The sequence below is a fragment of the Pedobacter ginsenosidimutans genome (genome assembly GCF_001442625.1).
In the GTDB taxonomy this organism is placed as follows: Bacteria; Bacteroidota; Bacteroidia; order Sphingobacteriales; family Sphingobacteriaceae; genus Pedobacter; species Pedobacter ginsenosidimutans.
On sequence record NZ_LMZQ01000017.1, the window covers coordinates 1 to 57,671 of the forward strand.

Sequence of the window (57,671 nt, forward strand, 5' to 3'; positions counted from 1 at the left end):
CTGCAGATCTTAAGTTTAATGAACGGAAGTATTTCCGGGGGGGAAGGAAATTTGAAGTCGAGGTCTGTTTTTGTTCAGAGGGAAAGGGACAATTTAGGCAGTCGCCCGGCAATCAAATTCGCGTACAGTTTGGCCCGAAACAGACTGTACAGTTTTAGTGAAATACGCACCAGCACTTTAAGGGTAAATATTTATATATTATCAGTGGAAAAAGTTATTATTAGTTGCCTGCTTCAGGGGATGAGCCAAAAGGAAATTGCAGCCAAACTGGGTGAACTCGGAATTGTGCCATCCTGCCTAAGCTCAATTGAAAAAATAATCAAAAAACTCAAAACCCAGTATAATGCCAAGACGATGTTCCTCCTTGGTGCAAAAATTGCTGGTAGGAAATAATTAGTAAATTATTTTACCGAAATTGAACAATGGTAAAATTGGGCCGGCCAGGCATAATATGTCTCGTTTGCCCAATGTCCTGCATCCGCAAGATATAGGTTGAGCGTCTTCACTAACTTTTAACGATACTAAAATTTTCTATCAGTTGTTTTATTAATTTAGTTAATTGTAAGAATTATTTATTGTAATTAAAAACAAAAAATACTTCCTATCAAAGTAAAAATGATTGTAATATGAAATATTTGTTTGAGGCAAAATTTAATATTATTCTTTTGTTTTTTTGGAAGCAATAGAATAATATTATAAATTACACAATCTTTAATTAGCGCATGTCTTTGAAATCTACATACATAATGTTGCCGGCATTAAAAAGTATTCAGGTTGAAAACTATCATTTGTTTTCAAAAAACTGGAGCTATAATTTACATGCTGGAATGAATCTTTTTGTTGGAACCAATGGTTTAGGAAAAACAACAACAACCTCTTTGATTATTTACGGAATGGTAGGCCCGAATTCTGAAATTCCTATGGAATATTTCGAAAATCGCGGAGGCGAAAGTTCGCCGAAATTTTACCCTACTATCAAACTTATTTTTAGCGTTGGCGATCACGAGTTTGAAATCCACCGTGTAATTACTGAGGATACAATTTTATACCTTCGTGTCGATGAACATGAATATCATTCTAAAGATTTTGACAATATTGATGATATCTATGATGGATTGCTTAAACAGTATACCGGAATCGAATCGATTTCAGATATAACATTCTTGCTTCAGAAATTTTTAATTAGACAAGAGGAGGGAAACTATTTAATATGGGATGATAAGGGAGGGGATCAATCTAAATTAATACGGATTTTAATTAATGAAGCTGGCTTTCAGGCCGAATATGAAAGGCTGGCGAAAGATGTTAAGGATCTGGATACATCAGTTCGAGGAAAAACTGACGTGAAGGCCCAATTCACAAAAAAGATAAAGGAGCTTGAATTATTACGATCGACCGAACTTGAAAAACGTCAAGATTACAATCAGAGATCGGAATTGGAAAAATCCTTGCTGGGTGTCAAAGCTGAATATGAAAAAAATCTTGAGTTACAGGAAAAGAATTTAGAAAATATAAAATACTTAACGGGTCTAATTAAGGAATCGGATGGTAAAATAGAGGTTGTATCGGCAGAGTATGAGCTACATACTGATCAGATAAGGGATTTGGAATCAAGACTGTTTAAGCATGTTTATTCCGACGAATCTGTTTTGACCTCCATACATAAGCTAAAACATTATGGCATATGTATTTATTGCAACAAAACTCCCAAAGTTGAGGTAGTTAAAGAAATCATCAATAAACTTGAGATCAGAAATCAATGTCCAGTATGTGAATCTGGATTAGACCTAGTTCACCCAGATTTAGATAATACACAAGTTTTAGAAGAGCTAGAGGCTTCGCAAAAAAAGTTAGGTCAAGCCAAGGAAGAGATCGAGCCTTTAAAGGTTCAAAAAGTAGAATTGGTTAAACAAGTCGATGCTTTGTGGATTGAACAGCGGATAATTGAAAAAGAAATCAATGCAAATGCAATTAAGCAATATGATTTAAATATCCAGTTATCTACTTTGAATAAAAACCCCGAAGAGCAAATCACCGAATATGATACTCAAATATCTGGTTTGCAGACACAAGTGCTCAACTATGAGAAGGAAATTGAGCCCGAAAGGGATAAATGGGAGCGCGCAAAAGAGAGGCTTAATGCAAAGAATGACGAATTAAATGAGGTTATCAGTTCATTCGAAGACAAATTAAATGCAATATTCGTTAAGTATGCATCAAAATACTTCAAACCTGATTGCAAACTGACGACAATAGAGCGTAGACCTAAAGAGTCTAAAATAAATGTAAAGTCTTATGTTCCAGAATTTGAGGAAAAAACACGATTTGAAATCAAAAACTGTAGTACTTCAGAACGTATATTCCTAGAATATTTATTTAGAATATCATTACTAGAGCTATATCAAATAGAAAGTAAAAACTCCCCATTCATCATAATGGAGACAACTGAAGGGGCTTTTGATATTTCCAACACTATTGAACTTGCTTCTTCGTTTAATGAATTTGGTGACATTGGTTTGCCGTTCATTTTGATTACGAATTTTAGCAAACCAGATTTTCTGCAAAAACTTTCGGAAGGGATTGGAAAATCAAAACATAGACTGCTAAATTATCTTGAGTTTGGAAAGCTGTCTGATATACAAAAGAAATCCGTTCCTGAATTTAGAAAAGTGCTAAGATCTCTAAAATTAGTTTAATTATGATTTTACAGCTGGAGAACTTTCATAAATCCAATGAAATACTATATGTTTTGCATGCAATACATCAAAACAATGGAAAGTCCGTATCCAAAATTGCTCTTCAAAAACTTTTATATCTTTCGGCAGCATTAGCTCCTATTAAAGAAATTATACTGTCTATCATTCGGTTTCAAAGGATACAGCGAGGACCTTATTCTAAAGACATTCAAAATATTGTAGACCACTTGGTGGCATATGGGCTCGTAGAAATTACTGAATTTAAAGTAATAAAGGATAAGAATGCGTTTGCCGTTTATGAGATTTCAGATGGTGGTAAAAATGCTGTGTCTAAATTATTAAAATATTCAGTAGAGGCCGAAAAATACTGGTGGATCAGTTGCATTAGTAGGCTATCACTGATGTATGCAGCATTAGACTCGGCGGATGACGACGAGGAATTCGAGGGACTTGATAAAATTGTAAGAATCGTTTATCAAGATTACACATTCAAAGAAACAAAGGAAAATTCATATTTTAGGGCGCTTATTGACTTTGATGATACTGATCAGCCCACTGCGAAAACAATAGAATTTGTTAAGGATTATATTGAGCAAAACCGGAACATGTTCTCATTTATGAACGAAAGGTTTGAGGCAGAGCTAATATTAACAGCCTTTTTTAATCATTTTTACAACAATTATTTAATAGAATATTCGGTATGAATGGATCAGAGGATGTTCTAGTTTACCTGCACTCAAGTATTATCGCGAAGCTATTTAGTGCTTTTCCAAAAGTTTCCCCCATAGACAGCAATGTATTTTGGACTAAATTTTTGAGGCTATTGAAATCGGATGTGTATAATAAGCACATGAGTAAAGGTCCGCTGAATTTTATCGTAAATTTTGATGCAACAGCCACTGGAACAGTAAATTATTTAGACCCCGTAAGTTTAAATGAGTACTTTTTAAAGCGATCCAGTAGCAATATCTTGTACATCGACGTTTTTGGGAATAATTTTGAACCAAATCCTTTCAGCAGTGAAAAACTGCAGAATTTGGAGGAGGTCGCTGAATCTTCACAAAGTAATAATTATTTGTATGTTTTTGTCAAAGGGGTGGAATTGAAGATTACACATAAGCAAGTCATACTCAAGGATATTCCTGATTTTTACAGCTTAAATAAAGTTGGTCATATCAAATCGCTCTTACCCATAGATGAATATCGGAAATTGCTAGATAAACATTACGAAACTGAAATTAAAGGTGAAAGAGGTATTGAGTATTGGCAAAACAAGGCAAAATATGAACTTGTTGCTGCACCTGAGAATAAATTTCGTAAAAAGCTGGCGAACTTTCTAGAAAACAACCTATCTGGGGGATTTATCGATGAAGAATGCAGGAACAATAATACAAATGATCGCAATGACGTACGCGTAATTACAGTTCCAAATCATGAGGTTCATATTATTGAAATAAAGTGGGTCGGTAAAAGTATTGGGAATAATTATGATGGAACCGTGGCACACGTTAAAGCCAATGAAGGATTAGAGCAGCTAAACTTATACATAGATGGGGAGCCACGTTGTGTTTCAGGCATCTTGTTAATATATGATGCTAGAAAAGATCAGGAAAGTTTCAAATGGAATAAAGCTACCAATACCTGGAAAGAAAATATTTCCAATCCACCTGTTGTATTGCATTTAGATCCCACATCAAGTTCAGAAAGAGCGAAAGAAATAGTGAAAACAGAAAGAAATGATTGAAACAAAAGAAATTTTATATACTGATAGTAGAGATTTATATAGTGACTTGGTATCATTTTCCGGTAACAAGTATCAACCTTTACACAGATGGTATTCGTTGGTTGAGGGCTTCTCAAGTGAATTTGTTAGAAGAATAATTGGAGAACAGAATGAGATGCCTAAGGTGTGCTTCGACCCTTTCATGGGTGTTGGAACGACTGCATTGACTTGTCAGGATTTGGGTGTGAAATGTTATGGTGTTGAAAATAGCCCTTTCTTTTATGATGTGACAAGGGCAAAATTACGAACCGATTATGATGCCTTGGAATTTAGTGAGCTGATAGATGATTTTGAGATCTATCTTAGATCTTGTAAACACGTCCATCCTTTACCAGAAATTGAAACCAAAACTTTATTTCAAGTTGAAGGAAGGGAGAGGTGGATTTTCAACGATCCTGTTCGTGAAGGCATCACAGATATACTTGAAAAGATGCATTTACTTCCAGTAAGCTTAAATAAATATTTTAATTTATTCAAAGTAGCGTTAGGGAGTCACCTTGTTTCTATTAGCAACGTTTTCAGAAATGGTAAATGTTTGTCATTTAAAAAAAACTGGGAGCAAAAAATTATTCTGAGGGAAGATGTGCACAAGCTGTTTATTAATTACTGTCGAAATGTATTGTTAGTTGACATACGTAGTAAGGCAAATGCTGTTACTCAAATTCATAATTATGTAAATGTCTTTAGGGGCGATAGCAGGCAATTGATACAAAACTTGCCTGATAACTCCATTGATCTAGTTATCACTTCCCCGCCTTACTTAAACTCCAGGGATTACACGGATATATATAGGCTTGAATTGTGGATGCTGGGATACGTTAGCAAATTTGTTGAAGAAAAAAAATTGAGGTCTTCTGCATTAACTTCTCATGTTCAAATTGCTGTTGCAGAAACAGAAAGCCCAGATATCCCTGAATTAAATGAATTTTTAGCACATTTACACACTGTAGAAAGCCTATGGAATAAAAATATTCCAAATATGGTAAAAGGATATTTTTCTGATATGCAATCTATATTCGAAAACTTGTTACCTAAATTACAGAACAATGCAATGCTTTATATTAATGTATCAAATTCAGCCTATGGTAATAAAATATGTGAGGTTGATACAATCTTGGCAAAAATTGCCGAAGCAAAAGGTTATGAGGCACTTGAAATTAGAACAGCCAGATATATCAATTCTAGTAAGCAGCAATCTATAGCAAGTAAATTGCGGGAAAGTGTGATAGTCCTCAAAAAAAGTAGCTAATATGCTTTAGGTTTTTTCATTATTTTTTCGCTTGATATCCTAATATCCAAACATGTTTCTTAAAACAGGAAATTTAAACGTTTATCAAATTATTTTATTGAATATTTTTGTCGGTCTTTAAAGATCGAACCTTCAATTCATGCAGATGTTTTCTGCCTGTTGATTTTCAGAAGTGCTTTACGAAAAAAACATAAAAACATGTAGAATTTACTAATTTAACGTAAAAATTAACCACTCATGGAACTTGCTGCATTAATTGTTTCAATATTCGCTTTACTCGCATCTGCTGCCAGCTACTTTTTCAATCTCAAATCTACCAACCAAAACAAAATTTTTGATGAAAAGATACAGGCCTACAGTAAAATAGCCACTGCAATTGACAATGCAGTTTTAGCGCTGGGGGAGGGGATTGAAGAAGGCAAAGACCTACGGAAAACCCAACCAAAAGGTTATAAAGACGACCTGGAGGAAATCGCCGAAAACATAGGAGAAGCCATTAACGAAATGTTCGACGTGTTAATGGCTAATGTTGTCTTACTTCCAAGCAATGTCTATAACAGCCTAGATGAATTTGCGATGTTCATAGACAGCGAGGAGAATTTTAATATCTTCGAGAAACCCGAAAAAATAGAGACACTGATAGCTGAACTTCGAAAACGACAGAATGAAGCCATCACCTTGATGAGAGACGATATTCATTCCGACCAGTTAAATAAAGGCTTGCACAAGCGATTGTCAAGGAATAATTTAGGACATAAAATCTTTGGAGAGATTTAAAGTAAAATGATTGCCCCTTTCATTGACACAATTCGATCAGACTAACAACTTTTTATTGATATTTTTACCCGATCTATAGCCCCCACTTTTTTCTATTTTTGAGCCATGGGAGTAAAATTACGGCAAGAATTGAGGCAGATTTTCGGCAACATCGACATTTATTTGTTCGACCAATTGTTAAAAGGCACTTATTCGGACTGCAATACAGTCCTGGATGCGGGTTGTGGCTAGGGTAGGAACATCAGCTACTTTATGAGCCAAGGGTTTGATGTGTACGGTGTAGATCTGGACCCATCGGCGATAGCAGCCGTAAGGGAATTGGCTGCGACTCAGGGTATCGCTGAACCCAAAAAGCATTTTACAGTTGCCCCTGTAGAAGACATTCCTTACAAAGATGAAACCTTCGACCTGGTGATTTCCAGCGCAGTACTGCATTTTGCAAAGAATCTTTCCCATTTTGAATCCATGCTCAATTCCATGTGGCGCTGCATAAAGCCAGGTGGCTATCTTTTTTGAAGATTGGCCTCGGACATTGGTATAGAAAGTACGGTCAGGTTCATCGGTAACGGCCGGTATATTCTGCCAGATGAATCTGAAAGGTTTCTGGTCAATCAGGAAATGCTGATTCGCCTTACCAAAAAACTCGGCGGCAGTCTGCACGAACCGATTAAAACGACCAACGTTCAGAATTTGCGGAGTATGACGACTTGGTGTGTGAAGAAATAAATAAACAAGAGTATTGGTTAATATCTGCCAATTAGCTTCCTAATGGTTTTTAAGCAGGACTAGGATAGGCCGATCCAAAAAAAAAGCCCATTTTTACATGAGCTTTTTGTAAATCAAATACTTAATTGTTTCTATTACATTAGTTTTAAAATATCTGTCGATTTCTTACAATATTTCCATAGGATTCCGGCATTGGTTCCAAATTCATCGGTATATATGCTATAATTTGTAACCATTTTGCGAATTCTCGGTTCGAAACTATATCTTTGAGTACTTGACTGGAGTAATCACTTTTAAAAGTTTTTACTCCGGTTTTTTTATGTCCTAACTTATTGTTTAATAGTTGGATAAGCTCCATCCTCAAGTTTTCCTGACCAGTTCGATGTTCGACTCCGTCATAAGTCCATTTTTCAGGAAAAATCGAACCGATAATCTTTCACTTTTCGTTATCTTCCCCTTTTAGATATGGCAAATCAAGTTTTTTTAGGGCAAGGTATAGAATTTCTTCAACATCTACTTTTCTCCTTTGGTAGAATTGAACTCAACAATTTATGCTTCGAATTTTGCAACGTTTAATTTCTTCCTCAAGTTTTATTAAACGATAATCCGCTGGTTCGATATTTTACAGGACGGCCATGAAAATGTGTATGGTTTTCGTGCCGATTTCGATGGAAATTAATTAAATATTGTCAGAAGAGGTTCGTGATGGGAATACTATAGCAGACGGAACCTTTATCTGGACCGATGGATCGCAGAGCTTGGCGAGTAGCTAGTTCCGGAAATTTTGGATGAAGTAATTTAAATGCGGTTCCTCCGGTGTCGTAATACTGTTGGTCTGGGGGCAGGATGTTTGATCGGTTCTATAACAATTGCTGCTGATGGCCAGCTGCTATCAGTTCTGCAACATTTTTGGCCTCAAACTTCTGCATTAGATTCCTTCGGTGGGTATCCACCGTTAAAGAGCTAAGAAATAGTTCTTGCGCAATATTCTGGCTGGTTTTTCCCTGTGCCAGCATATAGAGTATCTGTTTTTCCCTCCTTGTAAGTTGTGGTATGCCGCGTAATTCGTTTTTTGTTGGTCGGCTGATAATCTCCATTACCTCTTTGCTGTAGCAGATGTTTCCCTTTACGGCTTCAGCAATGCACTGCCGGAGCTCATCAAGCGAACTGTTCTTAAGGAGGTAACCATTGGCACCGTTCTGGATAGTCTGCATAATAATGCTGCGTTCTGTATGGTTACTGACAATGAGTATAATTGTATCTGGGGATTCTTCCTTTACCAGCTTGCAAAGTTCCATACCACCGATATCAGGCAGGGTAACATCCAACAGGACAAGATCAACCGGGTTGCTGTTGAAATAGGAGAGAAGCTCTGCCCCGTTTGAAAAGGTGCCGACAATTTCCAGGTTGTCCTCATTGCTGAGCAGTGTTTTCAGCCCTTCGATTACAATGGGATGGTCATCCACTATCACTGTTCGTAGCTTATTCATCGATACTGGTTTTAAGTTCTATATCTATACTTGTCCCTTCCCCAGGGGATGAATGCACCTCAAATTTTCCTTGCAGGAATGCTATTCGGTTGCGAAGGTTGTCCAGGCCCATTCCTTTTTTATCTTCAAGTGATTCCACCTCAAAGCCTGTACCGTTATCTTCAAAGGTAATAAAAATGGTACTTTCATTCTGGCTGCACTGCAAGATGAGGTTGTCGGCATTGGCATGCTTGACTGCATTTGATATCAGTTCCTGCACGATGCGGTAGATATTAAGCTGTACATTCATCGCAATGTTTTTTTGTATTCCGAACATCTCTGAAGTAATCCGTAGTCCGTCTCGCATATAAAATTCACATAGATCTTTTAAAGCTACTTCAAGGCCAAACTTCAGTAAGGTGTCAGGAACCATGTTGCGTGCAATACGGCGCAGTTCTGTGACCGAGGTGTCCAGCTGACCGATAATACGGTGCAGGTCTTTATTGTCTGAGATTCCGGGTTGGGTATCTGTCCAACCTGAAAGCCCTATCTTAACCCCTGAGAGCATCCCGCCAAGACCATCGTGAAGATCCCTTGCAACCCGTTCCCTTTCAAGCTCTTCGCCCTCGAGCATAGCTTTGGTGATCTTAAGCTCTTGCTTCCTTTCCATTTCGCTCAGCTGCTGACGGTAATTGATCTCCCTTTGCTGGGCCAACTTCCGTCTGCTACGGGCACTGAGAAGTACGAAAGCAAGCAAAAGAATAAGAAAAAGACATCCCAATCCCAGCACAAGCTTATACAATCGGTCATTGCGGGCACCAAGCTGTGCCTGTCTGTTCTCAGATTGCAGGGCCTGTATTTTCTGTTCGCTTTTTGCACTTCGGTACTTGGTCTCCAGCTCATTGATTTTTACCTTTGTTTGGTCACTGTTTATACTGTCATTGGTCTGGCTGTATTTGCTTTGCCAATGGTACGCCTCTTTATAGTCCTTTAACTTTTCGCTCATTTTCGCGAGCTCCGAATAAATCGCTGCCCTGTCATTGCTTTTGGAGGTCAAAGTGCCCTCTTTAACGATATCGAGTAAGATCTGCCGGGCCTTACTGTACTCTTTCTGCTGTTGGTAAACATCATATCTTCGAAAAAAAAACTGCTGATATAATTGTTTTTGATTATATTTTTTAGCTAATATAATTCCTTTATCTATACTGGACAAAGCCTTGTCAAAGGCTTGAATAGTACTATAATAAAGCGACTCGTTATAATAGTACAGGGGATAGTTCAGGGATGAGGGGTATTGTTTTAGTAACTGCTGTGCCTTGCCCAATAGCACTTGTGCTTTGCCGACTTTGTTATCGTAACAGTATATGCTTACCCCTGAAAGATAGGCAAACAAAAGGTCGGTAGAAGCGGAGCCTTTCTTTTCCAGTAGACCGATAGCTTTTTCATTATAGGAAATCGCTTTCGAAAACTGGTAATTGTTCATCAGAATAGTGGCCAGTTGGGTGTAATAATAGGCCACGACCTTCGGGTCGCCGGTCTTTTCTGCATTGGGGATCGCCTTTTCCATGGTGATCTTTGTTATAAAACTGTAGCCCATTTTATCTATATTCATCAAGGCATAGTTATACCAAGATGCAGCCCGCTTGGCATATGCCTTTTTGGTACTGAAGCGGGAAAGTGCTTCTTCAGCTTTTTTAAACGCGTCCGATGCCTTTGGCTTGTTCCAGTTGAAATAATACTGCCCCTTATAAAAAAGAACCAGGGCACTTAAATACCTGTCGTTTTTTGCCGCAACCGTTCCGGCTTCCAGATAGGCTTTGCTCTTGAGGGTGTCTTTGAATTTCCAATATTCTACCAATAGAAAGTTGGTATTTGCTCTTGAGCTATCAGGGATTTTTTTTTGCAGCGTTTGCTGAAGGCTATCGAGATAATGCTTTTCGTTAAGGGGGACCTGCTGTTGACCGGCACATTTGAACGAGACCAGAAGACAGATCAGGAATATAAAATTTTTTGTCATTGTTAAAGAGATGTTTTTTCGCTGGCCGGTAGATCAGATTGTTTATCCCAAGTAATCCACATGTAAATATCTGATATAATTCCCAACCAGTTATCATTTAGCTGACCCGAGGTGAAAAATACCTAAAAACCAGTAGAAAAAAAACGGTAAAAAACTGGTATTTCTTTTCGCTGTAACATGCAATAGCTTTGCTGGTATACCTTAATCAGCATTTTACTATGACAACATTATTCTTAAAAAAAGCTTTTTCAACAAAAGCAGTTTTTGTCCGAAAACCCTTTAACAGTGTACTCTCGATCTTATGTTTTATGATGATCACAATATGCATTTCTGCATGCTCAAAAGATGATGACGGGGGAGGCACAGTTCCAGGAGATTACTATTTCAGGGCTAAGGTTGGTGCGAAAGAGATTAATTTCCATACCGTGAATTTTCAGGGAAGTGGCAATGATGGCCGCTTCGAACACATTGTTGTTGGCGGTTATGAGACCTCCTATCCCTTATCAGGACCTGTTCCGCCTTCGCTGGATTTCGAGATATGGAGGCTCGGTGGTAATATCGGTGTAGGAACTTATGCAACACCCGCAGAAAATAAAATGATCGCCCGTTACGCTATTCAAAAATCTGAAGGCACGCTGCTGTACAACACTTCTTTTGCAGATGATGTCTTTACCCTGAAAATCGAGGCGATCAGCAAATCGGGCATCAGAGGGACTTTTTCCGGAACAGTACGGAATATGGCCGGAGAGGCAATCAGCATTACCGGTGGAACCTTTAATCTTCCTTATCAGACCGTTATTAACCCATAAATCAATATCATGAAGCTAAAAAAATATATCCTTGCAGGTGTCTTTTCAGTATCGGCAACAACTATAGTATCGGCCCAGTACAAAGAACCGGAAAAAAAGGATAAAGTTGAAATCTTCCGTCCGGAAGCGGTATTTGACTCCCTACAGGCAAGAAAAATGCTGGCAAAAGGAAGTGCTGTTATCAAAGGAATAGCGTATACCAAGCAGAAACATCCCCTTGGATACAGTGTCCCGTTCTCACCCCGTATCCTGGCTAATAAAATGAAAGTGGTTCTTTTACCGGTAACGTCTTATTTTGAAGAATGGTACAGGCTTAGAAAAGATAAAGAAAACATCAGAAAAAAACGATTTGTTTACCTCTCCGACCAGGCCTACAGATATAGGCTCGAAGCGATTACTAATAGTGATGGGGAGTTCACCTTTCCCGACATGCTGCCTGGCAGGTACTTCCTGCAGGGTATGTTGAATTATACGCTTAAGGGCAAATATAATCAATATACGGGTAGTGGCTACAACGGTTATGGTGGGCGTACAGATTATTATCAACAGAAAGACTATGCCGTAGACCATGAAGACAGGATTGAAGAATTTGTCGAGGTTAAGGAAAACGGCGAGGTAGTTAAGGTCAAGCTGCATTAAATAAAGAACAACAATAATCGTACACTATGCTAACAGATAAAAAAATTACCAGTATACTCCTCGTTGTAATGCTGATATGCGGAATTAAGGTACATGCCCAACTCGGAGGATTACTTGAAAAGGCAAAAGAAAAAGCCACAAAAGCCATTGAAAAAAAGATAGACAAAAATGCCACCTCGAAAGGGATGGAGGTCAACGGTGGCTCGGGCAGCAGCAGCGATGTCCTGGCGGGTGACTCGCTTATTTTTGCCGAGGATTTTTCGGCATTCCGGTCAGCTGCCACTGCCACAAGTTTCAAAACCAACGGAGCGGCTACCGTCGCAACGGTAACAGGCCAGAAAGGAAAATGGATGGGGGTAAGGGACAAAGTAATCTACAAATTTGCCCGCCAGCTTAACTACCCCCGACGGTTTACCTTATCTTTTGACATCATTGCAAAGGCGGACCAGATAAAGGACATTGCACCGCTGTCATTCGGTTTTGCAAGCGATAACAGTATCCGTCAGTATGCCAGTAACATCGGAACCTATGTAGAACTGCACTATTATGATACCAACCAAGTTAATATAGGCAGCGATAAGCCGGCAAAGTTTGTCAATACGACCTTTGATCTTGAGCCATGGCTTAACCGCCCGTTGCATGTTGTCCTGTCGATCGATGGAGAACGGATGGCTGTATATCTCAACAAGGTAAAACTTGCCGACACAGTCCTGTTCAGCCCTACAGCGGCTAAAAACTTTTATATAACTGCACCCTGGGAATATGCGAACGGTGCAGGGGTACTGGTTAGTAACTTCAAGGTTTCCGGATTTAGGAAATAAAAAACACAATGTGTTAGGCCTGTTAAGCTGTTAGTCTTATTGGCGGCAACCTGATAGGGAAAGCGTGCCGATGTAACCTCATATGCCTATCTAGCGTCTCAGTAGTAAAACAGTTTATTTATGACAAAATTTAAGTACCCCCTTTTCCTGCTTGTTTTATCGGTTTTTATTACCACTTCCACTCTTTCTTTACATGCACAGCGCCTTGATGCTGGGATTGACAGTCTGATTTCAAGGGATTTTAACGATCCGAACGGGCCGGGAGGTGTATTTATGGTATCCAGAAAAGGAAAACCGGTCTATCAGAAAGCCATCGGTAAAGCGAACCTTGAACTTGGTGATAATCTTAGTCCTGAAAATGTCTTCGAGCTGGGATCTATGACCAAACAGTTTACAGCGGTAGCGGTTTTAATGTTGGAACAGGAGGGAAAGCTTAAAGTAGAAGATCCTATATCAAAGTACATATCTGACTATCCCAATGGAGAGAAAATAACCATACATCATCTTCTAACGCATACTTCGGGAATAAAGGATTTTACGAAAATGAAAGCCTTATCCGATATTGCCCAAAAGGAAATGACGCCTAAAATGATGGTAGATTTTTTCAAAAACGAGCCTGCCGATTTTGCGCCTGGAGAAAAGTTTGAATACAATAATTCAGGATATGTGCTTTTAGGCTATCTGATAGAAATAGTCTCCGGAGAGCGTTATGAAGATTTTATCAAAAAACATATTTTCGATAAAGCGGGAATGGGCCGCTCATTATATGCGAGCGACAGGAAAGTCATAGATAAAAGGGCGTACGGCTATCACAAAAAAGAATCAGGATATGTCAACAAAACCATAATCAGTTTTAGTGTACCCTTTTCATCGGGCTCATTAATGTCTACTACGGGTGATATGCTAAAATGGCAAAATGCACTAAACCGCAATCTCCTGCTAGATGCAAAGGAAATAAATAAAGCGTTCAGTACCTACAAACTGAACAATGGGGTGGAATATGCTTATGGTTACGGTTGGCACATCCGCGATGTAGAAGGCACGCCAACCCGTGAACACGGCGGCAGCATCTTCGGATTTAAAACAATGGCGGTGTATATCCCCAGCGAGGACATATATATAATAGGCTTGAGCAATTGCGACTGTAATTCCCCAACAAAATTAGTGGGAGATATCGCCACATTTGTATTAAGGGGAATCAAAGAAAAACACTGGTAATTAACCAGCAACCTGATAAATAGGCTTAATCAATGGGGGGATAAATCTTGGGTAATTTAATGTAAAACGTTTCGATTATACTCCGATTGCCATTTCAAAAATCTTCATTTATACAATCTAATCGCGATAAAATCTTTAAATCTCAATGAATTGGTTCGTTTGAAGTCTGGCATAGGGTACAATTGAAAGAATACCTTCTAAAGGTAAGTACCGGGCATTGAACACTCAAAGTCCGTTTTTTTTGTGCCTTTTGTTAGTTTAAATGTGATTCAGGTGTGTTCAAATAATTACACCTGCCCAAACTACGGAAATTACCCGTCCTTCTTGTAGGGCTGTCTGCGGATAAACTAAAAGAACTTGCACGAAAAGAATAAAGCACAAACCAACAACATCTTTAGGTGTCTTTATGCAGGATGCAGCAGGATGGTTGGGCGCGCGACGTTTTATATATTAACCGGAAATAAACCAGCAGATATATAACACTTGCTGTAATGTATAACCAAATATATTCCGGAATTTTATGAAAAGCATCCATCCTTTTATGCTTACAGCTTTTATGCTCGTTAATATTGCTGTTTTTGCTCAACCCAAAACACCAGATTGGGTAAGCAAGGTAGGCGCTAGAAAATTTAGTTTCAAACAGACTAATTACTATGCAAATAAGTATGGAGCGATAAACGATGGTAAAACTTTGGCTACAAATGCCATTCAGAAGGCCATTGATGACTGTGCTGCAAAAGGTGGAGGTATAGTTTCTTTTGAAGCTGGCAAGTACCTTACGGGATCAATTTTTATTAAAAAAGGCGTAAACCTAAAGATTGATGAAGGTGTTGAAATTTTGGGTAGTCAGCATATTAAAGATTATCCTGAAATCGATACACGTGTGGCTGGCATCGAAATGAAATGGCCTGCGGCGCTAATCAATATTCTAAAACAAGATAAAGCTTCAATTTCAGGCAAGGGATTGATTAATGCGCAAGGTAAACCATTCTGGGAATATTACTGGAATTTAAGAAAAGAATATGACCCGAAAGGGTTAAGGTGGATTGTAGATTATGATGCTAAACGCCCAAGAACGATATTGGTCGAATCGGCCAAGGATGTAGTGATCAAAGATATTCATGTGCAACAGGCCGGATTTTGGACGGTCCAGATTTTGTACTCTTCTTATGTAACGGTAGATCATATTACCATTCGGAACAATGTAGATGGCAGTGGCCCGAGTACAGATGGAATTGACGTCGATTCTTCGTTGTGGACACTGATTGAAAACTGTGATATTGATTGTAACGATGATAATTTTTGCCTTAAAGCCGGTCGCGATTGGGATGGACTAAGGGTAAACCGACCAACCGAATATGTGGTGATCCGCAATTGTGTGGCGCGTAAAGGAGCAGGCTTACTTACTTTGGGTAGCGAAACATCAGGGAGTATCCGCCATGTGTGGGCTACCGATCTGGTAGGCTATGGAACGGGTAATGCAATTAATATTAAATCGGCCAAAACAAGAGGAGGTACGGTAGAGGATGTATATTTCGGTAACATTACCATGCATGGTGTGGGCAATGTGATTCAGGTAAATCCAAACTGGAATCCTGCTTACAGTTATTCTACTTTACCCGCGGGATACCATCCAGATTCTATCCCCGCACATTGGACCAAACTTTTAACCCATGTAGAACCGGCGAACAAGGGCATACCTAAAATACAGAACATCAACGTGTTTAATGTTACCGCTACGGGCGCTAAAAAGGCAATCAATGCCATTGGTTTTTCAGAAACCATACTGAAAAACTTTAATCTCTCAAACCTGAAAATAGAAGCAGCTACTGCCGGAACGATCGATTTTGGGCAAAACTGGACCTTTGATCGGGTAAATATTACAACGGCAGATCAAAGCGCATTGAAAGTAAGTAATTCAGTAAGTGTAAATCCTTAGCCGTTTCGAAAAAATGAAAAGATTTTACAGCTTATGTTACTGCCTAGGTTTATCTGTAAATACACTTTTTGCACAGGAAATTTATCCGCCAATCTTAAAATCGGGAACCTGGCACAATGAAAATGCAAGCTTACGGTACCGTCCGGAGGGAAGAGATTTTGTTATCCATAACGGTACAAGAAGGTTTACGAGAGCCTTATATGGAACCAATACAGCGTTCCGGGTAGAGGCTGGCGATTTGCCTGAGTTTGCTTTGTATATGCCAGCTATGGGCGGTAACCTGCAGTTTGGCTTACTTGATGGCAATAGCAGCAAATGGCTGATTAAGGCAACAGATATTACCGCCAGGTATCGTCCAGGATCGATGATTTACACGATAAAAGATCCATTGTTAGGAAATGGAACTCTTCACTTAACTCTCTTTGCATTGAGCAATAGTGACGGTATGGTATTAAAAGCCAGTTTTGAAAATGTGAAAAAAGGAGTAGAACTGCTTTGGGTTTTCGGTGGAGCAAGTGATAAAAAGTTTAGCCGTAGTGGCGATATGGGGGTAGATCCCGAATCTTCTTTTTACCTCGAAAAACAAAACTGTAAGGATAATTTATTTACGGTTACAAAAAACAGTTTCGAGCTCCAATATGCTAAAATCAAAAAAATAAGTGGAATTTTTCCTGCCGAAATCAGAATTGCTGATGCTGCTGATTTATCTTCTCCTTTAACATTAGATCAATCTAAAACAACGCAGAATCCAGTAATTACCGGAAAAATAAGCATAGAAAATGGTAAAAATTTTTATGTATTGATCCAAAATCCTGAAAAAGACAATGCTCCTAAAACATGGGACAGTGCTACCCAATTTATAGAATCAGAAAAGAAACGTAAAATTTTAGCCGATCGGATACAGGTTGATACACCAGATCCCTTTTTCAACAACATTGGTGGTGCTTTGGCCATGGCTTCGGATGGAATTTGGGAAGCGCCATCTTATATGCATGGTGCCATAGGCTGGCGGATGCGTTTGCCAGGTTGGCGTGGGCCTTACACCGCCGATCCCCTAGGTTGGCACGATCGGGCACGAACGCATTTTGATGCCTATGCCAAATCGCAGGTGCTCAATCCGGAAAGCGGACCTGTTTTGGCCGATACTGCCTTTAACCTTTCGCGATCAAAAGAGGCCATGGGGACTGCAATGTTCAGCAATGGTTACATCAGTCGCGAACCGGATGGAAAATCGATCAGACCGCACCATTACGATATGAACCTGGTGTACATCGACCAGCTGCTGTGGCATTTTAACTGGACAGGCGATTTAGCCTATGTAAAAGAAATGTGGCCCGTAATTAAACGGCACCTGGCTTGGGAGAAAAGAGTTTTTGATGCGGATGATAACGGTCTATATGATGCCTATGCAGCCATTTGGGCAAGCGATGCATTGCAGTATAGTGGTGGAAGCGGAACACATAGTTCAGCTTATAACTACCGTGCTAATTTAATTGCAGCCAAACTTGCCCGTTTGATCAATGAAGATCCAGGTGTTTATCAAAAAGAGGCCGACAAAATTTTAAAAGCCATGAATGCCCAACTCTGGATGCCAGAAAAAGGCTGGTTTGCAGAATATAAAGATGTTTTAGGTCTACAGCAATTGCATCCGGCTGCAGGTTTATGGACGGTTTATCACAGTATAGATTCGGAGGTACCAGACGCTTTTCAGGCCTGGCAGAGTTTAAGGTATGTTGATACCAATATCCCACACATCCCGGTAAGGGCTAAAGGACTTGAGGACAAAGGTTATTATACCCTATCAACCACAAACTGGATGCCTTACGAATGGTCGTTAAACAATGTGGTTTTAGCCGAAGTTACCCACACGGCACTGGCCAACTGGCAAGCTGGCAGGACTGAAGAAGCCTTTAAACTTTGGAAAAGCGAACTATTGGCCAGTATGTATATTGGTGGAAGTCCGGGTAATTTTGCCCAGGTTTCCCGCTATGATGCCATTTTAGGAGAGTCGTACCGCGATTTTGGCGATCCTGTAGGCATTAATTCAAGAACACTTGTTGAAGGGCTTTTTGGTGTGGTGCCTGATGCGCTGAATAAAACTTTGCTCATCAGACCAGGTTTACCGCAAGAATGGGATCACGCGGCCCTAAACATCCCTGATCTTTCTTTTTCTTTTAAACGGAAAGGATTAGTTGATACCTATGAGCTATTGCCGAGATTTGCCATTAGGCTCGGACTTAAAATGAGCATTAAAGCCAGGAGCAATCAATTAAAATCGGTTAAGGTCAATGGAAAAGAAGTAAAATGGAAAAATGTAGCCGACGCAATTGGCTTACCCGAAATCGAGATTGAAAGCGCAGTAGCAAAAGATTATCGGGTGGAGTTAACCTTGGGCAGCGAGGCAATTAGCCATCCTAAAATAAATACAGCCTATACCTTTGGTTCGAAACTGGAGATCGATTTTATTAAGGCTAAAATTGTTAAAATATTCGATCCACAGCAGGTGCTTAACAATATAAATACAAGTGAAAGTAAACTTAGTGCAAATCTTCAGGGCGAACCAGGCGACCGTACTTTTTTTGCCCAGATTACAAATGGTCAGTTTACATATTGGTTTCCTGTTTGTTTCAAACTGAAAGAGGTGGTGAAAAAGCCAGATCAAATTTTAGATTTAGCTTCTAAACAATGGGTGGGTAAAAAGCTTGAAACACAAGATTTATCCACTTATTTTAACGATCAAGTTGGTGAGATTTTTAACCATAAATACCTGTCTCCACGGCCACAAACTACAACTTTACAATTGGCCTGGCAGGGCATTGGCGATTGGACACATCCTAAATTAAAACCCGAAATTAATGATATGGGCTTGCGCAAATTGGCGGGCGCAAAAGGCGAATTTTTATTGCCTTCTGGCGTGGTTTTTAAAACACCATCAGATAGCACTTCAAAAAATATCATTTACACCTCTCAATGGGACAATTTTCCCCGGAAAGCAGAAATTCCACTTTCGGGTAAAGCGAGTGGCATATTTTTTCTTCTCGCCGGAACAACCAACCCGATGCAAAGCAGAATGGATAATGGAGAAATTGCGGTTCATTATACCGATGGCTCTACTGAAAAACTTCCTTTGCGTAATCCAGAAAATTGGTGGCCAATTGAGCAGGATCTTTTTACAGATGGTTTCGCTTTCGATACAGGTGCAGCAAGGCCTGTTCGCGTGCATCTAAAAACAGGAAAAATCGTAACCGCACAAGATGGCGACAGCTGGAACGGAAAGGACATAAAAGGAGGGGCGGCAACAGCATTGGGCCTAAAGCTTGATCCTAACAAAACATTGGCTAAGGTTACCTTATCGGCACTTTGTAATGATGTAATTATTGGTTTAATGGCAGTAACCTTGGTCCGTTAGTTTTTGAATAATGTGTTATAAAAGCTGGATATCGAAAAGAGTAATATTGCCGATCATAATGATTTGCTTGCCTTTTTTCTCCGTTTTTGCACAGTTTAAAAGCAATATAGCCCATTATTCAACAGAGGATGGTCTTTCTCATGATGGTGTGCTTTGCATTACCCAAGACCACGATGGTTTTATGTGGTTTGGTACTTTTGATGGTTTAAACCGTTTCGACGGGACAAATTTTGTGGTTTACAAAAGCCGGCCTGGCGATACCTCTAACCTGCGAAGTAATAAAATAAGGGAAATAGTAGAAGATAAATCTGGTTACCTATGGGTGAAAACCTACGATTTTAAGATTTATCGTTTCGATAAGCGTACTGAACAGTTTTTACCTGTTTCTGATGGGCCTTTTAAAGTGTTTTTTAAAGATCAGGTAATTATTGACCATATGGTGCCTGATACTAAAAATGGAGTCTGGCTGCTAACCGAAAATCAAGGGCTTTTATATGCTGTAAATCACGCAAAAGGACAACCAGATGTTATTCAGTTTGCTAAAATGCAGCATTCTGCACGGCAGATTAAAGGAAATGCAGTAAAATTCAGGTACTGCGATGAAAAACAAAGGATCTGGGTAGGCACCGAAGGCGGATTGAACTGTCTACAACGGAATAACAATGGTAACTACCAGGTGATCAGGTTTTCTGAGCCTATTGAAAAAATGCTTTCTTCTTTTGCTGTTAACTGCGTTGCCAAGAGTAAAGAATCGCTTTATTTTGGCACTGGCGATGGTAATTTATTAATCTACGACCTAAGGACGCAATCTTTTCAGGTTAAACAGATTAGTAAGGGAACTGCATTTAATTCCATTCTTTATTCAAAAGCAGGTCTGATTTATATTTCCACCATGGGGAAAGGAATGCTCACGGTTGATCCCATCAGTTTTAAAGTAAGCCAATCATCTGGAAGCAAAGAAAATTATTTATCCCTTAACGAAGATCATTCAGGATTAATCTGGATTGAGCCACAGGAAAACGGAATTATAAAGTACGATCCTAAAACACAACAGTATAAATATTTTAGTCAAAAAAGAGATTTCAATTTCTCGAGCCGCGATTATAGTGTAGTTGCCGATGCAAACGGGATATTGTGGGTAAGCATGAAAGGGGGCGGTTTCGGCTACTATAATCCACAGCGCGATGAGATTGATTATTTTTATGATCAGCCTGGCTCTTCAGACCAAAAGTTTTCCAATATTATTACGAGTTTATATGTAGATCGACTGGGTACCCTTTGGATGAGTGCACGCGATGGTGGGATTAATAAAGTGGTTTCGCTTACCGATAAGTTCAATTATCATCGTTTGGTTAATGACCCAAATAACCGCTCAGAAAATGAAGTAAGGGCCATGATGCACGATCAGAAAGGGCGCTTATGGGTTTGCAGTAAAGATGGCCGGATTCGGGTTTATGAAAATGACAAAGAAGTTGATGTTTTTGGAAAGGGAAATAAACAGATAGACGCGGTTTATAGCGTCATAGAAGATAGTAAGGGCAATGTTTGGTTGGGGACAAAAGGTGATGGCCTGTTTAAAGCCACACCAGCCGATCAAAAACGGAATCTTTATACGCTTAAGAATTTTAGGAATAACCCTTCGGATATAAATAGTTTGAGCAGCGACCTGGTTTATTCGGTTATTGAAGATTCGAGAGGGCGCATTTGGGTAGGCACATTGGGCGGCGGCATTAACTTATTGGTCAACATCGATGGTAAAGAAGGTTTTAAGCATTTTTACAATGCTTTTCATAATTATCCATTTGGCTGGGCCAAGGTTATCCGATATTTATTAGAAGACAACAGTGGCAGGATATGGATTGGAACAAGCAATGGTTTGTTACGCTTTGACCCGAACAAACCAGTTACCAATGGTTACCGGTTTTTAGCTTACCGTAAAATCCGCGGAGATCATGCCAGTTTGGGGAATAACAGCGTACAGTATATTTACAAAGATAAAGCTGGCGGCATCTGGATTGCTACTTTTGGTGGTGGATTAAATAAAGTAATCGCCGATCCGAAAAATCCTGATGTATTGCGTTTTGAGGTTTTTACTACACAAAATGGACTGGCGAATGATGTGCTGCTAAGCATGAGTGGCGATAAAGAAGGTAACATCTGGATTGCTACGGAACGCGGTTTATCCAGGTTTAACCCAAAACATAAAACATTCAAAAACTACGATTCTTTCGACGGATTGCCAAAAGTTGGCTTTTCTGAAGCGACCTGTTTTACAGCAAACAATGGGCAGCTTTATTTTGGTCTTACTGATGGTTATATCAAATTTAATCCTTTAAAAATTGCCGATCAGCGTACTTCAGCGAAAATGGCGCTGACCAAAATTCAACTGTATTATAAGGATATTGATCCCGGAGATAAAGATTCTCCTTTAAAATTTACCATCAACGAAACCAAGTCGCTGGTACTCAACTACGATCAAAATGTAATCAGTATTGATTACACGGTGCTCGATTATCGTGCTTCCAACAAAATAACCTATGCCTATAAACTCGAAGGTTTCGATAAAACCTGGCACCAGGTAAACGATCTGCGAAGGGCAACCTATACCAACATTCCGCCAGGTACCTATACCTTTAAAGTGAAGGCTACAAATGATGATCTTTTTTTAACCCTGCCCGAAAAAACGTTAGAAATCATTGTCCATCCACCTTTTTATTTAAGCTGGCCGGCTTATCTGGTTTATTTTTTGCTGACTATTGTTATCGCTGTTTTAGCAAGGCGGATTATTGTAACCATGATCAGGTTACGCAATAAAGTTTTGGTAGAACAGAAATTAACGGAGGTTAAACTCTCTTTTTTTACCAATATCTCGCACGAACTCAGAACGCCGCTTACATTGATTGTAAATCCCTTAGAAGAAATATCGCGTAATGAAAAGTTATCAGATAGGGGGAAGGAATTTATCAATGTGATCCACCGAAATGCGAACCGGATGATCAGGTTTACCAATCAGTTACTTGATTTTAGAAAATTGCAGAATGGAAAAATGCAGCTTAATGTTGCTGAAATTGATTTATTGGCTTTATCAAAAGAGGTGGCCAGCCATTTTTCTGCCATGGCCGATGAGAAGCAGATTAAATTTGATGTTTTTGCAGATCAGCAAACGGTTTTGGCCTGGGCAGATGGAGAAAAGATTGAGATTATCCTTTATAATTTGCTCTCCAACGCATTTAAGTTTACCCCATCTCATCGAAAAATCTGGATAGAGCTAAAAGTGGATGAAGAAACCAGTGAGATATTGATTCTCATTATTGATGAGGGCAAAGGTATTTCAACAGATAAACTGGAGGAAATATTTGAAATCTATCACGAAGAAAGCATTACGGCAGATATCAGTTTAAAAGGGACAGGAATTGGTTTGGCACTGGCCCGTGGATTGGCTTTAAGTCACCATGGCAAGCTCTGGGCCGAACAGCACAGCGGTGGGGGGATGATTTTTACCTTGCAATTAAAATCCGGATATACACATTTCGATGCTTCGGAAGTTAACTTTACGGTAAAGAGCAATCAGGAAGAACCGCTAAGTTTAAGCGTGCCTGCGCGAAACCAGGTGTCGCCAATCAATTCGAATACCAATGGCCTACACCCGCAATTGTTAATTGTAGAGGATAATCCTGACCTCCGAAACTTTCTGGAGCTTAGGTTTAAGGACCATTATCGTGTTAGCACAGCTGTCGATGGCGCTGAAGGTTTTGAAATGGCTTTGGCCATACTGCCCGATCTGATTATCAGCGATGTAATGATGCCTAAAATGGATGGCATCCAAATGCTCGATCAGTTAAAAAATGATGCTGCTACCAGCCACATCCCAGTAATTTTACTCACCGCTAAATCTTCTATTGAAAGCCGGATTGAAGGCTTAAAATATGGTGCAGATATTTATTTAACCAAACCTTTTAATACCGATTTTCTCTCTGCGGCGATTGATAATTTGATCCTGTCGAGGAAAAAACTCTTCGAGCAACTCTCCGATAGACAAGCGCAGCGTATTGTATCCCTTCAACCCGATGAAATTGTAATTACCTCAAAAGATGAAACTTTTTTGAAAGAGATTATCAAAATTGTGGAGGAGCGGATGATACAATCCGATTTTAATATCGATGAAGTTGCGGCAGCAATTGGTATGGGCAGAACAACTTTCTATAAAAAACTGAAGAGTTTGACCTCATTGAGCCCTGTAGAATTTGTACGCGATATGCGCCTTAAACGCAGTAAACAACTGTTAGATTCGGGTAATTGCACCGTTTCGGAAGCAGGTTATCTATCAGGTTTTAACAGTTTGCCTTATTTCAGTACCTGTTTTAAGGAGAAGTATAGTGTTTCGCCGTCGGCTTATCTAAAAACAATGGTGCATAGTTAGGTTAAAATTGGTTCTGGTTTTTTCCCGCAGATTTAAGGTGATTTCCGCAGAAATTATGATTGATTTTACGCTGCGAAATCAGCGGGAACCAAAAAGTAGAAAGGTTTACACTTTTTTCCGCAGATTAAGAAGAACCACCAGATTTAATAATTATTGTTTTACTCCACGGTAATCTGCCAAATCAGCGGGAAAAATCTCCAAAACCACTCTTTTTACCAAATAACGAAAGCAATCCGTCAATTTCTGAAAACTCATTTTAGCAGTTTGAGATAGATTTGTATTGAATAACCAAATATATAACTGAACAAGTAAGCCGATAGCTTAAAGATTTACATTGAATTTTATTAGAAGGATATCCGTCTGCAATATCCTGGGTTTAGCGCAGAAATGAAAAACAATTTTATTTCTCAACTGCTTTGCTGTATTCAATTTTTCTCTTCCGCCACTGCTTACTTAAACCTGTACTAACCAAATAATTTATGACCAGACTTTTTACAAGTTCGTGTTGTTTTCTGTTTTTTCTGACCGTTTTATCAGGATGCCAGAAAAAAGAATTTGATGCATTTTATGAGCGCCCAGCAGGTTTGGGAGATCCTATTTACCAACAGCTTGAAGCAAGGGGGAATTTTAAACACTTAACCGCGGTAATTGATAAAGCAGGTTATAAAGATATTTTAAGCAAAACAGGCTGGTGGACTTTTTTTGCACCGAATGATGCGGCTTTCGAGCGTTTTTTTAAAGATCAGAATATTAAAGGTACTGCCGAGATCAACGATTCGATGGCTACCTCAATCGTAAAATATGCATTGGTGTACAATGCTTACCGCAAAGATCAGTTGAGTAACTACCAAATGGCGGGCGGAGCAGAAACCGGACTTGGTTTTGCCTTTAAAAGAAAAACTGCTTATTACGATTGGGTACAACAAAAGGGTGATGGGGTAAGGGCAAAAGTTATCGCCACTAACCGAAATGTGCAATCGGTTAGGGGTGTAAATACTTCTGCTTATGTAGATGGCGATAATAACAATAAATACATCCCTTATTTTACCACGGCATTTATGGCCACAGGTGGTATGAGTGCCGGCGATTATAACGTATTTTATCCAGGTTCTACCTATAATGGCTTTAATGTAGCTGCTGCAGCAGTGGTAAATATGGATATCAGTGCCGAGAATGGCATGATCCACGAGGTAGACCGTGTTACCCTACCTTTAAAAAGCATCGACCAATATATCAGTAGCAATGCCAATTACAGCGAGTTTAAAGCACTGCTCGATTCGCTAAAGTTTTATGTCTCTAATGCATACCAAACCCACCGCAACTTTGTAGCCACGGGCAGCTCCGATTCGGTATATGTAAAAGGCTATAACGGTTTACTGGCTTATTCAATTAACAATGAAAATTATCAGCAGCCTGGGGTAAACAGCTATCTGGCTAACGAATCTCAAAAATCAAGCTGGACCATCATGGCGCCAACCAACGAGGCTTTTAGGGCCTACCGGAAAAAAATATTGGCCAAGTATGGTAATTCATTCTTTAAAAGTACTCCTCCAAGTATAGTAATCGATTTCATCAATTCGCACATGTGGCCAACAGCTTTATGGCCGAGCAAATTTGCTCAAGGTCAAAATTACCTGCTCGAAACCACAACACTGAGCTTAGATAATGCCGTTGATAAACAGATTTTGAGCAATGCCGTTTTTTATGGGGTAAACCAGGCACACAGTTCGAATGTATTCAGAACGGTTTATGGTGTGCCTTATCTTGATCCGGCAACCAATCTTACTTTATTGGCCTATGCTGATGGAGGCTCAGGTGTTAAGATTTATACTACACAACCAGGCGTAAGACAAACCTTATTGGTAATGCCCGATGCCGTGGTAACTGCAGCAGGTTACCGTTATAACGAAGGTAGTATTGGTACCACAACTACTGCTTGGGGCTACCGTACTTCGCCAACAGCAAGTTATTCGCATAACCAGATTTACCGTGATAATGCCTTTCGTTTGTTTAAAACAGGCATTTTGCTTACCCCAACAGGAGAATTAACCAGTTTAGGTGGTTCAGGTATTGTTGAAAGTCAGAGTGGTGATTACGTACGCTACCGCAATGGAAAAATCCAGACCAGCGGAACAGTTGATACTGGTATCGATATCAACATTACCAAAACAGATGCAACTTCGATAAATGGCATTGTATATTATGTTGATGCGCCATTGGCTTTTACTGATAAAAATGTAGGTCAGCACTTGCAAAATCTTGCCACCAGCGATCCTACACGCTTTTCGTCTTTTTATTGGTTTGTTTCTACCTCTTCACTCTACAACGCTACCACCAAAGCCATCTCAGGAATGAATACAGGCATTGATAATAAATATACGATGCTGGTACCTGATAATGCGGCTATTACACAAGCCATTAAAGATGGTTTATTACCTGGAACAAAAGCTACAGGTGCTTTACCTACAGCAGCGCCAACTGCTGAGGCGCAGAAAGATCAGGTAAGAAAATTTATCCTTTACCACATCATCAATGGCGAATCGGTTGCAGTTGACGGAAAAAAAGCAGATAACTATTTAACTCTTTTACAAACAGAGTCTGGAGACAATACATTGCTGAACATTTTGAATCAGCCAAGCAACCTGATTATCACCGATCGGGCGGGGCGCACTACGCAGGTAAATTTCAGTTCGAGTAACCAACTCTCTAACCGTACCCTTATCCATTCCATTTCCAATTATCTCAATTACAATAAGTAACGCCTACAGATAAAATTAGATTATATAAGATGAAAATATTTCTATATAGAATTTTCTGTCTATCTGTTATGATTTTAACAATCATGGGATATTCAGGAACACTCCATGCACAGCAGCCTGTTACCGTGCGTGGAAAAGTAACCGATAAAAAAGATAAACTCGAAATTATAGGTGCCTCAGTTATCGAGGTCGATCAGAATAAAAGAACCATTACCGGGGTAAGTACCGATATCAACGGGAATTTCGCCCTACGGGTAACCAATACCAAAAACCAGCTTGTGGTTTCATTTATTGGGTATAATAGCCATAATGCAGGTGTGATTGGTAACCGCACAACCATAAATGTAACATTAGAGCCAAGTTCGAACAGTTTGCAGGAAGTGGTATTAACAGCCAAAAAAATGGTGAATAACGGAACAGGTTTAAACATTGCCGAACGTAACTCTACTATTGCATCGGCCACTGTTAGCGGGAAAGCTTTAGAAGAATTGGCAGTAACCTCCATCGATCAGGCTTTGGCCGGACGTTTATCAGGAGTAGATTTTGGTACCACTTCAGGAGATCCGGGGGCAGGGATGTCAATCAGGATCCGTGGTACTTCGTCCATAAACGGTTCTGCCGAGCCACTTATTGTACTCGATGGCATGCCTTATGAAACGGAAATCCCTTCTGATTTTAACTTTGGAACAGCAGATGAGCAGGGTTATGCACAGCTTTTAAATATTGCACCATCCGACATTAAAGACATCACCGTTTTAAAAGATGCAGCCTCTACTGCGGTTTGGGGATCGAGGGCGGCTAACGGCGTACTTTTAATCAATACCAAACGTGGCGAAAGGGGAAGGCCTGTGGTATCGTATAATTTTAAGGGTTCGATGGCGCAACAGCCTAATCCTATTCCTTTTTTAACGGGCGATCAATATTCAATGCTTATTCCAGAAGCGGTAATGAATGCAACAGGGTTACCGCTCGACTTTTTAGGCAACAACGGACAGAATAAGGCCTTTCAGTACGACCCGTCTGATGCCTATTATTACTACAACTATAGCAACAACACCGATTGGGTAAAACTGATTACCCGCAATGGTTATACACAAGATCATAACGTTTCAATGAGCGGGGGAGGTGAAAAAGCGCGTTATTATGCATCGGTTGGTTATTTAGGTCAAACCGGAACTACTTTGGGAACCGATTTATCGCGGATTACAGCTAAGATTAATTTGGATTATATCGTATCGAGCAAACTGAGGTTCAGGACGGATGTAACCTATACACATGTGGATAACAACCTCAACTATGATAAATCTTTGCGTAGCACGGCGATTAATAAAATGCCGAATATGTCTGATTATGAGTATGATGAATATGGAAATAAAACTTCAGCATATTTTTCGCCAATTTCCAATATCCAGGGCCGTTACAGTGCAACCTATAATCCTTTGGCCATGGCAAATGAAGGTGCAAGTCATTTAATAGGCGAGCGTATTACACCAAAATTTAATCTTCAATACGATATTTCTCCGGTTTTGTTTTCGACGGTAGATGTTCAGTTTGATATCAACAATACCAAATCCAAAACCTTTTTACCTCAAATTGCCACCGGGCAACCAAGTACCGAACCAACTGTAAACCGGGCTTCTGATGCTGATGGCGATTCGTACAACATTCAGTCGAAAATTAACCTGATTTACCGTCCACATTTAAGCGAAAAGCATAATCTTCAGGGTTTGCTTTCTTTTCAAACCAACGATACTAAATCAGCCTCTTATACAGTTGCCACAGCAAATACGGCCTCCTCTGAATTTCAGGATCCATCTAATCCATCCATTACCAATGGATCTGGTCTGACCTTGAACTCCAGTCAGGCACAATCCAGAAGCGTGGGGGTGCTGTTGCAGGCACAATATGAATTTTTAGACCGTTACATCATCAACATGAATGGCAGGGTAGATGGTAACTCCAAGTTCTCGCCAGATAATCGTTTTGGTCTTTTTCCAGGGATTTCTACCCGATGGAGAATTTCGGGCGAACCTTTTATGAAAAACCTTAAGTTCATTGATGATTTAAGTTTACGCTTAAGTTATGGTGCGAGTGGAAAAGCCCCAGGCAGTAATTATGCTTACTTTAACAATTACACACCATTTTCATGGTCGTATGCCGGTCGCGCTGCAGTTTATCCCTCTAACATCGAACTTTCCAGGTTAAAATGGGAAACTGTAGTAGGGAAGAACCTGGGTTTCAATTTATGGCTGTTCGATAGTCGTGTTAAAATCGACGCGGAAATTTATCAGAACACCACTAAAAACATGTTTTACAATGATCTGAGGATCGCCGCTACTACTGGCTACAATGCCATTGATATGAACATAGGTACCATGAACAACAATGGTTGGGAAATCGGTATCAATACTACCCCTGTTAAAACCAAAAAATGGATTGTAAACTTTGATTTCAATATTTCGAGGAACATCAATTCCATCCAGTCCATTTCGGAGTTCTATCCAAGAGAAAGCTCCGTAGGGCTTCCAGCACAGGGATCTTATAAATCTTTTCTGATTATCGGTAATCCATTCGGCTCGTATTATGGCTTTAAGTACAAAGGTGTGTATAAAGATGCTGATGCGACCATTGCCAGAGATCAGAACGGGAAAGAAATTGTTGGACCAAACGGCCAGACCATTTACATGCGTTACAATTACCCAACGGTTGATTATGTATTCCAACCGGGTGATGCGATGTATGAAGACATTAATCACGATGGAAACATTGATGAAAAAGACATGGTTTACCTCGGCAATTCGGTACCCAAATTTACCGGTGGTTTTGGGCCAAGCGTAATCTTTAATGGCAACCTAAAAGTACAGGCATTTTTTAGCTACCGCTATGGTTACGATATCGTAAACACGGCTAAAATTACCACCACCAATATGTATGGGGTTAACAACCAGAGTACTGCGGTTTTAAGGCGCTGGAGAAATCCTGGAGATGTGACTGATATGCCACGCGCTTTATACGGTGTAGGTTACAACTGGTTAGGCTCCGACCGTTATGTAGAAGATGCCTCCTTTATCCGTTTAAGCTCGGTTACCGTACGTTACAACTTTACCCAGAATATGCTGAAAAGGGTCGGTGTAAAAAGTGCCAGCATTTATGTAACCGGACAAAATTTATATACCTGGACGAAATATACCGGACAAGATCCTGATGTAACCTCTGTAGGGAGCAGTAATCCTTTTTCTTATGCCGCTGATGGTTCGCTCACACCACCATCTAAAACCTTTACGATGGGCTTAACCCTTGGACTCTAAATGATTAACCATGAACAGAAAAATTAAATATACGCTACTGGTCTTCGTTACACTGCTTAGTGTTTTTGGAACATCGTGCAAGAAATGGTTGGATTTAAAACCTCAGGACGGTTTAATCCGCGATGAATACTGGCAAACCAAAGAACAGCTTGATGCTGCGGTGATGGGCTGTTATGCCTCGCTTTTAGGCGGAAGCAATATACCCTTGGCCAAATACCTTTTTATTTGGGGCGAGCTCCGTGCCGATATGGTGGTGCCTGGTTTAGAAATTTCTTCCGATGATGACGAATCGAAACTGAGTGGATTGCTGAGGGATGAATTTGATATTATGCGCACCCAGATTGCCTCTACCAACACATTGGTAAACTGGGAGGCCATATACAAAACCATCAATTATTGCAATACCGTAATCAAATTTGCACCAGAGGTAATCAATAGGGATAAAACTTTAACGCAAACGGCTTTGAACGGTTATTTAGCCGAAGCCCATGCTTTACGCGGATTAATGTATTTCTATCTGCTCCGTTCGTTTGGCGAAGTACCACTTAAACTCGAACCCACTTATAACGATTCGCAGATTGGCGCTATTGCCAAAAATACCCAGCAGGAAGTGTATCAGCAGGTAATTAAAGATTTGTTGTTTGGCAGCGAAAACGGACAGGTAACCTATGGCAGTATGGCCGAAGATCGGGGCAGAATGACCAAATTTTCTGCTTATACCGCACTGGCTGATGCTTATTTATGGAACGAAGAATATCAAAAAAGTATCGATGCGTGTAACAAGGTAATCGAATCGGGCAAATACAGGCTGCTGCCTAATGGCACCCAACAGACCGATTTTTACAATACGGTATACTTTAACGGGAATTCAGTAGAAGGCATTTTTGAGTTTCAGTTTGATAACCAAAAGCTTAATCCCTTTGCACCCATGTTTGGCATAACCGGAAGGGAATTTAGGGCAGCAGATTGGATTGCAGAAGGTGGATTGTTCGGAACAGATTTGGCTAACCTGAGCAATAAAGATATCCGCGGAAATGGTACCTCGATGTTCGAAGCCAATTCTGCCATCTGCAAATTCACCAATTTCAGAACGGCAGCTACTTCTTTCACCCATTGGTTTGCCTATCGTTATTCGGACGTGTTATTAATGAAAGCAGAAGCGCTAACCTGGCTGGCACCTGGTAACAGTGCCAACGGAACTCAGGCCATTGAATTGGTTGGCCAAATCAGGACAGCCCGTAATGCACAAGCTTTTGTAGCCGATAAATTTATCGAAATACCCGATCCCGCGTTAACGGCCAATGTTTCGCAATATGTATTTGAAGAACGGGCACGCGAATTTGCTTTCGAAGGCAAACGTTGGTACGATATTCTGCGTAATGCCAAAAGAGGTAACTACGCAAACGAAAAACTACTGATTGACATTGTTTCTGCCAGTGCACAACCAAGTAAACAGCAAACGGTAATTAATAAATACCGGGATCATAGAAGTCATTATTTTCCGATCTATTCTTATGAGTTGCAAACAAACAAGGCGCTTGTTCAAAATTCATTTTATCAATAATTGCTAACCAAAAAAATAAAGCTATGAAACAGAATGTTAAAATAGTGCTGCTGGGATTATGCAGTTTATTTATGTGTCTTTGGGCTTGTCGTAAAGACTCGGTAGTAAAAGGGACATCAAATGTGGTAAATATGACCCAATATTTAAGTGATCACCCTGATCAGTTTTCAGAATTGTCAAAGATCCTCGAAATCTCCGAAACAGCTTCTTTTTTGAATGCTTATGGATCTTACACACTTTTTGCACCAAGCAACGAGGCCATTAAAGCTTATCTGCAAACCAAAGGGAAAAGTGCTGTAGCCGATGTTTCTGCTGCCGATTGGAAGAGTTTCATCCGTTTACATCTGCTTGAAGATTCTATACCCACATCGAGGTTTACCGATGGTAAGCTTTTCAATTTAACCATGTACGGTCAATATTTAACCACTTCTTCCGAGCTGATTTCGGGAGTGACGAAAATCCGTATCAACAGGCAGGCAAGTGTAATCCAGCCTAATATTTCAGTAGGGAATGGTTTGATCCACAGTATCGATCATGTATTAACTCCGGCTACTTTAACCGTTGCGCAAACCGTTGCCGCAAATCCTGATTATTCGATTTTTACCGAAGCGCTCCGGGAAAGTGGTCTGTATGATAAACTGAACATCCTTCCTGCCAATAATCCAGACGAAAAGCAGAAATTTTTGACGGTAATTCCTGAAAGTAATGCCACACTCGCTGCAGCAGGCATTAACAGTTATGCGGCTTTAAAAGCCAAATATTCGGCTACGGGAAATGTAACACAGCCAACAGATGGTTTACAGCTTTTTTTAAACTATCACATTTTATATGATGCCAAGTATTTAGCCGATATCATTACCGCCAGTGCGCACAATACTTTAGCACCTTTGGAGGTTTTAACCTCAAAGCTTTCTGGCGAAACCGTATTGATGAATGATGATACCTTTAATGGCGTTTACGAACCTGGTTTTTCACTCCTTCGCGATAAAAGTGATGTTACGGCCAGCAATGGTGTAGTACATCAGCCTTCTGCACATTTCGATATTAAAGTACGCGCACCATTCAGGGTTGATTTTGATGTTTGTGCTTTTCCCGAAATGTTGAAGAATACACAGTATTATAAAAAGAACAATTATTTCTTTACCGGCGATGAGGCCGCTGCTTTAACCGAAATTAAATTCTCGGGAAGAGAAGAAGGAAAAGATCCAACCAAATCGCTGATTTATAGATACGGCAGTGGCGGAACTTCGACCAACTCGTACAACAAAGATATTTTAGTTATCCCGCTGGCTACCGGTGGAACATCAAATACCTCAGAATGGGTGGAATTTAGAACGCCGTTGCTGATTAAAGGAAAATATAAAATCTGGGTATGTATTTATGCACAGGCCGAATCGAATACCACTACCGAGGTTCAGGCCAGTATTGGTTTGGATGGCACTACTGATAGAGCTCCTTTATCAAATTCGCGCATTTTAAACTTTACGGTAAAACGTCCGGGAATAAACAAAGTAGTAAATGGGGTAACGGTGATTGATGCTGATGCAGAAGAAGCTGTAGGTTTTAAAACCTATATGTCGAGTACGGCAGGCGCACAGATTGGAAAATTAATGGGCATTGCAGATTTACCACAAACAGGCCGTTATTGGTTACGTTTAAAAGCCATAAACGGCTCGCAGGCCACCAATAATGTCGATATGATTCACATTATTCCGGTTAACGACGACCAGCAATACTGGAAATACAATGTTGATGGATCTAAAATACTAAGGCCATAATGAAAATACCACAATGTCTACTGCGATTGCTTAAGAGAAGATAATAAAAAATATTGTCATCCTGAGCTTGTCGAAGGACAGATGCCTTTTGTTTTGGACTATTGAGAAGTCTTCGACAAGCTCAGACTGACAACGATTATGATCCTCCCCATAAGAGAGGAATTAAATAAAATTTAAAAATTATACCAACCGAAATGATTGATTTTAAACCAGGATATTTTGTTTTGCTATTTCTATACACCTGTTTAGCCTTTGCTGGCTGTAAGGATGCATGGAAAGACCACACAGAGATCAATATCGAAAGATTAGACCGGACCCTTTTTGAGCAGATCAGTAACGATGCCAACCTGAGTACTTTTACTTCATATGTGGTAAAAACAGGTTACGACGCTGTGCTGAAATCGTCTAAATCTTTTACGGTATGGGCGCCCAGTAACGAAGCGCTAAAAAGCATAGATCCTACTGTGGTAAATGATACAGCTGCTTTAAAGCGTCTGGTGGGGAACTATATTGCCAATCAGAGCTATTTTACCACAGCACCAAAGCCATCGCTGGTGATCAGGATGCTAAATGGCAAGAATACCATTTTCACCAAAACTACTTTCGAAGAAGCAAATATTAATCAGGCTGATGTTTACGTGAAAAATGGCGTTTTGCATACTATAAATGCCGCATCAATGCCCAAAGCAAATGCCTGGGAGTTTTTGCAAAGCCTAAGTACCGCGAGTTTGCAGAAAGATTTCATCAAAAGCCAGGAGCAGGAAGAAGTAGATACCAGCAAAGGTGTTTTGCTGTACAAAGATCCGGTAACTACAAAAGGCGTTTACCAGGAAGGTACAACCTTTAAAGTAATCAGAAACAGGTATTTTCAACGCATTTCCAATATCAGCAGCGAAGATAGTTTGATGACGTACATCATTTTAAACAATACTGCTTTTACCGCTGAGCAAAATAAACTGGCTGCCTATAACAAGCATGCCAATGCACTTTATGCCGATACCTTAACCAAGTGGAGTGTAGTAAGAGATCTGGTTGTAAATAAGGTATATGGATTAAATGAATTACCCGATTCGCTGACTACCGTTACCGGAGTGAAAATTCACTTAGATAAAAGCGCAATTGTAGAAACCCGTTTGTTAAGCAATGGTATTGCCTATGTGGTAAATAACATTGGTTATAAACTGATGGAGAATAAAATCCCAACGGTTGTTATTCAGGGCGAAATGCCCGATTCGTTACGTGTGCCTGCCAACCCACTGGCGAGGATTAAAAATGATCCACAAGGTAAACGTTTCACCGATCTGCAAACAGGTAGTATTACCTCTAGTCCGAATCCACTTTATTATTATCGTTACAAATCCACTGTTCATTCAGTGAAGTACGAAGTGTATTGGAGAGCGATAAACGATATCCTGGTAGCGCCAATTAGCATGAAAGTAGATTTTAATACCAGCAGAAGTTTTGGTAGCGTACTTTTTCCGTTGGCGACTGTAGGTTACCGTTCCGTACCATCCATAATTGGTTTGGCGCAGGGTAGTGATGCTTACCGCGATGCCTATAAAGAAGTCTATTTAGGCACTTATACTGCTGATACTTATGGAACGCTGTACACTTTTCTGGCTTCATCTTTAGCCGCATCAAGTACCGCACCAACTGCCCTTTCTTTAGATTATATCAAACTAAAACCAGTTAACTAAGCCCTTAAAAGAATTTATGTACAACTATACAAAAACGGTTATCAAAGGAATTTTACCGTGCTTATTGTTCTTTGCACTGAACAACTCTTTGTTGGCTCAAGAGAAAGATTCGGTAAGCACCACGGTAATCAAATTTAAAAGGCCTACCGGACCGCAGGTGAGTGGTGTGGTAATTGGCGCATCGAGTAAAAAGCCATTGCCGGGTATCAGCGTTTCGGTAACAGGTTATGCTGCTGCACTTACAGATGAAAAGGGAAATTTTAAAATCGGTGTACCCAATTACAATGCAGTGCTGGTGATTTCGGGTCAAGGTTATCAATCTAAAGAAGAAGCACTTAAAGGGCGCAAAACGATCAGCAAGATTGCCTTGTTCGAAGAACGTTACGTTTCGGTATACGATGCTGCAGTATTGCCATTTGGCACTGCTTTAAAGAACCGCACACCTTACTCGGCTAGCACGGTAAACCTGAACGGAAGCTGGGAGCGTAGCAACGAAACACCAGATTCTTATTTGCAGGGAAAAATTGCCGGATTAGAGGTGCTTAGAAGATCAGGCACACCAGATATTGGTGCCGATCTTTACTTGCGCGGGTATAATTCTTTATATGCGGCTAACCAACCCCTAATTGTGGTTGATGGTGTAATTTATGATGTAAATACGTATGGGAGCTCCATTATCGCTGGTCACCAAAATAACAGGTTAGCTAACATCGACCTTAAAGACATTGACAATATTACCCTCATTAAAGATGGTGCATCGGTATATGGAACCAAAGGTGCTAACGGTGTATTAATGATTACCACTGGCCGGGCTAAAGATGTGGCCACTCGATTGGATTTTTCGGCATATGGAGGTTACAATGGTACAGTAAGTCTTTTACCTGTAATGGAAGCCGATAATTACCGCATTTTCTTATCTGATCTGCTTAAAACCAAACCGGGTATGACCGATGCGCTGATTAAAGCAGAACCTTATATGAATGATAATCCGAATCCTGCTTATTACAATTATCATCAGAATATTAACTGGCAGGATCAGGTAATGAGCAGCGGCATCAGTCAGAACTATTACCTGAAAGTAACCGGAGGCGATGATATTGCTACTTATGCTTTATCTCTCGGCTACCTGAATAACGATGGTTTAACCGATAGTACCAATTTAACCCGTTACCAAACCCGTTTTAATGCCAATCTGAATCTTTCGGCTAAATTAAAATCGCAGGTAAACCTCGCCTTTACCCGTAGCGAGCAGAACTTAAGAGATCAGGGACAGGCTTATGCCACCAACCCCTTATACCTGGCATTGGTTAAAGCACCTTTCCTTTCTCCTTTTGAGCTGTCAGAAACTGGTGTTCAATCGCCAAACCTTGCCGATACCGACATATTTGGTACAAGTAACCCCAGCGCAGCGATTAAAAACATCCAGGCACTTAACCGCAGTTACCGTTTTTCAGGTTCCGTCGGGTTTAATTATGAGTTCAATAAAACTTTTAAAGCCAATGCGCTCGTAGGTATTACGTACGATAAAGTGCGCGAAAACTATTTTACACCCATGTTGGGTATTGCCCCGGTTTTATTGCCCACCGCAGTTGGTTACAATAAGGCTGCAGCAGGTGTACAGCGTTTGTTTACGGTAAATACTGATACTTGGGTGTCATACAATAAAGATTTAAATGAGGTAAGTAAATTAAGTGCAAACTTAGGCTTCAGGTTGCAGCACAGCAGTGCCGAAGTAGATAACGGCGCTAGTTTTAATACGGCCAGTGATGATTTCGTGACATTGGGCGGTACGCAAAGTACGCTACGTGTGGTAGGTGGGTCTTTGGGTAAATGGAACTGGTTGAACAACTATTTTAATGTGAATTACGAAGCTTACAATAAGTACTTCGTATCGTTCAATATAGCCGCCGATGCTTCTTCGCGTTTTGGTAAAGATATACCCGACGTACTGAATTTTAATGGCGTAAAAATGGCTTTGATGCCATCTGTTGCAGCCTCATGGCTGATCTCGTCAGAAAGTTTTATGGCTAATAACAACTTTATAGAAAGTCTGAAACTGCGGGCCAGTTATGGCTTAACCGGCAATGATGATATTGGCAACTATACAGCCAAATCGTACTATGTATCGCAGAATTTTTTAGGCCGGCAGGGATTGGTTAGGGGAAATATTGGCAATACTGCCCTAAAATGGGAGCGTAATGCCAAATTAAATGTTGGAGTGGATGCTTCCTTTTTGAAGGAAAGATTAAACATCAGCTTAGATCTTTACCAGAACAAGATTAGCGACATGCTGATTTACGAACCGTTGTTAACTTCAACAGGCTTCAGTTATGCCGTAAGTAATGGCGGTAGCATGAGCAATAGCGGTTTAGAACTTTCAATAAACGGTAGATTGATAAATCAAACGGATCTGAAATGGGACATGGGCCTTACGTATAGTTTAAACCGGAATAAGATTAGCCAGTTGGGTGGAAACGATCAGTTACTTACACAATATAGTGGAGCTACCATTATCACTCAGATCGGTGATGCAGCCAATTTATTCTATGGTTATAAAAGCAATGGGGTATATACTTCAGCTGCTGAAGCTGTTGCTTCGGGCCTGAGCAATAAAACTGCCGACGGTGCTTTTATTCCTTTTCAGGGAGGAGATATGAAGTTTGCCGACCTGAATGGTGATAAAGTTATTGATGAGCGAGATCGCCAGGTGATCGGTAATCCAAATCCTGATTTTGTTGGCGCATATAGCAACAAACTGAGTTACAAACGCTGGTCGTTAGATGCTCTTTTCACTTTTAGTTATGGCAACGAGATCTACAACAGTACACGTGCCATTTTAGAAAACATGAACGGTTACAATAACCAAAGCCCTGCGGCAGTAAACCGTTGGCGTGTTGATGGACAGGCAACCGATGTGCCACGTGCTTCGTGGGGAGATCCATCGCGTAATAGCCGCTTTTCTGACCGTTGGATCGAAGACGGTTCTTACCTGAAACTGAGAACAATATCATTAAGCTATAATGTGCCTATAAAAGCCAGTTTTATCCGTTCGGCAACCGTTTATGCCATTGCCAATAATGTATTTACCGTGACTAATTATCTGGGTTACGACCCTGAGTTTAGTGCCGGAAGCAGCGTATTTGCCCGAGGCGTAGATATAGGTTTAGAACCCAGCTTTAGATCGATGTTCCTGGGTGTTAGAATCGGTTTGTAACCTTTAAAGAAAATATTGAGATGAATAAGAATTTATATATCACCATTACCAGCTGTTTATTATTTGTGCTGGTATTGAGCAGCATCCTGTCCTGCAAAAAGGCATTCGATATTGAGCCAGAAGATGCCTTAGAAGCTTCGCAAACCTATAGAAATGTGTACGATGCCGATGCAGCCGTGCTGGGTATTTATGGTAAATTTGTGAAGCTTGCCGATAAATACATGCTCTTGAACGAGTTGCGTGGCGATTTGCTGGATGTAACCTCCAATGCCAATAATTATTTAAAACAGCTGGGCACGCAAACCGTTGCAGCCGATAATCCTTATGCCGATCCAAAACCTTTTTATGAAGTAATTATCAACTGTAACGATGCCCTGAAGAACTTCAACATCATGCGGGAGAAAAAGCTGTTGGATAATACCCAATATTACCAACGTTATACCGATATCCTATTTCTGCGCAGCTGGTTATACCTGCAATTGGGTATCCATTATGGTACTGTACCTTATGTAACCGATGCCTTAACCACCATCGCCGACCTGCAGGATGAAAGCAAGTTTCCTAAACTCTCTTTTGAAGATCTGTTAAGTCGCCTAATAGCTGAAACAGAAGCTACGCCGAGAGAATATTTAAACCAGAATACTTCAGCTGCAAGTCCAACGCTCATTTTGCCAATGGATGTGTATATCGTTAAAGATGGTGTTTTTAAATTTTTTATCCAGCGCCGCTCATTTTTAGGCGACCTGAACCTTTGGAAAGGAAATTACCTTAAGGCTGCCGGTTATTATAAGGATGTAATGGAAACGGGTACCAATTCGAGTACTGGTAGTGATCAGCAGATCGACTTATATGATACCTACCGTGTGGGGGATGACAACTCTCAGGATCATTCTTTAAAAACTACAGCTGTACTCAACCCATGGACCAAGATTTTTTCTGCACCATTGGCCGATCGTATTGCCAACTGGGAACGGATGTGGACATTACCTTTTAGCAGCAACTTTTCACCGGGCAATCCATTGTTTACACTGTTTTCTAAATCAGGCGATTATCTGGTCAAACCATCCAGCTTATCAATCCGCAACTGGAACAACCAGATCCGTACAGATGGAAGTTTAACCGATAGAAGAGGTTTAGATATGTCGTACCGTTTGGTGAATGGTATTGAACCTGAGGTATTAAAATATTCGCAGAATTATAGCCTGAGCACGCCTTTTGATAAAACAGGGGTTTGGGTGATTTACCGTGCTGCTGTTTTACACCTGCGTTATGCAGAGGCGGCCAACCGGTTAGATCGACGGGTTTTGGCTGGTGCTCTGGTAAACAGTGGGATTAAAGCTGCTTTTGGTACCAAAGCACTTTATAATGGCGTACCTGATAGCTATCCCTTTGATTTTAATGGCGATGGAGGAACCATCAGGGGCAACTGGTACCGCAATTCGGGCATCAGGGGGCGTGCTGTAAACCAGGATTACCCAATCACTGTAGCCAATACAGTTTTAGAAGTAGAGGACCGTATTATGCAGGAAGAAGCCTTAGAAACTGCATTTGAAGGCTACCGCTGGCAAGATCTGTTGCGCATCGCTTTGCGCAGGCAATCTACCGATCCCAATTACCTGGCTGATAAAATAGCAGCTAAGTTCGAAGCCGCAGGCGATGGCGCATCCGCCTCCCTGGTACGCTCGCGCCTGGCCAATAAAGAAAACTGGTATTTACCCTTTAAATTAAAATAACATCCTACATCATCCTATTATATATATAAATCGCAATTAAAATCTACCAAATGTTAAATAGAAAGAAACCCGGTCAGTTGATGACCTACCATAGTGTGAAAAAATATTTTAAAAGTTTAGTTAGTATATTGTTTTTAGGCTTAACAGTGCATATTGCTCAAGCGCAGCAACTGGCTTTTCCAGGAGCGGAGGGCTTTGGCCGTTTTGCCATTGGCGGACGTGGGGGTACGGTATATCATGTAACCAACCTGAACGATACCGGTGCCGGCTCTTTTAGGGATGCTGTAAGTAAACCGGGCAGAACGGTTGTGTTTGATGTTTCAGGGGTTATTAAGATCGGTGGCAAAATTGCCGTATCGCCAAGAATTACCATAGCCGGACAAACCGCTCCAAAAGAAGGTATCACCATTTACGGCAATAGTGTTTCTTTTAAAGATTCGACCATTGTGCGCTACATGCGTTTTAGGGGCAGCATTAACATGTCTAAAGGTTCATGCACAGTAGTTGCCGATGATCTGAACGATATTATATTCGACCATGTTTCAATCGAATGGGGGCGTTGGGATAACCTCCACATTAAAAAAAGCAAAAATGTAACCTTACAATATTGTGTGGTTGCCGAAAGTATCGATCCACAACGTTTTGGTGCCCTTTTAGAAGTGCCAGAATATGTAACCATGCATCATTGTCTGTTCGCAGGCAACCAGAGCCGTAATCCCAAAGCAAAGGCCAAAATCGAATTTATAAACAATGTGGTGTACAACTGGGGTAAAAGTGGTTTTGTAGGCGGACATTCGAGCGCTGATCATTACCAGGATCTCGTAGCTAATTATTTTATCTCCGGACCAAGTTCTACCGATAGTTTTTTAAGCATGTTCAGCAAAACAGATCATGTTTACCACCGCGATAATTATACCGACCTCAATAAGGACGGAAAACTAAATGGCCGTCTCATTACTGATGAAGACTTTATCAAAGAAACAGCCACGCTTCTCAAAGAACCCTCACTTCTGCCAAAAAGCAGCGTTAAAATAAGCTCGGCAGCAAAGGCTTATCAAACAGTTTTGGCAGAAGCGGGTTCTTCATTAAAAAGAGATGCAGTAGATCTCCGTATTATGGGCTATTTAAAAAGTATCGGCACAAAAGGTGCTATATTTAAAACCGAGGCCGATGCCGGGGGACAACCAGAGACGAAGTTGGTTAAATTAAGCGTAAAGGATGCAGACCAAGACGGGATTCCGGATGGTTGGGAAAAATCAAAACGCTTAAACCCGACAGATGCTATGGATGCACAGAAAATTAATGCAAATGGCTATAGCAACCTGGAGCAATATTTAAATGATTTAGTAAAATAAGCGGTATGTGTAGAATCGAAAACCAATTTAAGCGCTTGATGCTCTTCGTAATACTTTTCATCTGTAAGCCTGTTTTTGCACAGATTGATCGGGAGGCATTGGTGACGCGGCATACTGTTATCGTAAAAAAAATAGATTCCCTTTCTTCCTTATCGGTTGGCAATGGCCGATTTGCTTTTACCGTTGATGCTACAGGACTGCAAAGTTTTCCGGACTGCTATGCTAAAGGTGTTCCACTAGGCACACAATCGCAATGGGGATGGGGATCGTACAAAAATGAAGGTAAGTTTAACATCACCGAAGCCTATAAATATTACGATCAATACGGCCGCAAAGTACCCTATACCGTACAGTTAAATACACCACTTAGAGCTAAAGAGGCTACTAATTATTTCCGCCAGAATGTACACCGTTTACAATTGGGGAATATTGGTTTCGATCTGATTAAAAAGAACGGACAGCTCGCTAAAGCCAACGATATCAAAGACATTAACCAAAACTTAAACCCCTGGACGGGTGAAATTAAGAGTAGTTTTACCTTAGAAGGAATTCCTGTTGAGGTAACTACGGTTGGGCATCAGGATCTTGACCTGATCAGCGCATCGGTTTCGTCGCCTTTAATTGCCGTTGGAAGATTAAAAATCAGGCTTAGGTACCCCGTAGCTACTGGCGAATGGGCAGATGTAGGAAATAATTGGAGCAATAACAACAAACACCATTCACAGTTAGTGGCCCAAAATGCCGATGGTGCTATAATTAAGCGCCAGATTGACTCTGCAGTTTATTATACTTCCTTTTCGTGGAAAGGTAAAGCACAACTGGCCGAGAAACAAGCGCATTATTTTACCATTACACCTAATAAAGCCAGTCAACAGTTTAGCTTCAGTTGTCTTTTTTCACCTCAGAAAAGCACTCAGGCTGTTCCTTCTTTTGCATTGAGCCAACAAAATAGTCAGGAGCAATGGAAAGCCTTTTGGATGAGCGGTGCTGCGGTCGATTTTAGTGGAAGTACTGATAAACGTGCATTTGAACTCGAACGCAGGATTATCCTTTCCGAATACCTCACCAAAATACAATGTTCGGGCGATTTCCCCCCACAAGAAACTGGTCTAACCTACAACAGCTGGTTTGGTAAACCGCATCTCGAAATGCATTGGTGGCATGGCGTTCATTTTGCATTATGGGGCAGACCTGAGTTATTAAACCGAAGTACTGATTGGTATTTTAAGGTTGCGGATAAGGCAAAGAAAATTGCACAGGTGCAAGGTTTTGATGGTGTACGCTGGCAGAAAATGACCGATAATAAAGGTAACGAAAGCCCCTCATCAATCGGTGCCATGTTGATCTGGCAGCAGCCGCACCTCATTACCTTTGCCGAATTGGAGTATCGCGCAAATCAAGATGAAAAGGTATTGCAAAAATATAAAGACCTGGTGTTTAAAACGGCCGATTTTATGGCTTCGTTTGCTCATTTCGATGCTGCAAAAGGATGTTATGTACTCGGGCCCGGATTAATTCCCGCCCAAGAGCGTTTTAAGGCTGAAACTACCTTTAACCCTACATACGAGCTGGCTTACTGGGAATGGGGTTTGAAAACTGCACAAGAATGGCGTTTGCGTTTAGGTTTGTCACGGAACCCAAAATGGGATGAAGTGGTGACTAAATTATCACCTCTACCGATACAAAATGGCGTGTATCTGGCCGCAGAAAGTGCGCCTGATTCTTACACCAATCCCGAATATAAAACCGATCACCCTTCCGTATTGGGGGCATTTGGTATGCTGCCGGAAACAAATTTATTGGATAAAGCAACCATGCGCAAAACTTTTGATCTGGTTTGGAAAGACTGGAGCTGGAATGATACCTGGGGATGGGATTTCCCGATGACGGCCATGACGGCTACGCGCTTAGGCATGCCCGAAAAAGCGATTGATGCCTTGCTGATGCCTGTACAAACCAATACTTACCTTATTAATGGCCATAACTACCAGGACGACCGCCTGCGTATTTATTTGCCTGGAAATGGTGGTTTACTTACCGCTGTGGCTTTAATGTGTGCTGGCTGGGACGGAAATAATACCACAAACCCTGGCTTCCCAAAAGATGGAACGTGGAAAGTGGAATGGGAGGGCTTTAAGAAGATGATGTAGGAGGGAATGGAATAGGTAAGATGAGATGTATGATGGGAAGTGTGGAATGTGAAATCGAATAGGTTAGGCTATTAGTCCGGCGCCGGGTATTAACCGGGCTTAAGCCCAAAACCTTAAAGGGCTGCTCGTTAAAAAGGCAACCCTTTTTGCTAGACTTTCAGTATGTTATCGTTAATGGTTATTTTCAATAGGGTTTTTTAACAAATTCGCCTTCTTGCATCGCAATCTGATTACCCCATGCGGTAATCGCTTCTAAAATGGGCCTGAATGTTTTTCCAAAATCGGTTAGGTTATAAATCACTTTTATCGGCGGTTTATCGCCGTAAACTTTTCTCGACACCAAGCCATCTTTTTCCAATTGCTTTAATTGCAGGCTCAATGTCATTTCGGTAACAGATGGTATGTCTTTACGAAGCTCATTGTACCTCTTTGCTTTATCCTTTAAATGATAAAGAATAACAGCCTTCCATTTGCCACCCACCAAGCTCATCGCAAGGCTAACTGTGCAAGGATAAATTTCCTCCTTTAGTTTTACGTAATCGCTAATACATTCTGTTTTCATTCTACTGTTTTAACCTATCCTTTTGGATAGTTATTGCAAATTTATGTTACTATATATAGTTTTGCAACTATAATTTTTATAGTTAATAAAATAATATAAATGAGACCAGATTTTAAAGCAAATGAGGTGATCGAAAAAGACAAGCCATTGATCACTATCGTAGGCGTTTTGGGCAAACAGGGGCGCAGCGCAGCACTTACGCTATTGCATAGCGGGCGTTATCGTGTACGGGGCATTACACGCCGTGTAGATTCACCAGAGGCACTTAATTTGACTGAGATTGGGGCTGAGCTCGTAAGTTTACCGCTTGATTTGAGCTATGAGAAAGATTTCGTTGAAGCATTCCGTGGATCGGAAGGCGTTTTCATCATGACACCAAGTATTGTGCCGCCGCATAACCACGAAATGGAGCTGGGTAAACAATTAGCGGATGCGGCGGTTGAGGCTGGAGTTAAGCATATTATTTTTAGTAGTTTGGAAAATGTGGAAAAAATTACAAACGGAAAAAAGTTTGCTCCTCATTTTACCGATAAAGCAATGATTGAAGCATATATCCGCACGCTTCCAATCACCAGCTCGTTTATTTATATGGCCTTTTTCTACACCAATCTAATGGAGTTTTATCCCCCGAAATTGGTTGGAGATACGCTTGTATTTCCGATTTATTTACCTGAGGATTTTCGTGCCCCATTTGTTGATCCCCTTACCGCTACTGGGCCAGCGGTTTTAGAGATATTTTCCAATCCAGATGTATATGCAGGTAAATCTTTGCCTGTTATCGGCGACATTATTTCGCCCCGGGAAATGATAGATACATTTATTCGGGTAACAGGTAAAAAGGCTATCTATAGTTCCGCATTTACACAAGAAGCATTGCTTCGCCACTTCCCTGAATTCGGTACAAATGAGCTTTTGGTAAAGGAAATTTTAGGAATGGCAGAATATGCTGTAGATTATGGTTATTTCGGCAAGGAGCGTGATTTGTTATGGAGCCGCAAGGTTAACCAAAGCAGTCTAAGTTGGGAACAATTTCTGCGCAGTACCGGATGGCAAGGCCAAAAGCAGACTTACTGATTTCTTTCAATCGCCTACTTCATCAAGGGGAAGCTATGGAAATAGGTTGATAATGATTTAAAATTTTTCCTGGCTTAAATATATAAGAATATAATATTACGTTAGTTGACATTTCCACTAGAAAATCAGTGTCAAAATGTTACCAATCCATTTTATTACAATTAAGATATGATATTTTTTGCCAGATTTTCACAAAACTTATACCTAGTGAACATGCCTTTTGCTATATGTAATTACGTTTTATCCAAACATTAATAAAATTATATTCTGTTTAAACCTGAATTTATATTTCACATTTGAAATTAAACTTGTAAAAGAACTTATTATTGTTTTAATTTGTCTACTAAATCTATAGATTTAATAGGTAAATTAATTATGAAACAATTTTTACATTCAGGTATTTCCATCGAAAAGGATGGAAGTTTTCGAAAAAGTTTAAACCTTGAGCAATGTGCTGCAGTAAAAGAACTGGAACATTGCCGAATGTGTAACTGCACAGGCCGCTAAATCTTAGCATTTTTTAAGCTAAAAATCCTTTATCCAAATCCATCACAACCATGCAGCCCCTAAAAGGTTAATGGAAGTGTTTTGTCCAAACATTCCCAAACAAAAAAAATGAAAAATCTTTACAGAAAAGGGTTCTATCTCTACTTATGCGTCTTTTGGTCAACGCTGGCCATCGCTCAGGTAAACCCAACCATCAAATCGCAGCTCAACGGTACCGTTTTGGATGCTTCAACCAGCCTCCCTCTACCAGGTGCTGTGGTAAAAATAAAAGGAACTACACACACGGTTTCTACAGATCCTGACGGCAGGTTCAGTTTTGTAACGGGCCAAAGTTTCCCCTACACGCTAATTGTTAGTTTTATCGGTTATGATCAGAAAACGGTTACGGTAAACGGTAGTCCCGTTACCATTCGTCTTCAGGAGATTCAAAGTCAGCTGAATGATGTTGTGGTTACCGGATATAGTACACAGGAGCGTAAATATATAGCAGGTTCTATCAGTAGTGTAAGCGGTTCGGTTGTGCAGAACCAGCCATCGGGTGGGTTTAATCAATTGCTTCAGGGTAAAACAACTGGTGTACAGGTTTCATCAAATTCAGGGGTTCCTGGTGGCGGAATAACCTTCCGTGTACGTGGCAACAATTCAATCAATGCCTCTGTAGATCCGCTTTATATTATAGATGGTGTATTTGTAAGCAATGCTGATCCGATTACCGCCGGATTGGGTAACCAGGCAGCGTCTAATCCCATTGCTGATTTAAATCCATCTGATATTGAAGATATTCAGATCTTAAAAGATGCCAATGCAACTGCTATTTACGGATCTTTGGGTGCAAATGGCGTAATTATCGTAACCACCAAAAGAGGGAAACGGAACACAAAAGCCAATATTTCACTCAATACTTTTCAGGGATGGTCTACAGCAATAAATAAATTTGAAGTGGCTTCAGGCCCTGAGGTTGCACTTTTAACCAACGAGTCGCGTGTAAATACAGCGATCGATAACGGACTTAATCCTTCTACAGTAGTGCTTCCGTTTCCAGATCCCCAGAACCAGCCAACTTATGATCGGATCAGCGGTCTATTTAGAACGGCGAGAACTTCTAATTACGAAATTGCTACCCAGGGCGGAACAGACAGAAGCACTTATTATATCAGTTTAGGTTATCTCAGCCAGGAATCTATCGTAAAACCATCCGATTATAGCCGGTATTCTGCTCGGTTAAACTATGATAATTACTTAACAGATAAACTTAAAGTGGGTACCAGTATCAACTTTACACGCTCCGATCGCAACCTGAGCGGAAGTGACAATAACCCTACAGGGGTAATCAATTCCGCACTTTTCCCAAGATCTTATCTGCCTATCTATAATAACGACGGTACCTATGCACGTTACGGAAGCTTTGATAACCATTTGGCGCTGATCGAAAATCTGGATAGCAAGGCTGTTGGCTGGCGTACAATAGGGAATATTTATGGTGAATATACATTTATTCCAGGCTTAAAGCTCCGTAGCAGCTGGAGTATAGATAACAGTAGCGAATATGATAACAGTTATTCGAGCACACTGATCAGTGCAGGTATTGCAACCAATGGCTCTGCTTCTTCGATCGAAAACAAGAACCTGGTATTGACCAATGAGCAGGTATTAAGTTTTGTTAAATCGTTTGGCGAAGGCAAAAAACACAATATTAATGCTTTGGTTGGAAATACCTTGAATACCGTGCTGAACGAGAGCACCTCTGCTACCGGAACAGGATTTGCAGCCAACAGTTTAAGGTCGGTATCGGTTGCGGCTACGCGCTCTGGGTCAGCTTCCCGCGCAGAATCGAAACTGGTTTCTTTTTTCAGTAAAGTAAGTTATACTTACGATGGCAAATATACCATTGATGGAAGTATCCGTGCTGATGGATCATCTAAGTTTGGAACCAATAACCGCTGGGGTTATTTCCCATCAGGAGGGGTTGCATGGAGGTTGAGCCAGGAAGAGTTCATTAAAAACCTCAACTTTTTCGACGAGCTGAAAATCAGGGCAAGTTTGGGACTTTCGGGTAACCAGAATGGGATCGGTTCTTATGCTGCTCAGGGCTTATGGTCATCAGGAGCAAATTACCTGGAACAGCCAGGTATTGCGCCAACGCAGTTGGCCAACCCTGATTTAACCTGGGAAACCACCCGTCAGTTTAATGTGGGTGCAGAATTTGGTATTTTCAAAAACCGTTTAAGCATTGTAGCAGATTATTATAATAAATATACTTACGATCTGTTATTGAATGTTCCGGTGCCTTACCGGTCGGGTTTTGCCTCTTACCTGCAGAATTATGGGGCAGTAAGAAATAAAGGTTTCGAACTGGGTATCAATTCAACTAACATAGAAACCGATGCTTTCCAATGGACAACCAATTTTAATATTTCCTTTAACAACAATAAAATAGAAAAACTAGCCTCTGATATTAGTCTGGGTGCATCGGGAAGAAATATTTCTATTCTAAGACAAGGTTATTCTACTAATTCATTTCAGTTGTATAAACAGCTTTATGTTGATCAGCAGACGGGTAACGCAGTTTATGAAGATTTAAATCGTGACGGCGTGATTACTTCTGCCGACCGCCAGATTGTGGGCAACGCCCTTCCAAATTATACAGGAGGACTGACCAATAATTTTACGTTTAAGGGTTTTGATCTGAACTTTTTCTTTTACTTCCAGCAAGGAAATAAAATCATGAACATGAACGATTTCTTCATGGTACATGGTGGTACGCAGGCCAATATTGGTTTCTTGCCCCGTCAGTTAGATCGCTGGCAAAAACCAGGCGATGTGACCGATATTCCAAGGTTGACCACTTTTAGTGGAAATCCGACACAAAATGGTGGTGCTGCCAATAATTATGGCGGTAATGTGGCCAGTCTTTCTTCACGTTACCTGGAAGATGGTTCTTTCATCAGGCTCAAAACCCTTACACTGGGTTACACGCTACCGAAAGATGCCCTGAGAAAGATTGGGGTAAACAAGTTAAGGGTGTATGCCCAGGGTACAAATCTGCTCACTTTTACCAAATATGGCGGCTTAGATCCTGAAGTAAGTTCACAGTCCAACAATCAAAATACGGTAGGTTACGATTGGGCCACCGTTCCACAACCAAGAACATTCCAGATCGGCGCAAGTGTAACCTTTTAACGATTTACAATTAAAAAAATGAAAACATCATATTTTAGAAATGCAGTTTTACTGGCCGTTATACTGTTATCGGCTTCCTGCAAAAAATACCTGGAAGAAGTGCCCAATAACTCCCTTCCAACCGAAAGTTCAATTACGGATGCAAGTACGGCGAGAGCAGCTATCATCGGGACATACGACAGATTACAAGGTTATTATGCTTCGAGTTATCCTACTTTGGGTACCATTACAACCGATAACGTTATTTTTAATGGAACATTGAGTGAATATCTTCAGCTTGATCAAAATGCAATACCTACAGATAATGTGATTACTGTTTCTGCCTATCAGGGTATCTACAGGACTATTAATTCTGCAAATAGTGTTATCGCCTATGTACCGTTGGTAAACGATCCATTGCTTACTGCAACAGAAAAAAACAAGATCCTGGGTGAGGCTTATTTTATCAGGGCATTATCTTATTTTGATCTGGCCAGGGGATGGGGAGGCGTTCAGCTTCAGCTTAAACCAACTTCTGATCTTAGTATTTTAAAAGGGATTAAACGCAGTACGCTCGATCAGACCTACGATCAGGTACTTGCTGATCTGATTCAGGCTGAGCAATTGCTTCCGGAAGATGCAACAACCAGAAACCGTGCACAGAAAAGTGCTGCAAGGGCGCTCCGCGCAAGGCTGCACCTGTATAGAAAACAATGGGTTGATGCTGAAATCTATGCCTCACAAGTCATTGCAAATACCAAATATACCTTAGTGAAACCCTATAAGTCGTTCTTTACTGCCCCTTTTCAAACGGCAGAATCTGTACTCGAACTGGCCTACTCGGTAAACGACCGCAATAGTTATTGGAATCTGTGGTATCCAAGTTCGGCTGGAGGGCAATTTACGCTAAAACCTTCAGATGCCCTTGTAGCAAAACTTAATAATCCTGTTATTGGCGGGACTCGGAATGCATTGATAGCAGGGAGCGGAACTACGGTTTACGGCGTGCTTTATAATACCACCGCAACCAGTACCGATCCATCTTACCTCATCCGGATTGCAGAACTTTATCTGATCAGGGCAGAGGCAAGGGCGCAGCAGAACAAACTGGTTGATGCCGCTGCTGATCTTAACGCCGTAAGGGCAAGGGCAGATGTTGGAGCAACCACAGCAACTACACAGAGTGGACTTATTCAGGCTATTGAAGATGAAAATGCCATTGAATTCGCCTTCGAGGCGCACCGCTGGTTCGATCTTGTACGTACCGAAAGGGCAGGAGCTGTATTGGGCATAACCAATAAAAATTTCTGGCTTTTCCCGATCCCTTATTCAGATGTGCAATCTGATCCAGATGTAACACAAAACCCAGGTTATTAAATTTCGATCAACAAAAAATGAAAACATTTTTAAATACAGCAAAAATCCTGTTGGTGCTAAGCATCATCTGCATTCAGAAAGCCTCCGCGCAGAATAGCTATTTCTTTCCTAAAGCGACTTCGCTCGATACAAAAATCCCAACGCCCGAGCAGTTTCTGGGCTATCCCATCGGAACTTATTTTACCAGACATGAACAGGTGGTAGCTTATTTCCGTCAATTGGAAAAAGTATCCGACCGCGTACATGTAGAAAGTTTGGGTAAAACATACGAACAGCGTGAGCAGATTATTGTAACCATTACTGCCCCATCCAATTACGCGAAATTGGAACAGATCAGGCAGGAACATTTAAACCAGGTAGACCCGTCGAAACCTGTACTGGGCAGTAATGCTCCGGTTATTATTAATTTAGGCTACGGGGTACATGGAAATGAAACCTCCAGTACCGAGACCAGTTTGCTCACAGGTTATTACCTTGCAGCCAGTAATGATGCGGAAACGCTGAAATGGCTTTCGGCATCGGTCATTTTTATCGATCCTTCCTTAAATCCGGATGGAAGAGACAGGGCTGCCAACTGGCACAATGCCTATCATTCGTTCCCGGCTGTAGGAGATCCACTCGATAAAGAACATCAGGAAGCCTGGCCTAACGGCAGAACTAACCATTATTTTACTGATCTTAACCGCGATTGGCTTAACCTGGTTCAGGTAGAAAGCCGTAACCGTTTGGCTTTTTTCCATAAGTGGTATCCAAATGTACAGATCGATTTCCATGAACAGGGAACCAATGCCACCTACTATTTCGAGCCGACACCAAAAAGCCACGAAAGCCCGATTATTCCTCAGTTTTTATATGAGTACCAGGTAATTCTGGCAAAATATCATGCAAAGGCTCTTGATGATATCGGTTCATTTTATTTTACCAAAGAGAATTACGATAATCTTTCACCAATTTATGGTTCTACCTATCCAAAATTCTTTGGCTCTGTTGCTGCCACTTTTGAGCAGGCTAGTTCACGTGGTATTTTACAGGAATCGAGCAACGGACCATTGACTTTCGCATTTACCATCCGCAATCACTTAGCAACGAGTTTTTCGACAATAAAAGGGGCCGTTGAAGAGAAAACAGGATTGTTTAAGGTGCAAAAAGACTTCTTTAAATATGCCTTGGCACAAGGACAGAAAAACCCGGCAAAAGGATTCGTATTTGGAGATAAGAATGACGTTAACCTTACCCAGAAATTTTTAGGGTTACTGCTGGCACACCATGTAGAGGTTTTTGAGGTGCAGGATAATCTGAGCCAGGAAGGTAAAACCTTTGAAAAGGGAAAATCCTATATCGTTCCCTCAGCACAGCCCAATTTTTTAATTGTGCATTCTATTTTTGAAGAAAATACTTTAAAGGACAGCATATTTTATGATAATACCGGGTGGAGCATTATCCATGCCTATGGGCTAAAATATGCAAAATTGAATGGTACATTTTCAAAAGGTGCAGCTGTTAAAAGTATTATTCCTGAAACAGGAAAGGTGTCAGGAGAACGATCGGGTTATGCGTATCTGATCAATTCGAGTGATTATAATTTTACAAAAGCACTTTACCAGTTGCAGTTAAAAAACGTATTGGTAAAAACAGCTTTTAAATCTTTTGTAGCCAATACCGCATCGGGTAAAAAAGCATACCTTCCGGGTTCGCTGGTTATCCCGGTAATTGGGCAAAATGTTTCTGCCGATTCACTTTATGCGGCATTAAATAGTGTAGCTAAAGCTACCAATATCGATATTACTGCAGTTGCCAGTGGATTTAGTGCCGAAGGTATAGATCTGGGCAGTAGCAACATTAAAGCTGTGCGCAAACCAGAAGTGGTACTGGCTTTTGGACAGGGTGTAACGGCTTCGGAAGCAGGACAGGTTTGGTTTTTATTAAACCAGCAATTAAATCTTCCGGTAACCAAACTGGATCTTCAGAGTTTTGCAAGGGCACCATTAAACCGTTATAATGTTTTGGTGCTACCGGGTGGTAATTATAGTGCCTGGGACAAAGCAACTGTTGATAAAATTAAAAACTGGGTAGCTGAAGGTGGCACGCTGATTACTTTTCAAACCGCTACCGCCTGGGCAGTGCAGCAAGAAATAGTTAAAGAAAAACTGGCTGAAACAGATGCTTTTTTTAGAAGGGGGGAACTGCCAGCCGTAACTGCTACCACGGCAACAAAAGCCATAGATGAAACCAAAAAAGAACCAAAGCTTAACGGGGCAGAAAATGCGGCTAAACCCACAAAACCACTAGCCGAAAGACTTGATTATCAAAGGCAGGAAGATGTAGAAGGTTCAAAAAGAATCAATGGGGCTATTTTTCAATCTGATCTCGATATCACGCATCCTATTGCCTTTGGCGTAACCTCGCGTAAGCTTTTTATCAATAAGAATGGGCCAACTTTATTGTTGCCAAGTTCGAATAAATATGCAACAGTAGCACAGTATACATCAAAACCTTTTATTAACGGGTACTCTTCCAAGTCTAATATTGCTAAAGTAGCCGGATCGGCAGCCATCATTGCAACAGGGAGTGGCAGTGGAGAAGTGATTCTTTTTGCTGATGACCCTACCTATAGGGGTTATTGGTTAGGAACAGGACGATTATTTTTAAATGCCATATTTTTTGGTAACCTTTTAAACGGGGGTTATAGATAATCCTTAAATCCAGAGCTGTATCGTAAAATTAATTTCGATTCTAATCTAACCTCATCTGGTTCGCCATTTCCGTGAACTGTAACGATTGCACTTTAATACTTAATTTATTTTATAAAGCCTTTCACGTTCAAACCATCAACTATTGGCTCAATGAATAACGAAAGGCTTTTAAATATTGAAAGTATTCCTGTTGATTGGGTACCAACCGGAGTGAACACTTTTATAAGTTTTTACTCCGGATTTTTTTTGCCTGTCAATCCAGGTAAAACTAAGATGATTTTGAATAGTATGGTGTCTTAATGCCCGAACAATTTAAATGGAAAAAAGTCATGTCAACCGCAGATAATTGAATGGATAGACTTTCCACGAAGCTATATTCTACTCTTTTATTTAAAAAGTAGATAAAAAATACTATGTTTGCGACTTTATTTTTAATAAGTCTAAATAGTATTTGATCCTTATTTCATGAAGATAACCTTAACCCATGCGGCATTATGCCTTTTTTTCTTTTTGTTTCTCTCATACAGTGCTTCTGCGCAACAGACCGCAAAACTGCAGGGATATGTACGTGATAGTTAGGGAAACCCACTTCCCGGTGTTACCATCAGTGTTGAAAATACAAAATTAACTACCTCAACAAATAACAAAGGTTATTACAGGTTGCAAGTGAGCCAGGGCAAGCTAATTTTACATTTCAATTTTATCGGTTTTAGACAGTCGGTCAAAACGATCGAAATCAGTGGAGATACAGATGAGAATGTTGTTCTGACCGAATCAAATTCAGATCTTCAGCAGGTAGAAATTACCGGGCGTAAAGAAAAAGCCTATAAAACCAAGGCGACCTTTATTGGTAAGATTGAAAATGAACTCAAAGACATTCCTCAATCTGTTTCCTATGCCAGTAAGGAATTGATTGCCGATCAGGGCCTGATGCGCGTTGGTGAGGTAGTGAAAAACTTTAGCGGAGTAAATCAGTTCAGTTTTTATGACGATTTAACCATCCGTGGCTTTCGTGTAAACGGACAGAGCAATACCCAGTTGCTAAACGGACTAAGAACAAGTACAGGTTTCTGGAAACAATCGCTCGCCAATTACCTGGAAAGGGTTGAAGTGCTAAAAGGTCCGTCTTCTGCACTTTTTGGAAATGCAAGTCCAGGTGGTGTGGTAAACCGGGTAACCAAAAAGCCGCTTGATGAAACCAGAAGATCCATTAGTATGACTATGGGAAGTTTCAATACCTTCCGCGGGCTTGCCGATTTTACCGGACCGGCATCAAAAGACAGTACCTTGCTTTACCGCTTAAACCTTGGCTATGAAAATGCAGAAACTTTCAGGGATTTAATGTTTGACAGGAACTTTGTTATTGCACCTTCGCTTACCTTCGTTCCGTCTGAAAAAACGAGGATAAACTTTGATCTGGTATATACCGATTCAAAAAGCAGGCTTGACAGGGGGCAGCCGATTTTTGGTAGCTTCGATTTAAATTCTACACCACAATCCCTATCATTAAACACTACGAACGATTACCTGAACGAGCTCACCTATAATGCAACGATCTCGATTACCCATAAGGTCAGCGATGTATTGAGCGTGAACGCTTCATATCTAAAAACAGGATATTCGGAGGATCTTAACGAGCACCGTACTTCCAATTCTTATGGTGTTGATGGCAATGGTGCTGTGATCAATAACCTTGCAGGAATGAATGTTCAGATCAGGAAGCGCAAGCGTTTTATTGATAACTTCTCCGGTTATGTAAATTACACACCTACAACCGGTCCGGTATCGCATAAGATCGTAGCAGGTTATGATTTTGGGAGTGAAAAAACGCCTGTAGGAGGTTCGCAGATGACAGCAAGTGGTTATAGAAATGCAGCGAACAACGGTTCTATCCCAACCTACGTGGTCGCAAATAAGAGCAGGTATCTCCTTGATGCTGCAGGAAACCCAGTGCCCAATGTTCCGCACTTCAATCTTAATGATCCGTTGTCATCCCAGAGAATGCAGGATGACAGCAAACTTTTCTTTGCTCAATCTGTAGTGGCCCCAGCATATTATTATCTTAACTCAGGGTATATTCAGGATCAGTTAAAAATAGGCGGGCTGCAGGTTTTACTTGGAGTGCGTTATGAATATTATACTGATTTTGCCAATTATAAAACTCAAACTGAAGCGAAAGCCAATTCTCATGCCTGGTTGCCAAGATTGGGCGCTGTTTATGCCATTAATTCAAATATCAACTTTTATGGAAGTTACGTTGAGGGATACAACCCTCAGACCTCTGCCACCATATCAAACCCAAATGCAGGCGGGCCATTTGATCCCTTGAAAAGCAATATGATCGAATTTGGTGCAAAAACCAGCTGGCTCAGGGATCAACTAAGCATTACCGCCGCCGTGTATCAGATCAAGCAGACCGGAGCGCTGTATGCAACACCAGGCGTAATTGATGTACTAAGGCAGATAGGGGATGAGCAATCTAGAGGCTTCGAAGTTGATGTGGTTGGAAAAATTATGCCGAACTGGAATGTAATTGCATCGTATTCATACAACAGGGCAAAGATACTTGAAAGCGGTACGGCAGGAGAGGTTGGAATACAAAAGCCGAACGCACCAAAAAACACAGCGAACCTGTGGACGCGCTATAACTTTATTGATGGTGCAGCCAAAGGTTTTGGTATAGCATTAGGGATAAATTATGTGGATAAAAGAAACCTGAACTATGATGCCAAGTTCTCGCCTGAAGATCAGATTACCTTACCATCGTTCATGCTTCTTAATGCCGGACTGTTCTATAATATCGGCAAACTGCAGCTTCAGCTAAATGCAAATAACATAGGCAATAAAAAACACTGGGTGGGCGGATACGATTATCTACGGTTATTTCCGGGGCAGCCAGAGAACTATATGCTAACGGTTGGATATTCATTTTAATGGCCAAAAGTAAATTCAAGAAGATTACCGGCTGGCTCCATCTTTGGATAGGGCTGGTAACGGGAGTTGTTGTCGTGATTGTATCCATCACGGGATGCATTTATGTGTTCAATGAGGAGATATTTGATGCCGTCCACCGGGATATTGTGTATGTTCAGAAAACCGGCCAGCCGAAGCCGGTTTCTGAATTGCTTGCCAATGCACAACAAGCGGTTGGCCCTGGAAAAGTCCTCTCAAATGTGAAGATTTCAGCAGACAACAAAAGCTATGTGTTTTCTGGTTTTAAGGTTAATAAAAAGGAAAAGATCAACCTTTGGTACTTTAGCCAATTTGAGTATTTAAATGATATTTATGTAAATCAATACACAGGGAAGGTTCTGGGGATAATTGATGTCCGTTACGAATTTTTCAATATCGTTGAGCAGCTGCACAGACAGTTGTTATTGGTAAAACCTATCGGAAGCCTTGTAGTGGGTTCCTGCATTCTTCTATTTCTTGTGATGCTCATCAGTGGTTTTATCCTTTGGCTGCCAAAAAACTACAAGCAGTTTAAAAAAAGTATTACAATCAAATGGAATGCAAAATGGAAACGGGTAAATTACGATCTGCATAATTCATTGGGCTTTTATATTCTGCCAGTGGCGATGCTTATTGCCATTACAGGTTTGGTATGGTCTTTTAAATGGTGGGAAACCGGGATTTATAAACTTTTGGGAGACAAGGGGAAGACTGGTTTTGCGCGGACACTGCCCATCATCAATGCTAGTGATTCGACATTAAACAAGATTGACCTCATTCATTATGACCTGGTAAAAAAACTAAAAGGTGATTGGGTGGAGATCGGAATCGGCATCCCGACTGAAACCAATAAGGTTTCGACCTCATTTGTCAGTATTGAGAGCAATAAGGATGGCTGGCGGGGTGTTAGTTATTATTTTTATGATGGTAGGACTGGAAAGATAATTGATGTTTTACCGCATTCACAGAAAACGCTGGGCATGAAATGGAGAAATTCAAATCTTCCGATGCATACAGGTAGAATATATGGTCTGGGTACACAGCTATTGGCTTTTTTTGCTGCTTTGATCTGTGCTTCCCTTCCGGTTTCAGGGTTTCTGATCTGGTTGGGGAAAAGGAAGAAAAAGCCTAAGTCTTCCCTCAAGTTGGGTTTGAATGCTTAAAAATGGACATTTAATTTTAATATTGAACCATGATATTTCTATCCATTATTTCAGATAGAAAAGATCGGGCTTTTTGACATATGAGATCAGAGATGTCATTTCTTTTCGTCATGCCTGATCCGCGAAATCTCGCTCTTGTGGCTGCATCGGTCAGAAATATCATATCGAGTTCCCTTAAGAACCGGATGAACACCTCCTTAAACATATGGGGGCTATTGTCATCTTTAGCAAAGACAGATTTTGAAATCAAATTTACATTTTCAGTCACACATACCCTTCTTAATAAATCCAGGTTTTCTAAAAAACCTATCTTTTTCAAGTAATCCGGGGAATGGTATAGCCGACTATATTTCTCAAATGTTAAACGCTTTATTTCAACTAATTCATCGATAAAATTGGATAGCGACTTATATCGTATACACTGCTTTTCGATCAAAATACATTCTTCATTCGTTATTTTTTCTAAAACACAGATCACCAACTCGTCTTTGTTTTTAAAATACCAATATAGAGATGGAATACTCACCCTTAACGATTTGGCTATATCTTTAAGGGGAGTTTTTTCAATTCCAAAATATGAAAAAAGCTGTATTGCTGCATCTATTATCGTGTTTCGATTTAACATATCATATAAATTTCATAAGGATATCCGAC

At 40.5% G+C, this 57,671-nt stretch carries 33 protein-coding genes and 1 pseudogene; 30 read left to right on the forward strand and 4 right to left on the reverse strand.

What is annotated here, in order from left to right; genetic code table 11:
- The 7 genes from ASU31_RS27875 to ASU31_RS27950 form a co-directional block, all read left to right on the forward strand.
- Positions 1 to 393, forward strand: a 393-nt coding sequence (locus tag ASU31_RS27875; RefSeq protein WP_209435021.1) for a hypothetical protein, incomplete at its 5' end; no start/stop codon positions are given.
- Positions 394 to 728: 335 nt separating this feature from the next.
- Positions 729 to 2,696 carry a coiled-coil domain-containing protein gene (locus ASU31_RS18820; protein WP_157258117.1) on the forward strand — a complete coding sequence of 656 codons (1,968 nt, stop codon included), beginning with the start codon at positions 729 to 731 and terminating at the stop codon, positions 2,694 to 2,696.
- A 2-nt stretch (positions 2,697 to 2,698) separates the two neighbouring features.
- Entirely contained in the window at positions 2,699 to 3,400 is a 702-nt protein-coding gene (locus ASU31_RS18825; protein WP_057933830.1) for a hypothetical protein, read from the forward strand.
- Entirely contained in the window at positions 3,397 to 4,440 is a 1,044-nt protein-coding gene (locus tag ASU31_RS18830) for a hypothetical protein (protein ID WP_057933831.1), read from the forward strand. Before ASU31_RS18825 ends, ASU31_RS18830 begins: the two co-directional genes overlap by 4 nt.
- Positions 4,433 to 5,728 (forward strand): DNA methyltransferase, encoded by a 1,296-nt coding sequence (locus ASU31_RS18835; protein ID WP_057933832.1) that lies wholly within the window; start codon positions 4,433 to 4,435, stop codon positions 5,726 to 5,728. Before ASU31_RS18830 ends, ASU31_RS18835 begins: the two co-directional genes overlap by 8 nt.
- Before the next feature lie 237 nt (positions 5,729 to 5,965).
- Positions 5,966 to 6,505 (forward strand): hypothetical protein, encoded by a 540-nt coding sequence (locus ASU31_RS18840; protein ID WP_057933833.1) that lies wholly within the window; start codon positions 5,966 to 5,968, stop codon positions 6,503 to 6,505.
- Between the two features lie 252 nt (positions 6,506 to 6,757).
- A complete protein-coding gene (locus ASU31_RS27950; RefSeq protein WP_245224565.1) occupies positions 6,758 to 7,021 on the forward strand; it encodes a class I SAM-dependent methyltransferase in 264 nt (87 codons plus the stop codon).
- 1,070 nt (positions 7,022 to 8,091) lie between these two features.
- Here the strand turns inward: ASU31_RS27950 and ASU31_RS18855 are convergent.
- On the reverse strand, positions 8,092 to 8,721 hold the full coding sequence (locus tag ASU31_RS18855) for a response regulator transcription factor (RefSeq protein ID WP_057933835.1): 630 nt from the start codon (positions 8,719 to 8,721) through the stop codon (positions 8,092 to 8,094).
- Entirely contained in the window at positions 8,714 to 10,717 is a 2,004-nt protein-coding gene (locus ASU31_RS18860) for a tetratricopeptide repeat-containing sensor histidine kinase (protein ID WP_057933836.1), read from the reverse strand. The genes ASU31_RS18855 and ASU31_RS18860 overlap by 8 nt, the downstream gene beginning before the upstream one ends.
- A gap of 218 nt (positions 10,718 to 10,935) precedes the next feature.
- Here ASU31_RS18860 and ASU31_RS18865 point away from each other — a divergent pair, with 218 nt between their 5' ends.
- From ASU31_RS18865 to ASU31_RS18940, 16 genes are all read left to right on the forward strand, one after another.
- The gene (locus ASU31_RS18865; protein WP_057933837.1) at positions 10,936 to 11,526 is read left to right on the forward strand and encodes a hypothetical protein; all 591 of its coding nucleotides are present in this window, start codon (positions 10,936 to 10,938) and stop codon (positions 11,524 to 11,526) included.
- Positions 11,527 to 11,535: 9 nt separating this feature from the next.
- On the forward strand, positions 11,536 to 12,165 hold the full coding sequence (locus ASU31_RS18870; RefSeq protein ID WP_057933838.1) for a carboxypeptidase-like regulatory domain-containing protein: 630 nt from the start codon (positions 11,536 to 11,538) through the stop codon (positions 12,163 to 12,165).
- A gap of 26 nt (positions 12,166 to 12,191) precedes the next feature.
- On the forward strand, positions 12,192 to 12,986 hold the full coding sequence (locus ASU31_RS18875; RefSeq protein WP_057933839.1) for a hypothetical protein: 795 nt from the start codon (positions 12,192 to 12,194) through the stop codon (positions 12,984 to 12,986).
- Positions 12,987 to 13,106: 120 nt separating this feature from the next.
- Positions 13,107 to 14,204 (forward strand): serine hydrolase domain-containing protein, encoded by a 1,098-nt coding sequence (locus ASU31_RS18880; RefSeq protein WP_057933840.1) that lies wholly within the window; start codon positions 13,107 to 13,109, stop codon positions 14,202 to 14,204.
- 520 nt (positions 14,205 to 14,724) lie between these two features.
- A complete protein-coding gene (locus ASU31_RS18885) occupies positions 14,725 to 16,143 on the forward strand; it encodes a glycoside hydrolase family 28 protein (protein WP_057933841.1) in 1,419 nt (472 codons plus the stop codon).
- Between the two features lie 13 nt (positions 16,144 to 16,156).
- On the forward strand, positions 16,157 to 19,552 hold the full coding sequence (locus ASU31_RS18890; protein WP_057933842.1) for a DUF4450 domain-containing protein: 3,396 nt from the start codon (positions 16,157 to 16,159) through the stop codon (positions 19,550 to 19,552).
- Between the two features lie 58 nt (positions 19,553 to 19,610).
- A complete protein-coding gene (locus ASU31_RS18895; RefSeq protein ID WP_167346206.1) occupies positions 19,611 to 23,972 on the forward strand; it encodes a hybrid sensor histidine kinase/response regulator transcription factor in 4,362 nt (1,453 codons plus the stop codon).
- A 479-nt stretch (positions 23,973 to 24,451) separates the two neighbouring features.
- Positions 24,452 to 26,731 carry a fasciclin domain-containing protein gene (locus ASU31_RS18900; protein WP_057933844.1) on the forward strand — a complete coding sequence of 760 codons (2,280 nt, stop codon included), beginning with the start codon at positions 24,452 to 24,454 and terminating at the stop codon, positions 26,729 to 26,731.
- Positions 26,732 to 26,814: 83 nt separating this feature from the next.
- Entirely contained in the window at positions 26,815 to 30,039 is a 3,225-nt protein-coding gene (locus ASU31_RS18905) for a SusC/RagA family TonB-linked outer membrane protein (protein WP_245224566.1), read from the forward strand.
- Between the two features lie 10 nt (positions 30,040 to 30,049).
- On the forward strand, positions 30,050 to 31,603 hold the full coding sequence (locus ASU31_RS18910; RefSeq protein WP_057933846.1) for a RagB/SusD family nutrient uptake outer membrane protein: 1,554 nt from the start codon (positions 30,050 to 30,052) through the stop codon (positions 31,601 to 31,603).
- A 23-nt stretch (positions 31,604 to 31,626) separates the two neighbouring features.
- Positions 31,627 to 33,381: a fasciclin domain-containing protein gene (locus ASU31_RS18915; RefSeq protein ID WP_057933847.1), complete on the forward strand. Its 1,755-nt coding sequence runs from the start codon at positions 31,627 to 31,629 to the stop codon at positions 33,379 to 33,381.
- Positions 33,382 to 33,575: 194 nt separating this feature from the next.
- Positions 33,576 to 35,078: a fasciclin domain-containing protein gene (locus ASU31_RS18920; RefSeq protein ID WP_057933848.1), complete on the forward strand. Its 1,503-nt coding sequence runs from the start codon at positions 33,576 to 33,578 to the stop codon at positions 35,076 to 35,078.
- 16 nt (positions 35,079 to 35,094) lie between these two features.
- Positions 35,095 to 38,292 carry a SusC/RagA family TonB-linked outer membrane protein gene (locus ASU31_RS18925; protein ID WP_057933849.1) on the forward strand — a complete coding sequence of 1,066 codons (3,198 nt, stop codon included), beginning with the start codon at positions 35,095 to 35,097 and terminating at the stop codon, positions 38,290 to 38,292.
- A 20-nt stretch (positions 38,293 to 38,312) separates the two neighbouring features.
- A complete protein-coding gene (locus ASU31_RS18930) occupies positions 38,313 to 40,025 on the forward strand; it encodes a RagB/SusD family nutrient uptake outer membrane protein (RefSeq protein ID WP_057933850.1) in 1,713 nt (570 codons plus the stop codon).
- Positions 40,026 to 40,075: 50 nt separating this feature from the next.
- Positions 40,076 to 41,380, forward strand: a complete 1,305-nt coding sequence (locus ASU31_RS18935; RefSeq protein WP_245224567.1) for a pectate lyase family protein — start codon at positions 40,076 to 40,078, stop codon at positions 41,378 to 41,380.
- A gap of 5 nt (positions 41,381 to 41,385) precedes the next feature.
- Positions 41,386 to 43,530: a hypothetical protein gene (locus ASU31_RS18940; protein WP_209435022.1), complete on the forward strand. Its 2,145-nt coding sequence runs from the start codon at positions 41,386 to 41,388 to the stop codon at positions 43,528 to 43,530.
- Between the two features lie 184 nt (positions 43,531 to 43,714).
- Here the strand turns inward: ASU31_RS18940 and ASU31_RS18945 are convergent, their stop codons facing one another.
- Positions 43,715 to 44,092: a winged helix-turn-helix transcriptional regulator gene (locus ASU31_RS18945; RefSeq protein WP_057933851.1), complete on the reverse strand. Its 378-nt coding sequence runs from the start codon at positions 44,090 to 44,092 to the stop codon at positions 43,715 to 43,717.
- 99 nt (positions 44,093 to 44,191) lie between these two features.
- Here ASU31_RS18945 and ASU31_RS18950 point away from each other — a divergent pair, with 99 nt between their 5' ends.
- The 7 genes and pseudogenes from ASU31_RS18950 to ASU31_RS18975 all read left to right on the forward strand — a co-directional run bounded on the left by ASU31_RS18950 (position 44,192) and on the right by ASU31_RS18975 (position 57,017).
- Entirely contained in the window at positions 44,192 to 45,166 is a 975-nt protein-coding gene (locus ASU31_RS18950) for an NmrA/HSCARG family protein (protein ID WP_057933852.1), read from the forward strand.
- Positions 45,167 to 45,781: 615 nt separating this feature from the next.
- Positions 45,782 to 48,853, forward strand: coding sequence for a SusC/RagA family TonB-linked outer membrane protein (locus ASU31_RS18955; protein ID WP_057933853.1), 3,072 nt, complete (start codon positions 45,782 to 45,784; stop codon positions 48,851 to 48,853).
- An 18-nt stretch (positions 48,854 to 48,871) separates the two neighbouring features.
- Complete coding sequence (locus tag ASU31_RS18960) at positions 48,872 to 50,209, forward strand: RagB/SusD family nutrient uptake outer membrane protein (protein WP_057933854.1); 1,338 nt, start codon at positions 48,872 to 48,874, stop codon at positions 50,207 to 50,209.
- Positions 50,210 to 50,226: 17 nt separating this feature from the next.
- Positions 50,227 to 52,902 carry a M14 family zinc carboxypeptidase gene (locus ASU31_RS18965; RefSeq protein ID WP_057933855.1) on the forward strand — a complete coding sequence of 892 codons (2,676 nt, stop codon included), beginning with the start codon at positions 50,227 to 50,229 and terminating at the stop codon, positions 52,900 to 52,902.
- A 594-nt stretch (positions 52,903 to 53,496) separates the two neighbouring features.
- Positions 53,497 to 54,054 (forward strand): annotated as a pseudogene (locus tag ASU31_RS28010) (TonB-dependent receptor plug domain-containing protein); the annotation flags it as partial.
- Positions 54,055 to 54,123: 69 nt separating this feature from the next.
- Positions 54,124 to 55,836, forward strand: coding sequence for a TonB-dependent siderophore receptor (locus ASU31_RS18970; RefSeq protein WP_342438517.1), 1,713 nt, complete (start codon positions 54,124 to 54,126; stop codon positions 55,834 to 55,836).
- Positions 55,836 to 57,017 (forward strand): PepSY-associated TM helix domain-containing protein, encoded by a 1,182-nt coding sequence (locus tag ASU31_RS18975; protein ID WP_057933856.1) that lies wholly within the window; start codon positions 55,836 to 55,838, stop codon positions 57,015 to 57,017. The genes ASU31_RS18970 and ASU31_RS18975 overlap by 1 nt, the downstream gene beginning before the upstream one ends.
- Positions 57,018 to 57,033: 16 nt before the next feature.
- Here ASU31_RS18975 and ASU31_RS18980 read toward each other — a convergent pair whose 3' ends face one another.
- On the reverse strand, positions 57,034 to 57,642 hold the full coding sequence (locus tag ASU31_RS18980; protein WP_057933857.1) for a TetR/AcrR family transcriptional regulator: 609 nt from the start codon (positions 57,640 to 57,642) through the stop codon (positions 57,034 to 57,036).
- Positions 57,643 to 57,671: the final 29 nt, after the last annotated feature.

Bases quoted from the DNA above. Each gene is read 5' to 3' on its own strand.
- ASU31_RS18825 (WP_057933830.1), top strand. From the start codon at position 2,699: ATGATTTTACAGCTGGAGAACTTTCATAAATCCAATGAAATACTATAT.
- ASU31_RS18830 (WP_057933831.1), top strand. From the start codon at position 3,397: ATGAATGGATCAGAGGATGTTCTAGTTTACCTGCACTCAAGTATTATC.
- ASU31_RS18835 (WP_057933832.1), top strand. From the start codon at position 4,433: ATGATTGAAACAAAAGAAATTTTATATACTGATAGTAGAGATTTATAT.
- ASU31_RS18840 (WP_057933833.1), top strand. From the start codon at position 5,966: ATGGAACTTGCTGCATTAATTGTTTCAATATTCGCTTTACTCGCATCT.
- ASU31_RS27950 (WP_245224565.1), top strand. From the start codon at position 6,758: ATGAGCCAAGGGTTTGATGTGTACGGTGTAGATCTGGACCCATCGGCG.
- ASU31_RS18855 (WP_057933835.1), bottom strand. From the start codon at position 8,721: ATGAATAAGCTACGAACAGTGATAGTGGATGACCATCCCATTGTAATC.
- ASU31_RS18860 (WP_057933836.1), bottom strand. From the start codon at position 10,717: ATGACAAAAAATTTTATATTCCTGATCTGTCTTCTGGTCTCGTTCAAA.
- ASU31_RS18865 (WP_057933837.1), top strand. From the start codon at position 10,936: ATGACAACATTATTCTTAAAAAAAGCTTTTTCAACAAAAGCAGTTTTT.
- ASU31_RS18870 (WP_057933838.1), top strand. From the start codon at position 11,536: ATGAAGCTAAAAAAATATATCCTTGCAGGTGTCTTTTCAGTATCGGCA.
- ASU31_RS18875 (WP_057933839.1), top strand. From the start codon at position 12,192: ATGCTAACAGATAAAAAAATTACCAGTATACTCCTCGTTGTAATGCTG.
- ASU31_RS18880 (WP_057933840.1), top strand. From the start codon at position 13,107: ATGACAAAATTTAAGTACCCCCTTTTCCTGCTTGTTTTATCGGTTTTT.
- ASU31_RS18885 (WP_057933841.1), top strand. From the start codon at position 14,725: ATGAAAAGCATCCATCCTTTTATGCTTACAGCTTTTATGCTCGTTAAT.
- ASU31_RS18890 (WP_057933842.1), top strand. From the start codon at position 16,157: ATGAAAAGATTTTACAGCTTATGTTACTGCCTAGGTTTATCTGTAAAT.
- ASU31_RS18895 (WP_167346206.1), top strand. From the start codon at position 19,611: ATGATTTGCTTGCCTTTTTTCTCCGTTTTTGCACAGTTTAAAAGCAAT.
- ASU31_RS18900 (WP_057933844.1), top strand. From the start codon at position 24,452: ATGACCAGACTTTTTACAAGTTCGTGTTGTTTTCTGTTTTTTCTGACC.
- ASU31_RS18905 (WP_245224566.1), top strand. From the start codon at position 26,815: ATGGGATATTCAGGAACACTCCATGCACAGCAGCCTGTTACCGTGCGT.
- ASU31_RS18910 (WP_057933846.1), top strand. From the start codon at position 30,050: ATGAACAGAAAAATTAAATATACGCTACTGGTCTTCGTTACACTGCTT.
- ASU31_RS18915 (WP_057933847.1), top strand. From the start codon at position 31,627: ATGAAACAGAATGTTAAAATAGTGCTGCTGGGATTATGCAGTTTATTT.
- ASU31_RS18920 (WP_057933848.1), top strand. From the start codon at position 33,576: ATGATTGATTTTAAACCAGGATATTTTGTTTTGCTATTTCTATACACC.
- ASU31_RS18925 (WP_057933849.1), top strand. From the start codon at position 35,095: ATGTACAACTATACAAAAACGGTTATCAAAGGAATTTTACCGTGCTTA.
- ASU31_RS18930 (WP_057933850.1), top strand. From the start codon at position 38,313: ATGAATAAGAATTTATATATCACCATTACCAGCTGTTTATTATTTGTG.
- ASU31_RS18935 (WP_245224567.1), top strand. From the start codon at position 40,076: ATGTTAAATAGAAAGAAACCCGGTCAGTTGATGACCTACCATAGTGTG.
- ASU31_RS18940 (WP_209435022.1), top strand. From the start codon at position 41,386: ATGTGTAGAATCGAAAACCAATTTAAGCGCTTGATGCTCTTCGTAATA.
- ASU31_RS18945 (WP_057933851.1), bottom strand. From the start codon at position 44,092: ATGAAAACAGAATGTATTAGCGATTACGTAAAACTAAAGGAGGAAATT.
- ASU31_RS18950 (WP_057933852.1), top strand. From the start codon at position 44,192: ATGAGACCAGATTTTAAAGCAAATGAGGTGATCGAAAAAGACAAGCCA.
- ASU31_RS18955 (WP_057933853.1), top strand. From the start codon at position 45,782: ATGAAAAATCTTTACAGAAAAGGGTTCTATCTCTACTTATGCGTCTTT.
- ASU31_RS18960 (WP_057933854.1), top strand. From the start codon at position 48,872: ATGAAAACATCATATTTTAGAAATGCAGTTTTACTGGCCGTTATACTG.
- ASU31_RS18965 (WP_057933855.1), top strand. From the start codon at position 50,227: ATGAAAACATTTTTAAATACAGCAAAAATCCTGTTGGTGCTAAGCATC.
- ASU31_RS18970 (WP_342438517.1), top strand. From the start codon at position 54,124: ATGGGAAGTTTCAATACCTTCCGCGGGCTTGCCGATTTTACCGGACCG.
- ASU31_RS18975 (WP_057933856.1), top strand. From the start codon at position 55,836: ATGGCCAAAAGTAAATTCAAGAAGATTACCGGCTGGCTCCATCTTTGG.
- ASU31_RS18980 (WP_057933857.1), bottom strand. From the start codon at position 57,642: ATGTTAAATCGAAACACGATAATAGATGCAGCAATACAGCTTTTTTCA.